Source organism: Bradyrhizobium sp. S3.12.5, assembly GCF_040548225.1.
Classification (GTDB): Bacteria; Pseudomonadota; Alphaproteobacteria; order Rhizobiales; family Xanthobacteraceae; genus Bradyrhizobium; species Bradyrhizobium cytisi.
The window spans coordinates 285,322-342,107 of the sequence record NZ_JBEPRF010000007.1 but is presented as its reverse complement, the minus strand read 5'-3'; the positions used below and the strand labels follow the sequence as shown (position 1 = coordinate 342,107).

The window sequence follows — 56,786 nt, the reverse complement described above, 5'->3', positions numbered from 1 at the left end:
CGCGACGACCGAATGTGAGTTTGATCTGGCACGTAAACCAGATTGCAGAACCGGCTCGAACCTTGGATCGCCGACGAAAAGGAGTGCTCTGAACCGGTCACGCCCGACCACCATAGCCTGATGGCGTGCAATCGAACTAAGAGCTGAACAACCGCCTTGACACACCAATTCCCCATGTGAGCAATCCAGTCTGCCTCCGCGGAAAGACTCCGGATTGCTTCGCGCGCAATGACGGCAGCGCAAAAAACAAAGGCCCGCCGAAGCGGGCCTCAAATTCAGTTTCTCGTCTCAGGCGCCAATCAGGCGGTCTTGGTGTAGACCTTGGCAAAGTTGTCCTGAGCGGACTTCGCACCGTTGGCGGCGAGGTTGCCGAGATAGTCGGTGGTCGCCTTGGCGCGCGAGACGAAGGCTTCGCCGCGGGCGCGGAGCAGGCTCGACTGGATCTCGAGAGCTTCGCTGAACGACTTGGCGGACGCGAGCTTGTCGATGCCCGAGAAGAACGCCTCGGCGTCCTCATAGATCGCCTGCTGGATGTTGCGGCTGATCTTGCCGGCCTCAGTGACGGACTCGGTCACCGCGTTCTCGACGGCGGCGGTCACGCGCTCGGAGCCAGCGAACACTTCGGCAGCACGATCCTTGGCGGTGTTGGCAGTCTTCTTGACGAACTCGCGGGCGGCCTCGGGAACTTCCAGGTTCTGGATGTTCTTGAACGCGTCCTTGAAGCCTTCGAAAGCAGTGTTGGTCTCAGTCGTCATTGGGGTCTCTCCATCCTCATTGAGTTGAGCTATGGGCTCACCCCGTCCGGTTGTGGCCCGGGGCACGGCTTATATGGCAGAGTTAATGGTGCGATGCAACATTCGGTATTGCACTGCGATATCACGAAACCGTGAACCGCCGAAAGAGCAGGCAATCTGCCGCCTTCCTGGCCCGCCGCCTACTGTGCATGGGGTTGATTTCCAGCTTTTGGGTTGCCCAATGGCGTCTCGGTGCTGGACGGCGCTCCTAGTGCTGGACGGCGCCTGGCAGCCCGTAGGCCTCCATCTGGGCCTGGACCTGCGCAATGTTGTGGCCAAGCACGACGATGTCGTGGGTCTTGCCGCCGACATCCCGGACATGGTCGCGGAGCAGCGCCTCAGCCTTGAAGCCGAGGCTCTCGAACAGCGCGATCGCCGCCTGCTGGTCGACCGTCATCTGGACCGAGAGCTTTTCCAGCCCGGCCCCTAGCGCGAGCGCAAAGGTCTCCTGCGACAGCGCCTTCCCCACCCCCTTCCCGCGGACCTCGGGCGAAACCACCATGCGGATCTCGCCGACATGGGGCGACCAGGAGTGCGGATCGCGCACCAGCGTGCCGCAACCTACCACCTTGCCGTCTTTCACCGCGAGAAGGCTCTGAATCGCGCCACGCTCGATCTCCTTGACCCAGGCGGACAGCACCTTCGGTTCGCTGATGTTGCGCGGCAGGAACAGCAGGTCATGCGTCGGCAAGCCCTTGCCGAAAGCGAGCACAGCGCCTTCGTCCGCAGGCGACATCAGGCGGACCTCAATATCGCCCGCGTCGGTCTTGACGTGACGCGGATAGGCACGCTGCTCACTCATGTCGATCTCTTTCCCAGCCAGGAGTCCAGTTTCGGCCACAGCCGCTTCACCGCATTGGCACCGGCGACGAGAGAGACGTGACCGCCCTTCAACATCACCTCTTCCTTGTCGTCGGATCCGATCTTGGCGATCAGATGTTTTGCGGCCTCATACGGCACGATGTGATCGTGCTCGGCGACCGCGTGCAGGAATGGCACCTTGATATTCTCGAGCTTCGCTGGCCGCCCGCCGACCGACATGGTGTCGTTGTAGAGCTTGTTGTCCCACATCAGGTCCTTGGTGATGGTGCGGAAATACTCGCCCGCCAGCGGCAGCGTGTCGGTCGCCCAGCGATCGAACATCCGGTAGGACTTGACGAACTCGTCGTTCCAGATGTTCTCCCAGAGCTGGATCTGGCTCACCGTGCGCGAGGCCGGACGCAGCATCTCGAACGAGGACAGGATCATCTCCGGCGGCACATTGCCGACGCTGTCGACCAGGCGGTCGACGTCGAAATAACGTCGGTCGGAGAAATTGGAGAACAGCTTCATCTCGCGGAAGTCGATCGGCGTGGTGAAGCAGATCAGATTCTTCATCGGCCCGTCCGGGAAGATCGAGCCATAGAGCAGCGACAAGACCCCGCCGAAGCAATAGCCGATGACGGAGACATCCTGCTCGCCGGAATCGGCCTGCACGCGACGGACGCAATCCGGGATGAAATCGAGGACATAGTCCTCCATCCTCAGGCTCTTTTCCTCCGGCCGCGGCGCGCTCCAGTCGAGCATGTAGACGTCGTAGCCGCGCTTGAGCAGGAACTCGATAAAACTCTGGCCCGGCACGAGATCGAGGATGTAGCCGCGATTGGTCGTCGCCATGACGACCAGCACCGGCACGCGGTAGATCTCGTCCGACATCGGCCGGTAGTGGTAGAGGCTCATCGTACCGCGCGAGTGCAGCACGTCCTTCGGAGTCGATCCGAGCGTGGGACCGGAGCTCGAGAAATATTCGACGCCCTTGATGCTGCGCTGGATCGCGCGCTGCACTTCGGACTGGATGCGCTCCGGGATCGCAGCGAAATCAAGTCCGGTCGGCGCGTTCATCTTTGCTCTCCGCCTTCGGAGGGCGGGCGTTTGGTGCGTGGCGGCCGCGGCGCGACGCCGATCTGCGCATCGCCCGAATTGGCCGACATCTGGCTCAGCATCGACTTGATCTCGCCAATCTGGCCTTCGATGGCTTGCAGCCGTTCGGCGATGCCGGTCATCTGCTCGCGGCTCGGCAGGTTCATGGAGAGCAGGTACTTCTCCATGAGATCGCCGAACTGCTTCTGAGCACCCGCAGCAGCGCCGCCGGCGCGATTCATGGCTTGCGAGAATTCAGGCGTCTCCATCGCCCTGGTGGCGAAGGAGTTGAACCCCTTCTCCATGTCGCCGACCATCTTCTGCCACAAGGCGACTGGGTCGGTGATCTTGTCGGTCATCGGCGTCCTCCCAATTTGGAGCGCTTGTGCCCTTCTTTTCCGGCCATTCCACACGGTTGCGAGGGGCCGGTCAACCGGCAAGCGGCGGGTGCCGCGCACACGGCTTCTTTGCCGCGGGAAACCGTGCGATACAGCATTGATCAAAAGCCAAGGGAACACGCCTGTGAACGCCCATCAGCCGCCTCAGACCCTCCGCGCCAACGGCATCGACATCTGCTACGAGATTTTCGGCAACGACAATGCCGAGCCGCTGCTGCTGATCATGGGGCTCGGGGCGCAGATGATCCATTGGGACGATGTGTTCTGCGAGCAGCTCGCCGCGCGCGGCTTTCGCGTGATCCGCTTCGACAACCGCGACATCGGCAAGTCGAGCCATCTCGCCGGCGGCAAGCGGCTAACGCCGCTCGAGCTGCTCAAGCTTCGCTTCCTCAGGATTCCCGTCGCCGCAACCTACAAGCTGATCGACATGGCCAAAGACACGGTCGGCCTGATGGACACGCTCGGCATCAAGTCGGCGCATCTGGTCGGGGCGTCCATGGGCGGCATGATCGCGCAGGAGGTGACGCTGTCGTTTCCGCAGCGCGTGCGCTCACTGACCTCGATCATGTCGACGACAGGCAATCCGCGCGTTCCGCCGCCGACGCGGGAGGCCGCTGCCATGCTGATGGCACCGCCGCCGCGCAGTAAGGAGGAGTTCATCACCCGCTACGGCCAGACCTGGAAGGTCTTGCGCGCCGGTTCCTTTCCGGAAGAAGAAGCGCTCGACCCCGGCCGCGCCGAACGCGTCTTCTCCCGCGGGCTCAATCCGGCCGGCGTCGGCCGGCAGCTCCGCGCCGTGCTCGCCTCCGGCAGCCGCAAGCAGCGGCTGCATGGCGTCAAGACGCCGACGCTCGTGATTCACGGCACGGTCGATCCGCTGGTCCGTCCCGAAGGCGGCAAGGACACGGCAGAGTCAATTCCGGGTGCAAAGCTGCTGATGATCGAAGGCATGGGCCACGCTCTTCCGATGAGGTTCTGGCCTGAGATCATCGGCGCCATCGACATGCACGCCCATGGCGCAGCAGTGCAGGCGGCGTAGACCGACGCCCTCGGTCTCCTGGCGGTGACCATGTGAGCTGCCGGTTACTCTCTTAACGAGTGCCGGTGCGAAAGCTATAGAGGCCTTCCTCAATCGCAAGACAGGGGCTGCGGCCTCTCGGAGCTCACATGCATCTCATCGTCCGGCCGGTCGCAATGCTCGCCGCTTCAATTCTCGTGCTGTCCCTCGCCAACGGCGCCGCGATGGCTGGCAGCGCACAAGAAGAAGCCAATCGCAAAGCGGTGCTGGCCTTCTACGAGAAAGGTCTCAATCAGAAGGATGTCGACGCGGCCCTCACCTATGTCGGCGACCGATACACCCAACACAATCCGAACGCTGCCGATGGTCCGGAGGGCTTCCGAAAGTTCATCGGCTTCCTGCGTGAGAAGTTCCCGAACTCGCACAGCGAGATCAAGCGTTCTTTCGTTGATGGTGACTACGTCATTCTCCACGTTCACGCGGTTCGCGAACCCGGCACCAAAGGCAACGCGATCGTCGACATCTTCAAGCTCGATAACGGCAAGATCGTCGAGCATTGGGACGTGGTGCAGCCGATCCCGGAGAATCCGGCGAACAACAACACGATGTTCTAGCTCTTCTTCGCGATCCAGATCACGTGGCGCGCGCCGCCACCCCTGCCGGTGGCGCGCACACTGACCTCGTTGACGTCGAAACCGGCGCTGCCGAGACGCTTGGTGAATGCAGGATTGGGTCCCGACGACCAGACACCGAGCACGCCGCCCGGCCGCAATGCCGCCTTCGCCGCCTTCAGCCCGCTTGCGCTGTAGAGCGCGTCATTGCCCTTTCTCGTCAGCCCTTCCGGCCCGTTGTCGACATCGAGGAGAATGGCGTCGAAAGCCGAGCTCTTCGCCCGGATGATTTCGCCAACATCGGTCTCCCGGATGCTCACCCTGGCATCATCGAGACTGTCGCCGAAGACCTCTGACATTGGGCCTCGCGCCCAGGCGACGACCGCAGGCACCAGCTCGGAGACCACGATCTTCGCCTTAGCTCCGAGCACGGTGAGCGCCGCGCGCAACGTAAAGCCCATGCCGAGGCCACCGATGAGGACGACGGGCTTTGCGACGGTCTCGATTCTCTTCGCCGCGAGCGTCGCGAGCGCGACCTCGGAGCCCGACAGGCGGTTGTTCATCAGCTCGTTGATGCCGAGCTTAATGGAGAACTCTTTGCCGCGCCGCATCAGGCGAAGCTCCTCGTCGGAGCCGGGGATTTTGGCGGTATCGATCTTTTCCCAGGGAATCATGCGAGAGCTTTAGCACGATCGGACGAACAATCACCCTCCCGCCCAGACGTCCAGCACATAGCGGCTCTTCGCACCCATCTCCTCGATCCAGCGCGCACCGGCGACCGTATCGCTGCCGCTCTTCTCGCGATGGATCGCGACCAGCGCCGCCTTCACGTCGGGCTCCATCTTGCCGCCGTCGCCACAGACATAGATGATCGCGCCCTGCTCGATCAGCGGCCAGACCTTGTCCTTCTGCGCGGCAAGCATGTGCTGGACATAGGTCTTCGGTCCGTCCGCGCGCGAGAACGCGGTGAACAGTTCGGTGATGCCGCCGGCCGACAGCGTCTTCAATTCATCCGCATAGAGAAAATCTTGGTCGGGATGGCGGCAGCCGAACAACAGCATCGCTGAGCCAAGGACGGCCCCCTCGGCTTTACGCGCGGCGCGCTCCTGGAGGAAGCCGCGGAACGGAGCCAAGCCCGTACCCGGACCGATCATGATGATCGGCACGGATGGATCATCCGGGAGCCGGAAGCCGGCCTTGGTCTCTCGCACCGTCGCGTAGACCGTATCGCCTGTGCGGCGGTTGGCGAGATAGTTCGAGCAAATCCCCTTGTAGGTGCCGCGCCCAGAGGCGGCCAGCCCTTCGACCACGCCGACCGTGACGCTACAGCGCGCCGGATCGACCGACGGCGAGGACGAGATCGAGTAATAGCGCGGCGCCAGCAGCGAGAGCATTTCCAGATAGACATGGAACGGCAATTCGCAGGCGGGATATTCGAGCAGCAGGTCGAACACGGATTTGCGCCTGGCCAAAATCTCGCTGCGATAACGCTCGAGCGGTTCGGCCTCCTCGCCGGCGAAGGCGAGCAATTTCGGCTTGGTGACGGGGCAACGGGTGTGCTCAGCCATGATCTGGATCTGCTTGCGGGTCGCCACCTGCTGCAACTCGACGAACTCGCTGAGCAGACGGCCGACCGACACGGCATCGCCAACAGGCAACTGCGCGCGACGGCCCTCGGCGACCTGAAGCCTGATCTGGTCGGCCGGCAGGAAACCGAACCGGCGGGCCACTGAATCAACCAACGTCGGATCGTTGCGTGGAACCACGCTCAAATGGTCGCCGACCCGGTAGGTGACATTAGACGGAAGCTGCACCTCGATATGGCGCGTCGAGCGCTCGGACGGATTGGCGCCGGACTTGTTCTGGAGCTCGTCATTGACCAGCACCTTCATCGCCACCGCGCCGCCCTGCGCCACGATGGTGTTGACGGCGGTCACCGCGACCGGCTCGATCGCGTAGAGCGGATCGTCCTCCGCGGTGCGGGTGAAATTCCAGTCGATGCCGAATTCCTTGGTCGCAACCTGGGCGGCGGCCGGGAACCACTTCTGGAACTGACCGTCGAGATCGCTGCGCGCGTCGCCCTCGCCGCGCGGATAGACCGCGCGGGCGCCATGCTTCGACAATTGCTCGTCGATGAACCGTGGCACCGATTGATAGGTTGCGGCCCAGTCGCTGTTGCCACAGCCGAACACGGTGTACCGCACGTTGGCGAAGGCGTCTCTTGCCAAGTCGTCGCCGAGCCATTTGACGAACTGCGTCGCATTGTCAGGCGGCGCCCCGTTATAGGAGGCGCAGATAATCAGCACGCCGCCGGCTTGCGGCAGCTTGCCGACGTAGTCGTCGAGCGGCCCGAGGCGCACGGCAAAGCCGTTGATCTCGGCGAGATCGGCCATGCGCGTCGCAAGCTCCTCGGCCGTGCCGAGGTTGGAGCCGTAAAGAACCAGCATCGGCGTGTTGTGGCCGAGCCGGGTGGTCGGCTGACGTGGTGCCCTCGGCGCAGAAGCGGCCGCCGCGACCGGGCCGCCATAAGCACCGCGCTCACGATCCGCACGCGGCCGGACCTTGATCTTGAAGCCTTCCGGCTTCATCGTCAGCGTTTCCTTCAAGTGCATCTGATAACGCTGATGATCGATCAATCTGAAGCGCTGGAGGATCATGCCGAGCGCGAGCGCAGCCTCGTGCATGGCGAAGCCACGGCCGATGCAGGCGCGCTGGCCGTTGCCGAACGGCTTCCAGGCATTGACCGGCCGCTTGGCCTCCGCCTCGCGGCTGAAATTCTCGGGGTCGAAGGCATCAGGGTTGGGCCCCCAGACGTTGGGGTCGCGATGCAGCGCCGTCACCAGGACCGTGGTGAACGTGCCTTTCCTGAGCTTGTACTTGCCGCCGCCGATGGTCTCGTCATTCAGAGGCGAGATGCCATAGGCCGGCGCCGGCGGCCACAGCCGCAGCGCTTCTTTCAGGATCTGCGTGATGTAGGTGAGCTGCGTCACCTGCTGGTAGGTCGGCTTGGCATTGACGTCCGGACCGAATACGCGGTCGACCTCGTCATAGGTCTTCTTGAGAATGTCCGGATGCTTGAGCAACGCATAAAGCGTGTAGGACAGCAGGCCGCTGGTGGTCTCGTGCCCCGCGATCAGGAAAGTGTTGATCTGGTAGCGGATGTTGACGTCATCGAGCTGCTCGCCGGTCGAGCGATCGACGCCGGTCATCATCGCGGCCAACATGTCCTTCTTGTCATCAATTCCTTCGGCACTCTTGCGGCGCTCGGCGATGATCTCGTCGACCATCTTGTTCATGAAGGCAACGTCTTCGCCCAACGTCTTCCGCCGCTTCTGCATCCAGAGCTGCTCGAACGGCAGGCCGCGCGTCATCATGATGGTTTCAAGTGAGCGCACCAGCGATTCGACGAAGGGATGGTAGTCGCGCCGGTAGAACGAGTTGAAACGGTACTCGAAACCGCACAGGCCGATCGTGTCGAGCGTCAGCGCCGTCATGTCGTGGACGACGTCGATCTCGTCGTCGGCGTTCAGACGCTCCCATTTGTGGACGAGCTGCTCGGCGATATCGACCATGCTCGGGTGGTAGGACTGCATGGCGCGGTTGCCGAAGGGTTGGAGCAGGATGTTGTGCGCCTTGCTCCAGTTCGGCTCCTTGGTATCGGCGGTGAACAGGCCGTCGCCACCGACCGCGCGCACGCGCCGCAGCGCACCGCGCACCGTCTTGTCGAATCGTTTTTCATCGGAGAGCTCGTCGACGAGATCGTGTCCGGAGACGACGACGATCGGCGACCCCATCATGTCGAGCCAGAAGATCGGGCCGAGCTCCTTGGCAAGCCGCGTCAGGTGCTGCACGGGTGCGGCCGAATCCAGCGACAGCATGTTGCCAACCACCGGCTTGGGCGGCGGCTGCGGAATCGGGTCCAGACGGTTCTTCGATGACATCGCTACGCTTCCCCCGCTCGCAATGACGAGCTAGCCAAACCGCCTTCGACGCCATTCGATCAGCTTGGCGCTGACCTCTTGCGGCTTCTCCTGCTGTGTCCAATGGCCGCTGTCGCGGACCAGATATTTTTCCAGATCGGGAATCAGCTTGTCCATGCCATCAGCGGAAGACGGCGGCAACACCGCGTCGTTCTCGGCCATGATCATCAGCGACGGCACGCGCACCGTGTGATCCAGCGCTTCGGAGCGTATCCAGTTGCGCGACATGTTGCGGTACCAATTGATGCCGCCGGTAAAGCCGGTCCTGGTAAAGTTGTCGACGAACATTTGCTTCTCTTCCGGCGACAGGATCGGTGTGCGCGGATCATGCCTGGCGTCATAGCCGGCAATCATCTGCGGAAACGCCAGATTGACCCGCGGCGAAGCGCCGACGCCGGCAACCACCTCCTCTGCCGGTGCGTCGGGCGGACGCGGCGCCGGCTTGCGCATGAACGCATCGAAGGTCTGCTCGACGCGGCTACCAAAGATTCTGTCGGGTTCACGCGCTGGATCCTGGAACTGCACGATGTACATCTTGTCGCCGAAGCGCGCGCGCAGCAGCTCGATCGGATCGGCCCAGGCACGATTGGTATGAGGCGTGTTGACGCCGACCACCCCAGCAACCCGATCGATGTGCCGCAACGGCATCTGCCAGACGACGAAGCCGCCCCAGTCGTGGCCGACAAAGATTGCCTTGTCGATATTGAGGTGGTCGAGCAGCCCGACGAGGTCACCGGTCAGGTGCTCGATGTCGTAGTCCTCGACCGGCTCGGGCCGGTCGGTCGCGCCATAGCCGCGCTGGTCCGGCGCGATCACGCGGATGCCGGCCTCGCTCAGCGCCTTGATCTGATGGCGCCAGGAGAAGGCGAGCTCTGGCCAGCCGTGGCATAGCACCATCGGGGGCTTATCGGTGACCGGGCCCGCCTCGTAATAACCCATGCGGATTCCGTTCGTATGCACGAACTTGAGTGGTGGCATCTCAATCATCTCAGCATTCCTACTCAGCCGCGCCCTTGATGTCGGCCGCGGGCGGCGCATACGCCGCTTCGAGCGCGGCAAACTCCTCCGGCAGCATGTCGCACATCACCTGCACATGTGGAATGATGTTGGCGCCGACGATGAAGCCGAAATCGAGCTGGTCGCGGTAGCTCTGCACGGTGATGTTCAGCGCCTGCCCATGTGTCGAGATCGACACCGGGAAGATGTGCAACAGCTCGGCACCAGCGGCATAGAGCGTCTGCCGCGGCCCCGGCACGTTGGACACGGTGATGTTCGCAGCCGGCGGCAGCACATCCGACAGGTCGGAGCGGCTGTAGAGCAATGCCATGATCTGGACGATGATCGGTGCGCCCAGCATCGAGATGTTGGAGACCTGCGGCATCAGGGCGCGCAGCGGATGCGACATCTCCTTGGACTTGATCGACTGCGCGATGATGGCGTCAAGCCGCGCCTTGGGATCATCGATGTTGGTCGCGATCGAGCAGATCATGCCGAACACCTGGTTGTTGGCCTCGGTGTTGCCCTCCTCACGCAGCGAGATCGGCACGGCGGCGGTCAGCGATTTCGCCGGCAATGTGGCGTATTGCAGGAGGTAGCGGCGGACCACGCCGGAGGCGAGCGCCAGCACCACGTCGTTGAGCTTGCCGCCGGCCTGCTTGGCCAGCGCCTTGGATCGCGACAACGAGATCGACACGCCGGCAAAGCTGCGCTCGGACGATATCGACTTGTTGAGCATGGTCGGCGGCGACACCATGCTGGCGAGGCTCTCGCGCGACTTCGGATCGGAAATCTTGCCGAGCACGTCGGAAACGCTCTTGACCATGGTCGGGATATTGCCGGCAAAGCGTACCGCGCTCTCGATCTGGTACATCGCATTGTCGAACAGGATCGAACCGATGTCGCTCTTGCCGGTGCGCGGCAGTTGAAGATTCTTCGCGGCCGCCGAGGCATCAAGCGGCTGGGTGAAGAGCTGCTGATAGGAATCGAGCAGGTTCGCCGCGATATCGCGCGGCTCCTGTCCCGGCTTCGATCCGCCCGTCGGCGGCTCGACCTTTCGCGGGATCGGCGAGATGTCGTAGATCATGTTGGTCAGGGCCGCACCGGCACCGCCGTCGATGGCGGCATGGTGCATCTTGGAATAAAGCCCAACCTCGTTGTCCTTCATGCCCTCGAACACGTAGAACTCCCAGAGCGGGCGAGCACGGTTCAGGAGCTTGGCATGCATCCAGCCCACGATGCGCTCGAGCGTGGCGCGATCGCGCGGCGCCGGCAGGCTGGCACGGAAGATGTGACGGTCGATGTCGAATTGATCGTCCTCGACCCAGGTCGGATGATCGATGTCGAGCGGTGCCTTCTCCAGGCGCGCTTTCAGAATCGGCGCGATGTGCAACCGCGAGACGATCATCGCCTTGAAGTCTTCGAAGAAGTCGCCCTTGTAATCGTCAGGCAGGCGAAAGATCGCCATGCTGCCGACATGCATCGGCATTTCCGGCGTTTCCAGATAAAGAAACGACGCATCCAGCGACGACAGCTTCTTACCGTCAGCCATAGTTCCCTCCGCTCGTATTCGACGGGCGCCTTTGCCGGCGCTTCTCGTCAGGCCGATACTGCCCGCTCCGGCGGGGCATATGCAATGGCAAACGGACCAGCCCGGTCAAATGGCCAGAACTCCCCCTCCGGTTGCGCCAGGCGATCCGCCACGGCCCACAAGGCAGCCGGGTTCACCCCGAGCCCGATGTGGCTTGCGAAATGCACCTCGATATTCTCGGCCCGGTCGGAGGGATGTAGCAGGCAAGTCCGCCAATTCACGACGCCGTCCGCGCGCGAATAGATCGACGTCGCCGGCACCGGAAGATCGCCGGCGATCGCTTCACGCGCTTCCGCAAAATCCTCGACCCGCTCGCCGGACAACGCCTCATAGAGCACCGTCGCATTGGTGGCCCGCACATCATTGGCAAAGGGGCTGCCAAGCGTAATGACATTGCGGACCATCTCGGGCGCCTGGAGCGCGAGATCACGGGCATAGACGCCGCCGAGGCTCCATCCGACCAGACTGACCTTCCGTCCGCTCGCAGCGTGGATTTCGGTGATGCGAGTGTGCAGGGCTTCCCGCATCCGTGCCAGTCCGCCGAGATTGCGGCCCATCCGCCAGGCATGCGCGTCATAGCCGAGCTCGCCGAGATAGCGCCGCATCGGCGCCATCGAGAGATCGCTGGCGAGAAAGCCCGGCAGCGCCAGCACCGGATGGCCGTCGCCCCGGGGCGCGCGCATCAGCAACGGCGACAGCAGGACGCTGGCGTTGAATTCGAGCAAGCTGCGCGCCTCCGCGAGCAGCAGGGCGAGGCCCGGCGGACGAAGCCGGCCTGAGCCTGGCGCCCCGTCGCGCGCCGTCGGCATTATTTCTTCTTGTCGCTGCTGCGCGGGCCGCCGAGACCGGCCATGGTGACGAACATGTCCTGAAACCGCTCGGCGATTTTGGGATCGAAGGTGAACCAGCTCTGGATCAGCGATTCCGGCGAGACCTTGTCGATATTACTCAGGACCTGCTGCTGCAGCTTTTCCATGACGGCAACCTGCATCGGCGACACATCCGGCAATCCGAAGAACTGGCGGGCTTCGAGGGGGGTGCAGTCGATTTCGATATTAACTTTCATATCCCCTCCGGATGAGATTCGAGCGGTGTCACACAGTATCGCCGCGACATGGTGTGCGACGCAAGCGACCTGAGACGAGCGACCTGAGACGTCGGGTCGGAAACCGGCTTCCGCAATCGGCGGATATGGTCAATCAAATTGTCGGTGCGAATGGCGCCGGCGGGCCGCCCCCGCCCTCAATCTCGGGACCCGGCTGGCCGAAAGTCCAATGTCGCCAACTCGCTTCTCGCCGCTAAATTGTTGGTCAGCATTGCTGCAAAGCGGTGCAACTTGGCGCATTCCTTGCTGGAATGGCGCTTGCACGGGTCGAGAACTCTGGGCAACATGGATCGATCAACCCCGCCGAACAACAAAAATGACGGCGCGGGCGAGTGGAGAGGGTCAAGAATGTCAGTTGGACGAAGTCTGTTTGCGGCGACGCTCGCCGGTGTGCTTGCGTTGGCGGCCTCGCCGGCGTCGAGCCAGACGCTGCGTTACGCCAACCAGGGTGAGCTGAAGTCGCTCGACCCCTACACGCTGAATGAGTCGACCACCAGTGCGCATCTCGGCCACGTCTATGAGGGCCTGGTCGCCCGCGGCAAGGACCTGAAAGTCGTCCCGGCGCTGGCCGAAAGCTGGGAGACCCCGGAGCCGACACGCTGGCGCTTTCATCTGCGCAAGGGCGTGAAATTCCACAATGGCGACCCCTTCACCGCTGATGACGTGGTATTCTCGGCCGAGCGCGTGCGGGCGAAGGGCTCGAATTTCCAGAGCCGCGTTCCCGCCGATGCCAAGGCGGTCAAGATTGACGATTATACCGTCGATTTCGTCCTGACCTCGCCCAATCCGATCCTGACGGCGCTTTGGGCGACCTGGTACATCATGGACAAGAAATGGGCAGAGGCGAACGATGCGGTGGCACCGACACCGGCCGCCGCCACGACCCCGAGCTATGCCTCGCTTCATGAAAACGGCACTGGCCCTTTCACGATCGAGAGCCATCAGCCGGGCGTGAAGACCGTCTTCAAGGCAAATCCGAACTGGTGGCGCAAGCCGGAGCATAATCTGAAGGAGATCATCTTCACGCCGATCGCAAACCCGGCCACGCGTGTCGCGGCGCTGCTGTCGGGCGAGGTCGACGTGATCGAACCGGTTCCGGTCCAGGACATCGAGCGCGTCAAAGCGAGCCCCAACGCCACTGTGCTGACAGGACCTGAACTCCGCACCATCTTCGTCGGCATGGATCAGCAGCGCGATGAGCTATTGTACTCCAACGTCAAGGGCAAGAACCCGTTCAAGGACGTTCGCGTCCGCGAAGCCGTGTACCGGGCGATCGATGTCGACCTGATCAAGAATCGCGTCATGCGCGGGCTCTCAACGCCTTCCGCATTGATGGTCGCACCGGAGATCTTTACGCTCTCGAAGGACTTCACCCGGCCGAAGTTCGATCCCGACGCCTCCAAGAAGCTCCTGGCGGACGCCGGCTATCCCGAGGGTTTCGAAGTCACGATGGACTGCCCCAACGATCGCTACGTCAATGACGCCGCGATCTGTCAGGCCGTCGTCGGAATGCTCGCCCGTATCGGCATCAAGGTGGAGCTGCTGGCGCAACCCAAGGCGCTGTATTTCGCCAAGGTGCTGAAGCCCGGCGGCTACAAGACTTCGCTGTTCATGCTGGGCTGGACCCCGGATACGCTCGACGCCCATAACGTGCTGCACGACATCATGGGCTGCCGGGACGATCCCAAGGATCCCAACCGCGGCGAGGCCAATCTCGCCGGCTATTGCAACAAGCAGTTCGACGAGCTCGCAGACCAGATCCTCGTGGAACCCGATGTGGGCAAGCGCGATCTCCTGATCAAGCAGGCCTTCGAGGTCTCGATGAAGGACTGGGCCTACGTCCCGCTGCACCAGCAGGCGCTCGCCTGGGGCGTCTCGAAGAAAGTGAAGCTGACCCAGCGCGCGGACAACATGGTCATGCTCTACTGGGCGACCAAGCAGGACGAGTAGGTGTCGACAAGTTGTGAAGTCCCGGAAGCCCTGGCTTCCGGGACTTGCTGTTTCGGGCTAACGCAATGATGCGTGCTGCTGAAGAGATGTGAAAGGAACAGATGCTCGCTTTCACACTGCGCCGGGCCATCCAGGCCATCGGTGTCATGATCGCCGTCGGGATCATCTCGTTCTCGATGTTCCGCTTTGCCGGCGATCCCGTGAACCAGATGGTCGGGATGGATACGTCGGGCGCCGAACGCGCCGCGATCCGCAAGTCGCTCGGCCTCGACGATCCCGTCATCGTGCAGTTCGGCCGCTATGTCGGTAATGCCGCGCAATTCAAGTTCGGCGTGTCCTACCAGTTCCGGCTGCCCGTCACCGACCTGCTGATGGAACGGATGCCGGCGACGCTGGAGCTGGCCATCGTTGCAACCATCTTCGCAATGGTCAGCGGCATTCTGATGGGCGTTTATTCCGCGCTGCGTCGTGACAGCTGGCTCACGCATGTATTCCAGGCCGTCTCGCTGATCGGCATCTCGCTGCCGACCTTCCTGATCGGCATTCTCATGATCTACCTGTTTTCGGTGACACTCGGCTGGCTACCCTCGTTCGGGCGGGGCGATGTCGTGCATATCGGCTGGTGGACGACGGGGCTCCTGACGTTGTCAGGCCTGAAAGCGCTGATCATGCCCTCGATCACCCTCGGCCTGTTCCAGATGACGCTGATCATGCGGCTCGTCCGCGCAGAGATGCTCGAGGTCCTGCGGACCGATTACATCCGCTTCGCCCGCGCCCGTGGGCTCACTACGCGGGCGATCCATTTCGGCCATGCGCTGCGCAACACGCTGGTTCCCGTGATCACCGTGGCAGGCCTGCAATTTGGCTCGGTCATTGCTTTCGCAATCATCACCGAGACCGTGTTCCAGTGGCCGGGCATGGGGCTCCTGTTCGTGCAAGCCGTTCAGAACGTCGATATCCCGATCATGGCAGCCTATCTGATGATGGTGTCCCTGATCTTCGTCACCATCAATCTCGTGGTTGATATTCTCTACACCATCGTCGATCCGCGGCTGCGCTCGACGGTCAGCCGGGCGCACTGACATGAGCGAGGCCGTCGTTCCACACAGCACCGAGAAGCGCGCCGCCGCCGCGCCAGGCTGGTTCAAGCGCGCGCTCGACAGCGACCTGTTCTATTCGTTCCGCCGCTCCAGGATCACCATGATCGCGGCCGCAGTGACGCTGCTGTTCTTCCTGCTCGCGATCTTTGCCTCCGTGCTGTCGGTGCAGAATCCGTTCGACCCGGCGCAGCTCCAGCTGATGAATTCGCGCATCTCGCCGCTTTGGACCGCCGACGGCCAGAGCCCGTTCCTGCTCGGCACCGACGAGCAGGGCCGCGACGTGCTGTCCGCGATCCTCTACGGCCTGCGCATCTCGCTTCTCGTCGGCGTACTCGGCGTGGTCTTGTCCGGCGCGCTCGGCATCATGCTCGGGCTGACGGCCGGCTATTTCGGCGGCGCCGTCGACGGGCTGATCATGCGCATCGCCGACGTGCAGCTTTCCTTTCCGGCCATCCTGATCGCGCTCTTGATCAACGGCATCGCCAAGTCGGTCTTCGGCAACAAGCTCGACGAGATGAGCATGTTGGCGGTCCTGGTTTTCGCGATCGGGCTGAGTTTTTGGGTGCAGTACGCGCGGACGGTGCGCGGCTCGGTGCTGGTCGAGAAGAACAAGGATTATGTCGCAGCCGCGCAACTGATCGGCCTGCCCGCCCCCGTGATCATGCTGCGCCACGTGCTGCCAAACACGATGGGCCCGATCCTCGTGATCGCCACCATCAACCTCGCGCTCGCCATCATCACCGAGGCAACGCTGTCGTTCCTCGGCTCGGGCATGCCCGAGACCATGCCGTCGCTCGGCACGCTGATCCGTATCGGCAACGGCTATCTGTTCGCAGGCGAATGGTGGATCGTCGCATTCCCCGGAATCGCACTCGCGGCCCTGATCCTGTCGATCAACCTGCTCGGCGACTGGCTGCGCGACGCGCTCAACCCGAAACTCCGATGAGTATGCACCGTTCATGACCGCACCCGTTCTCTCCGTCCGCAATCTTCAGGTCGAGTTCGCCTCCCGCCGCGGCAGGCTGCGTGCGATCGACGGCGTATCCTTCGACATCGCCAAGGGCGAAGTGCTCGGCGTGGTCGGCGAATCCGGCGCCGGCAAATCCGTCACCGGGCTCTCGGTGATCGGCCTGATCGATCCGCCCGGCCGCATCGCCGGTGGCGAGATCCATCTCGCGGGCCTGCGCATCGACAATCTGCCGCCGGAGGAGATGCGCCGTATCAGGGGAAAGCGCATCGGCATGATCTTCCAGGATCCGCTCACTTCCCTCAATCCGCTGTACAAGGTCGGCGACCAGATCGTGGAAACGATCCGGACCCACCTCAATCTCTCCGAACAGGCCGCCCGCCGCCGTGCCGTCGACCTCCTCGCCGAGGTCGGCATTCCCGCGCCGGAAAAGCGCATCGACGGCTATCCTCATGAATTCTCCGGCGGCATGCGCCAGCGCGTGGTGATTGCGCTGGCGATCTGCGCCGAGCCGGAACTGATTATCGCGGACGAGCCGACCACCGCGCTCGATGTCTCCGTGCAGGCCCAGATCATCTCGCTGATCAAGCGTCTCGGCCGCGACCACGGCACCGCCGTGATGCTGGTGACGCACGACATGGGCGTGATCGCCGAGACCTCGGACCGCGTCGCGGTGATGTATGCCGGCCGCGTTGCCGAGATCGGCCCGGTGCAGGACGTGGTCAGGAACCCGCTGCACCCCTACGCCAAAGGATTGATGGGCGCGATCCCGACGCTTGCCGGCGACGACAAGCGCCTGGTGCAGATTCCGGGCTCCATGCCGCGCCTGTCGGCGATCCCCCGCGGCTGCTCGTTCAACCCGCGCTGCGCCTCCGCCTTCGACCGCTGCCGCGTCGACCGGCCAGAGCCGCTGTCGCGTGGCACACAATCGGTTGCCTGCCATCTCTATGACAGCGTGCCGGCGGAGACCGCGGCATGAGCGCCCCCTTCGTCCAGGCCACAAATCTCCGCCGCGTCTTCGACGTCTCAAAGCCCTGGCTCAACCGCTTGCTGGAAGGTGGACATCTCGAATATCTCAAGGCTGTCGATCACGTCACTTTCGACATCAAGAAAGGCGAGACCTTTGCGCTGGTCGGTGAGTCCGGCTCAGGCAAGACCACGGTGGCGCGGATGGTGGTCGGCCTGTTGCCGCCGAGCTCCGGCAATGTCCTGATCGACGGCGTCTCGATGACCGATCCGCGGCAGGCGTCAGCGCGCCGAAAGCTGCGCCGCCGCATCCAGATGATTTTTCAGGATCCTTATGCGAGCCTGAACCCGCACTTCCGCGTCGATGCCATCATCTCCGAGCCAATCCGCGCCTTCGACCTGATCCAGGGCGAACGCGACATCCAGGCGCGCGTCGGCGAGCTGCTCAGCCTCGTCGGCCTGCACCCCGACGACCGCCTGAAATTCCCGCACGAATTCTCTGGCGGCCAGCGCCAGCGCATCGCAATCGCGCGGGCGCTCGCCTCCGACGCCGAATTCATCGTCTGTGACGAGCCGACCTCGGCGCTCGACGTCTCCGTGCAGGCGCAGATCCTGAACCTGATGCGCGACCTGCAGGACAAGTTCGGCCTGACCTATCTGTTCATCAGCCATAACCTCGCCGTGGTCCGCCACATGGCGAGCCGGGTCAGCGTGATGTATCTCGGCCGGATCGTCGAGATCGCGGAGGGGCGCGAGCTGTTTGCCCGTCCACGCATGCCTTACACCAAGATGCTGCTGGGCGCCGTACCTGATCTCGCGATGTCCGGTCGCCAGCGCATTCCGGTGAAGGGCGAGATCCCGAACCCGATCGATCCGCCGCCCGGCTGTGCCTTCAATCCGCGCTGTCCGCTGGCGTTCGACCTCTGTCGCAAGCAAGCGCCGGAATTGATCGACGGCGTCGCCTGCCATGCGGTTAACACCGCGCCGGTCCCGGCGTGACGCGCGCGTGCCATGCGGCCTGTGCATTGGCCGCGCGGCATTGCCTGTGATCAATTGCGCGCGCCGCAAATGAGGTAGCCCATGGCCAGCAACGTCAATCCCGATCCCTTCACGACGCGCCCCGAGATCGAGGGCACGTTCGGTGTCGTCGCAACCACGCACTGGATCGCAACCGCCGTCGGCATGGCTATTCTGGAAAAGGGCGGCAATGCCTTCGACGCCGGTGTCGCCACCGCCTTCACGCTTCAGGTCGTCGAGCCGCATCTGAACGGACCCGGCGGCGACGTGCCTGTTATCGTCCATGACGTGAAGCGCGGCCGCACCGAGGTGATCTGCGGCCAGGGCCCGGCACCGGCACGCGCCACCATCGCGCATTACAAGAGCGAGGGCCTCGACATGGTGCCCGGCACCGGCCTGCTCGCGGCCTGCGTTCCCGGCACCTTCGAATCCTGGATGATGCTGTTGCGCGACTACGGCACGATGCGCGTGCGCGACGTGCTGGAGCCCGCGATCTCTTATGCCCGCGACGGCTATCCGCTGGTCGAGCGCGCCTGCGCCACGATCCAGACCGTCGAGCAATTGTTCCGCAAGCACTGGCCGACCTCGGCCGCTGTCTACCTGCCGAACGGCGAGGTCCCGAAACCCGGTACGCTCTTCACCAACAAGACGCTGGCGGCGACCTACGCGCGCATCCTCAGCGAAGCCGAAAGCGGTGGCGGAGGCCGCGACGCCGAGATCGAGCGTGCGCGAAATGCCTGGTCCCAGGGTTTTGTCGCGGAGGCCATCGACAAGTTCTGCCGGACCCAGGAGGTGATGGACGTCAGTGGCTCGCCGCATCGCGGCGTGCTTTCCGCCGATGACATGGCACGCTGGCAGCCGACGATCGAGGCGCCCCTCACCTACGATTATGGCCGCTACACCGTCTGCAAGGCCGGCGTCTGGAGCCAGGGTCCGGTGACCCTGCAACAGCTCGCGCTCTTGAAAGGCTTCGCGCTCGACGGGCTCGATCCGACCGGGCCGGAGTTCATCCATCTCCAGATCGAATGCGCAAAACTCGCCTTCGCCGACCGCGAAAAGTTCTACGGCGATCCCAAGTTCAGCGAAATCCCGATCGCAACACTGCTGTCGGACGCCTACAACGACGAGCGCCGCAAGCTCGTCACCGACAAGGCGTCGCTCGATTTCATCCCGGGATCGATCGAAGGTTTTGGCGGTGTGGTCAAGCTGCGCCGTGCAGAGGGCCAACGCGAGGCCGTCGGCGCACTCGGCGCCGGCGAGCCCACCGTGGGGCGCTTCGGCGAGGTCCGCGGCGACACCGTGCATTTCGACATCATTGACAAGGCCGGCAATATGGTGTCCTCGACGCCGTCGGGTGGCTGGCTGCAATCTTCACCGGTGATCCCGGAGATCGGATTCTGCCTCGGCAGCCGCGCGCAAATGTTCTGGCTCGAGGAAGATCACCCGGCAGCACTCGCACCGGGCAAGCGGCCGCGCACCACGCTGTCGCCGACCATGGCGCTGCGTGACGGCGAGCCCTACCTCGCCTGGGGCTCGCCCGGCGGCGATCAGCAGGACCAATGGATCACGCAGTTCTTCCTGCGCCACGTCCATTGCAACCTCAACCTCCAGGAGGCGATCGACGCACCGGCCTGGCACTCCGAGCATTTCCCGATCTCGTTCTGGCCGCGCACCGCGCGTCCCGGCGTGCTCGTGGTCGAAAACCGGGTGCCGAAGGCAACCATCGAGAGCCTTCGCGAGCGCGGGCATATCGTCGAGGTCGGCCCCGACTGGTCCGAGGGCCGCCTCACCGCCGCCTCGCGTGTCGGCGTGCGCCGCCGCGCCGCCGCCAATCCGCGCGGCATGCAGGGCTACGCCGCGGGACGCTGAAGGCAGCACATGACCTGGTCGATCATCGCGCGCGATCCTGCCACCGGCCAGTTCGGCATTGCGGTAGCGACCCGCTTCTTCGCGGTCGGCGCACGTGTGCCCTACATCGCGGCAGGCCTCGGGGCCATCGCAACGCAAGCTTTCGTCAATCCCTATTACGGGATCGACGGCATCAAGCTGCTACGCGAAGGCCTGAACGCCCATGACGTGCTCGCCGCCCTGGTCGCGACCGACGACGGCCGCGAGAGCCGCCAGATCCACATCATGGATGCGAGTGGCGCGATCGCCGCGCATACCGGGCGCGATTGCGTCGACTGGTGCGGGCACATCGCCGGCAGCGGCTTCTCGATCGCAGGCAACATGCTCGCGGGCGCCGACGTGCTCGCCGAGACGGCAAAGACCTACATCGCCAATGACAGCCTGCCCTTCCCGCGCCGACTGCTTGCGGCGATGCGCGCAGGCGAAGCCGCTGGCGGCGACAAGCGCGGCAAGCAATCTGCCGCGCTGCTGATCCACGGCGAGGGGGAATGGCCGGCGCTGGACATCCGCACCGACGATCATCCCGACCCGCTCGGCGAGCTCGAGCGACTCGAACGGGTCAGCCACGAACTCTGGGTCCACTTCCGCTCTTCCATGCCGACCCGGCAGAACCCGGCCGGCAACACCGATCGCAGCGTCATCGACGCCAGCATCGCCGCGGCGCGGGCGAGACAAGCATGAGCGCAAGCCCTCTCATCGAGATCAGGGATCTGCGCATCCGCTTCCACGGCGACGATGGCCGCATCACCCATGCGGTCGACAGCGTCGATCTCAGCGTCGCCAATGGCGCAACGCTCGGCCTCGTCGGCGAATCCGGCTGCGGCAAGAGCGTGACCTCGCTGGCGATCATGGGCCTGCTGCCGAAGCAGACGACGGAGATATCGGGCACGATACGCTTCGACGGCTTCGACCTGCTGAAGACCCCGGACCAGACGCTGCGCGACTTGCGCGGCAACCGGCTCGCGATGATTTTCCAGGAGCCGATGACATCACTCAACCCGAGCTTCACCATCGGCGACCAGATCATCGAGACCATTTTGCGCCACCGCGGCGGCTCGCGCCGCAGCGCACGGGATCGCGCGATCGAGCTGCTGCGTCGCGTCCACATCCCTTCGCCCGAGCGTCGGATCGACGAATATCCGCACAAGCTCTCCGGCGGCATGCGCCAGCGCGTCATGATCGCGATGGCGCTTGCCTGCGATCCACAGCTCTTGATCGCCGACGAGCCTACCACCGCACTCGATGTCACCCTGCAGGCCCAGATCCTGGAGCTGATGCGCGAGCTGAAGGCCGAGAGCGGCGCCGCGATTATTCTGATCACCCACGACCTCGGCGTCGTCGCCGAAGTCTGCGACGAAGTCGCGGTGATGTATGCCGGCGAGATCGTCGAGCGCGCGCCGGTCGACGAATTGTTCTCCGCGCCGCAGCACCCCTACACGGTCGGACTGCTCGGCTCGATCCCGCGTCTGGACCATCGTGCCGAACAGCTTGCGACGATCGAGGGCATGGTGCCGAACATGGCACAGCCGCCCGCAGGCTGCCGTTTCGCGGCGCGCTGCCCGTTCGTGCTGGACGCCTGCACCATTGCGCCGCCGCCGCTGGTGGAAGTCAGTCCCGGCCACCTCTCGCGCTGCATCCGGGCGCCGCTCGAACGTCTGGTGTCGTGATGGCGCTGCCTTCTTCCATCTTGCCCCGGGCGCAGCGCAGCACAAGCGAAGCGCAGTGCTGCGCTGCTGAACCGGGGCCCATGCGGCAACAACCTGGGTCCCGGTTCAGCGTCGCACCACTTCGTGCTGCGCCGCGCCCGGGACACGAGACCGGATTTCGCGGGGAGCGCCGAGGATGACCGCTCTCCTCGAGGTCAAAGGCCTGGTCAAGCATTTCGTCGCCCGGCGCTCGTTGTTCGGCCGGGCGCTGGCCCATGTCAAAGCGGTCGATGGTGTCAGCTTCACACTCGAACCCGGCAAGACCCTCGCTTTGGTCGGTGAATCCGGCTGCGGCAAGTCCACTGTCAGCCGCCTCGTGCTGCGGCTGATCGAGCCAGACGCGGGCACGGTGCGATTCGACGGCCGCGATCTGCTCTCACTCGATCCGGATGCGCTCCGCAAATTCCGCCGCGAGGCGCAGATCATCTTTCAGGACCCCTACGCCTCGCTCAATCCTCGCATGACGGTCAGCCAGATTCTGACCGAGCCGCTGGCGCTGCACGATCTCGTGCCGACGGCGCACCGGCGCGAGCGCGTCGCGGAGCTTCTGCGGCTGGTGGGGCTCGAACCGCGGCTGGCGCGGCGCTATCCGCACGAGTTCTCCGGCGGCCAGCGCCAGCGCATCGCCATCGCGCGCGCGCTTGCGGTCGAGCCGAAGCTGATCATTTGCGACGAGCCGGTCTCGGCGCTCGACGTCTCGATCCGCTCGCAGATATTGAACCTGCTGCGCGAGCTCCAGGACCGGCTTGGTCTGGCCTACATCTTCGTTTCGCATGATCTCGCAGTGGTCAAGCACATCGCCGACCGCGTCGCGGTGATGAATCTCGGCCAGATTGTCGAAGAAGCCGATGCGGGCGAGTTGTTCGCCGAGCCACGCCATCCCTACAGCCGGGCCCTGTTGTCCGCGATTCCGCTGCCGCAGCCTCACGCAAGGCGGGCGAAGATCGTACTGCAGGGCGAGACCCCGAGCGCGCTCAATCCGCCGGCCGGCTGTCGCTTCCACACCCGCTGCCCCTTCGTGATCGACCGTTGCCGCGCCGAGGCGCCGGCGCTGGTGGCAGACGAGGCAGGCCACGCCACCGCCTGCCATCGCGTCAGCGAGCTGCCCCCGGCCGACACCATCCTGCCCACAGCCGGAGGATTCACGCCGGAACTGGCAAAATTAGTCGCCGCCTTCAGCCGAAAGACGGAAGGCGCGAGCCCGGCCGGGGTTGGTATACAGAGTGCAAGGCCTACAACGACGTAGCCGGAGCAATGGGGACTGTCCGATGAAGATGTTTCGCCTGGCCGCAACCGCGGCTGCGTTCCTGCTGTCGCTTGGAGCCGCCCAGGCGCAGACCACGCTGCGCATCGGCCTTGCCGAGGACCCCGATATCCTCGATCCCTCGATGGCGCGCACCTATGTCGGCCGCATCGTGTTCGCCGCATTTTGCGACAAGCTGTTCGACATCGACGAGAAGCTCAACATCGTGCCCCAGCTCGCGCTGTCGAGCGAGACGGTCGATGACGGTAAGGGCCTCGTCATCAAGCTCAGGCCCGGCGTGAAATTCCACGACGGCGAGCCGTTCGACGCGGAGGCCGCCAAATTCTCGCTTGAGCGCCATCTGACCCTCCCCGGCTCGTTCCGCAAGCCGGAGCTCGCCTCGGTCGACCACATCGATGTCGTCGATCCCCTCACTATCAAGCTGGTGCTGAAATCGCCGTTCTCGCCCCTGCTTGCCCAGCTCACAGATCGCGCCGGCATGATGATGTCGCCGAAAGCGGCGAAGGCAGCCGGCGACAAGTTCGGTCTGCACCCGGTCTGCGCCGGCCCCTACAAATTCGTCGAGCGCGTGCAGCAGGACCGCATCGTGTTCGAGAAGTTCGCGGACTACTGGAACAGGGACAACATCTTCATCGATCGCATCGTGTTCCAGCCCATCGTCGACGCCACCGTGCGGCTGGCGAACCTGAAATCCGGCGGCCTCGATCTGATCGAGCGCGTGCTCGCCACCGATCTCAAGGAGGTGCGCGCCGATTCACGGCTGAAGGTCGCCACCGCGATCGAGCTCGGCTATCAGGGCATCACGCTCAACATCGGCAAGGACAAGGCCAAGGGACCGCTGAGCCAATCAGCCAAGGTGCGGCAGGCCCTCGACCTTGCCATCGACCGAGAGGCGATCAACCAGGTCGTGTTCAACGGCGAGTTCCAGGTCGGCAATCAATGGGTCAATCCTGATCATCCCTACTATCAAAAGAGCTTGCCGGTCCGTCCCCGCAACGTGGAGAAGGCCAAGGCGCTGCTGAAGGAAGCCGGCGTGACGCCGCCGGTCGGCGTCGACTTCCTCGTGCCGAAGGGAGCGGAGACAGAGACGCCGGCGCAAGTGATCCAGTCGATGGCGGCGGAGGCCGGCTTCGACATGAAGATCCGCGTCACCGAATTTGCAACCGGGCTCAAGCAGGCCGAGGCCGGCGACTACCAGGCCTTCATGCTCGCCTGGAGTGGCCGCGTCGATCCTGATGGCAACACCTTCATCTTCTTGCACAGTGGCGCTCCTCAGAATTACGGCGACTGGAACAATACGCAGGCCGACAAGGCGCTGGAGGACGCGCGGCTCGTGACCGACCTTGCCAAGCGCAAGGCCAGCTACGAAGTTTTGGCGAAGCTAGTCCAGGATGAGGAGCCGCTGCTTTATCTCTATCACCGCCGCATCATCATCGCGCATACGACCAAGCTCGAGGGCTACAAGCAGATGCCCGACGGCCTCGTGCGCGTCGTCGGCCTCAAGCTGAAGTGACGCCGCGGCGATGCTGAACTTCCTCACCCGCCGGCTTGCGCAGATCGTGCCGACACTGTTCTTCGTGTCGGTGCTGATCTTCTCGCTGCAGCAATTGCTGCCGGGCGATCCCGCCCTGGTGATGGCGGGCGAAGAGCGCGATCCGGCCGTGATCGAGCAGATCCGCCACCAATACCGGCTCGATCAACCGGTCCCCGTGCAGTATGCCTACTGGATGAAGGGCGTGTTATCTGGCGATTTCGGCGAGTCCCTGCGCAACAAGATGCCGGTGCGCGAGCTGATTGCGCAAAAGCTGCCGGTCACGCTGCAGCTCGGCTCGATGGCGATCATCATCGCCTTTCTGATCGGCATTCCCGCCGGGATCGTCGCCGCCGTGAAGAAGGGAACGGCCTGGGACTACGGCGCCAACTTCTTCGCGCTGTGGGGCATCTCGACGCCGAACTTCTGGCTCGGGATCATGCTGATCTTCCTGTTCTCGATCGAGCTCGGCTGGCTGCCGGCCTCCGGCTACGTGCCGCTCACCGAGAACTGGCGCGCGAGCCTTGCCGCCACGATCATGCCGGCCTTCGTGCTCGGCAACGCCATTTCCGCGGTCCTGATGCGGCATACGCGCAGCGCCATGCTCCAGGTGCTGGAAAGCGATTACGTCCGCACCGCACGCGCCAAGGGCCTCTCCGAGCGTTCCGTGATCCTGAAGCATGCCATGCGCAACGCACTGACGCCGATCATCACGCTCGGCGCGCTCGAGCTCGGCACGCTGCTGTCGGGTGCGGTGCTGACCGAGCAGATCTTCTCCATTCCCGGCTTCGGCAAGCTGATCGTGGACGCCGTGTTCAACCGCGACTACGCCGTCGTGCAGGGCGTGGTGCTGGTGACGGCGACCGTCTACATCACGCTCAATCTGGTCGCCGACGTCGCCTATATCCTCGTCAATCCGCGGCTGAGGGGCTAGGCCATGACCGACGCCGCCCTGTCGGGCCCCCTTGCGCAAGCCGACGAGCTGGACAGCCCGGCGCGCCGCGCGCGGCGCCGCCTGTTCAAGCGCAAGGCGGCGGTTGCGGGCCTCGCGGTCCTCACCATCTTCATCCTGCTCGCGCTGCTGGCGCCTCTGATCGTGCCCTACGACCCCATCGCGACGAGCTGGAGCCTGGTGCGCAAGCCGCCCACAATGGCGCACTGGTTCGGCACTGACGAGCTCGGCCGCGATATCCTGAGCCGCGTCGTCTACGGTGCGCGGGCCTCGCTGCTGGCAGGCCTGATCTCGGTCGCGATCGCGCTCGGAATCGGCGTGCCGCTTGGCCTCATCGCTGGCTATCGCGGTGGCTTCGTCGATGCGCTGATCAGCCGGATCACCGACGCGATGCTGGCCTGCCCGTTCCTGATCCTGGCGATTGCGCTGGCGGCGTTCCTCGGCCCGAGTCTTGGCAACGCCATGATCGCGATCGGCATCTCGGCAACGCCCATCTTCATCCGCCTGACCCGCGGCCAGGTGCTGAGTGTCAAGGCCGAGGACTATGTCGAAGCGGCGCGCGCACTCGGCAATCCGCCCTGGCGCATCGCCGTCTCGCACATCCTGCCAAACATCCTGCCTGCACTGCTGGTTCAGGCCACACTCTCGATCGCTGCGGCCATTATCGCCGAGGCGGCGTTGTCCTTCCTTGGCCTTGGCCAGCAACCGCCGGCACCGTCCTGGGGCAGCATGCTTAACGCAGCGCAACGCTTCCTGACCCAGGCGCCCTGGATGGCGATCTGGCCGGGGCTGGCGATCTTCCTCGTGGTGCTGTCGCTCAACTTACTTGGCGACGGCCTGCGCGACGCCCTCGACCCGCGCCAGCGCTAGATCACGCTCTCGCGCATCACGCGGCGGCAATCCATCTCGTATTCGAGGTCGACCACCGGCGGCCGCGCAAAGTGCCAGGTGAGACCTGAGCGTAGTGCACCACGCCGAACCAGTTCATCCACCAGCGCGTGATGGAAGTCGTGCACGGAGTAGGCCTGCACGCCCGTCGTGTTCTTCCAGCCGAATCCGAACGCCGTCATCCGGTTCTCCATCTGGGACGTCGTGGTGAACCGCACCTTCTCGCGCAAACCCTCCGGGCTGAGGTCGCGGTAGCGTACCGTGCGCTCGACATAGGTCCCGCTGCCCTCGCGTGCCTCGGCGCCGCCGGCGATGACGAAGGACGGCGCCTTGGAGCTGGTAGGGCGCGTGAAGGAGAACGCATAGAACGACGGCTCCGACGGCGGATCGAGTTCCGGACAGACATTGCTGCGCGCCACCGGATTGGTGGTGCCGTCGAAGATGCCCCATTCCGACAGCGTCTTGACGTAATGCAGGTTGAACGCGCGGAAGCCCTCCTCGCTGAAGGCGGCCGGCGAACGCAGCTCGCAGGCACAGAAGGCCGTCAACGGACGCCCTGCCTCCTGGATGAACTTTGCCGCAAGCGCAAACCCCTCGGCCAGAGGCACGAGGCGATCGAACCGGACGCGCTCGATCTCATAGCCGTCATCGGCGGCAGCCCCAGCCGAGTACTGAAACACGGAGGGAATGAACCGATAATTGCCGGCGGAGAATTCACGCGTCATGACGAGCTCCTAATCCAATTGAATGCGGATGCCCTTGCCGCCGTTGAGCAGGCGCCTCAAGTGAAATCCGGCGAGAGCATCGTCGGCGTGCGCGCCGACCAGCGCGGCAAAGGTCGGCATGGCCGCGGCGTCACCGGCTTGCATCTTGGCAAAGGCCTCGGAATACTGCGCCGTCTCGGGCGCCTCGAATCTTTCGCGCGGCAGCGGCTCGAACGCGCGCAGCGGCTCGCTGCGCCCGCGCAGCATCAGATCGCCGACGGGTCGCCCCTGGAAGTTCCTGGCTGCCTCGGCGACACTGGAGCTGACACAGATGCGGGTGCCCAGCTGCTTGTTCGCAGCTTCCAGCCGCGCGGCGATGTTGATCGTGTCCCCATACGCGGTGTAGTCGAAAAAGCGGTTCCCGCCGAAATTGCCGACCAGTGCTGACCCGGCGTGAATGCCGATGCGGGTGGCTCCGAAATCCACGCCTCGATCACTTTGGCGCGCACAAAACCCCTGTGCCCACGCATCCAGATCATGGGCGCATGCGACCGCACGCGTCGCATAGTCCGGCTGATCGCCGGGCGCGTTAAACAGCACCTGGATCGCATCACCGATGATCTTGGCGACGGTGCCGTCATGCGCGAACACCACTTCGGTCATCCCGCCGACATATTCGTTGAGGAGCGCGCCCAGCGTCTCGGGCGGCGCGCTCTCGACCAGCGAAGTGAAGCCGGTGATATCGGTGAAAATGGTCGCGATATCGCGCCACTGCACCTCGATCCCCTCGCCCTCGCCGCTTGCCGCCAGACGCTTGGCCAGCTCCGGCGAGAAGTGGCGCGACAGCGCAGCATGGGCGCGCTCGGCCTCCGCCTGACGACGACGCACCTCGCGCAACATCTCGATGTGGCGAAGGGTCTTATCGATCGTGGTTTCCAGGTCGGTGAAGTCGATCGGCTTGGTCAGGAAATCGAACGCACCGCGGTTCATGGCGGTGCGGATATTGCTCATGTCGCCATAGGCCGAGACGATGATGGTCGACTTCTTGTCCTCGGCTTCCTGCAACTTCTGCAGCAGCGACAGCCCGTCCATCCTGGGCATGTTGATGTCCGAGACCACCATATCGACTTGCGGGTTCTGCTCGAGCGATTCCAGCGCCTCCAAGCCGTCGCGCGCGAACATGATGGAGACGAGCCCGTCGCGGATCTGCCTGCGGAATTTCTGCAGGATCAGCGCCTCGAGGTCGGGCTCGTCGTCGACGAAGAGGATGGTCGGGGTCATGCCGCTTGCTCGAGCCTTGTGTCGATCTGCTGGCGCAGCAGCGCAAAATCAATCGGCTTGGTGAGGAGCCCGATGGCGCCGCGCTCGATCGCCTTGCGACGCGTCTCGGCATCGCCGTACGCCGTGATCATGATAACCGGAACATGCGGATGCTCGGCGCGCACCCTGGGCAGCATGTCGAGCCCGCTCATGCCGGGCATGTTGATATCGGACAGGATCAGGATCAACGAGGGGTCGCGAACCTCGGCCGCGAGCCTCAGCGCATCGGGCGCCGAGGGTGCAAACTCCATCTGGAAACGGCCGGCGCGCAGATCGCGCCGGAATTGCTGCCGGAACAGCGCCTCGACATCGGGCTCGTCATCGACGACCAGGATGTAAACGTTCACGTCTTGCCTCCGGAAGGACCGCTTGCCGCCATGACGCGCGGCAGGGAGATGATGAATTCGGTGAAGACACCGGGCTCGGTGTTCACGTCGATCGTGCCGCCGTGCTGTTTCACGACGATGTCATGGCTCATGGACAGACCAAGCCCGGTGCCCTCGCCGGCGGGTTTGGTGGTGAAGAAGGGATTGAACATCTTCCCCTTCACGTCCTGCGGAATGCCTGTGCCGTTGTCGCGGATCCGGATCTCGACCCTGCCGCCGAGATTCTTCGTCGCAGCGCTCAAGCTCGGTTCGAATCCATCCGCGGCGCTTTCCTTGCGCTTGGCCGCAGCATAGAAGCCGTTCGAGATCAGATTGAGGAAGACGCGAGTGATCTCCTGCGGATAGACGTCGGCCATCCCGGCGGCCGGATCGAGGTCGCGCTGGAGCGTCACGTTGAACGACGGCCGTTCGGCGCGCGCGCCGTGATAGGCGAGATTAAGGCTCTCCTCCACGATCGCGTTGATGTCGGTGGGGCGATGCTCACTGGAGCCTTCGCGCGAGTGCAATAGCATGTTCCTGACGATGGAATCGGCGCGCTTGCCGTGCTGCACCACCTTCTCGAGATTCCCCCGCAGCATGCCGGTCAGCTCGTCCACCTCGTCCTTCGTCTTGCCGTCGAGCGATGCCGTTTGCAGGACCTCGTTGAGCTCGTCGATCAGCTCCGCCGAGATCGACGAGAAATTATTGACGAAGTTGAGCGGGTTCTTGATCTCGTGGGCGATGCCAGCCGTGAGCTGGCCGAGCGAGGCCAGCTTCTCGGTCTGGATCAGGCGGCCCTGAGCCGCGCGCAACTCATCAAGGGACTGCGAGAGTTCCATCGTGCGTTTGCGCAACTCATTCAACAGCCGCGCATTCTCGACGGCGATGACGGCTTGTTTCGTGAAATTCTCGACCACAGAAATCTGTTTATCGGTGAACGGACGGACCTCCTTGCGATAGACTGCGATCGTGCCGATCAGCTCGCTCTCCCTCAGCATCGGTACGACGACGATCGTGCGGGCACCGGCCACATCGGAGATTCCGCGAATGCTTGGTCCTCCCGCAATATAGGCCGGTGTGCTTTGCACATCGTGAACGTGAACGACCTGACGCGTCCTGACGACCGCAGCGAGCGCGCTCTCCGGATGAGGGCGTATCGCCACATCTCTTCGCGAAGCGGCGAACGCAGGCGGCACGTTGTAGTCAGCCGCGATGGTGAAGCCTTCGCCGTCCCACAGGTTCATGATCCCGAAACTCGCGCCACAGACGCGCGTGGCATTCTCGAGCAATTTGTGGAAAACTGGCGTGAGTTCGCCCGGAGACGAACTGATCACCTGTAGCACCTCCGAAGTCGCTGTCTGCTGCTCCAGCGACTCGCTCAATTCGGCCGTTCGTACCTCGACCTTCTTTTCCAAATCCGCGTAGGATTCCTGCAAGCGCGCGCCCATGTCGTTGAACTGGTCGGCTAGCTCCTCGAGCTCGTCGCCGGTCTTGATGGAGATGCGCTGAGAGAAATCGCCGCCGCCGATGCGCTCGGCACCGCTGCGCAGCGCTTGGATCGGGCCAACCATGCGGCGCGCGAGGAATATTCCAGCGAGCACCGCGAAGATCGAGGCTGCGAGCAGCACGATCGCGAGCCGCTGCAGCGATGCGTAGAGCGAGGCATAGGCCTCCTCGACCGGCAATTCGACGAACATGGTCCAGCCGAGCGGCGCGATCGGCGCGGAGGCCGTCAGGACCTTCTGCCCCTGGATGTTGGTCGCTTCCTGCAATGCATCCGGCATTGCGCCGCCACCGGCCTGAGCACCGCGTACCTGCTCGAGCTTGGACATGTCGGTGTTGCGCAGCACGAGGCTGATGTCGGGATGCGCGATCAGGCGCCCCTCCGGGCCGACTACATAGGCGTGTCCGTGCTCGCCGACCTTGATCTGGGATACGACGTCCCAGATCAGCTTGAGATTGACCTCTGCAATGCTGACGCCCGCATCCTTGCGGGCGCCGGCCTGCGCCAGCGTCATGTAGGGCTCGGAATCCCTGCGGAAATAGATCGGCCCGTAAAAAACCTTGTGCGCGACCGCCTGCGTGAATTTTGGATCGTCCGACAGATCGACGCCGCTGTCGATCGCGTCCATCGCCAGCCGCGAAACGCGCAGGCGCTCTCTGCCGGTCGCGTCGACCTGGGCGAGCTCGGTGATCGCCGGCACTTGACGCAGCAGCCGCAGCGCGTCGAACCGGCGCGGCTCGATCGAGCCCGCCGACCACGGCAATTGCGTGGTCCAGCCGAGCTGGCTCTCGATCTCCTTGATGAACTGGCCAATCTTGGCGGCCGCCGCCTCGGCCTGCTCGTGCTGGACCCGGATCAGCGAGGCCTTGTGCTCCCGATAATAGAAGAAGACCTCGAACAGGCCATTGGCCAGCAGGGCGACGGCGACCACGGCCACGAACAGCGCGACATATTTGGTGAACAGCCGGGTCCTGATCCCCCGCCCCGCCTCGCCGGACGCGACCCCGCCCTCGGCCGCGCGCGGCAGGGTCCTGGTTTGCGGAGTGTCGGGATGGACGGAAATGCTCATTCCCCCAAGCCTAGCAAGAAGGCCGAACCTTGTCTCCCGCCGCAGCGCACTGGGTCACTCAATGACCTCGTCGGCAAGTGCCAGCAAGGTGGGTGGAATTTCAAGTCCGGTCGCCTTCGCCGTCTTGAGATTGAGCACCAGGGGATAGCGGGTCGGGAGCTCGAACGGAAGGTCGCCGGGATTTGCCCCATTGAAAATGCGGGCGACCAGCGCGGCCGCTCGCTCGAACGATTCCGAAGAATCCGCACCGTAGGACATCAGGCCGCCGTCGCGGGCGAATTGGTCGAATTCGTAGATCGCCGGCAGCCTTCGGACCGCGGCGAACTCGAACACGCGCTCGCGATTAAGAACGGTCAGCGCGTCCGCTACCATCAGGATGCCGTCGGGCAAATCGTTGTTCATCGCGGAAAAGGCTTCGTCGAAATCGTCGGGCTCGCGCACGCCGAGCGCTTGCACGGTCAGTCCGAGCGCCTGGGCCGCCTTCGCGGATGCCTGATAGCGCATGGTCATGCCGAGGTCGTCCTTGTTCCAGAGCATCGCGACCTTGGTCAGTTTCGGCGAAACCTCCTTGAGCAGCGACAGCCGCTTGGCGCTGAGCGTCGCTGCGACGTCCGAAATGCCGGTGATCTTGCCGCCTGGATGCGCCAGGCTTTCGATCAGCTTGGTCTCGACGGGATCACCGACGCCGCTGGCCGCGACAGTGGCAATGCCGGCGGCCTTGGCGGCCATGGCCGTCGGGTAGCCAATGATCACGACGACGTCGACGTTCCCGGCCTTCAGCTCTGTGATGAGCGCGGGCAGCATCGCGACGTCGCCAAGTGCGCCCCGCGCTTCGAAGGTCAGGTTGCGGCCGAGCTTGAAACCGCGCTCTTCGAGCACCTTGATCAGGATCTTGCCGCCCCGGCTCTCCGCCGTCACCGGCGCGATCGGGGCCACCGTACCCAGGCGATAGATACGACCCGGCGTATCGGCCGACGCCATGCCCGGGCGCGCCAATGCCGCCCCGCCAAGCACTGCCAGAAATTCGCGCCTCTTCATCCGACAACCCGCCTCAAGCGCACAATCACGGCGCAGCTGCGATCATAGCACGAGATACCGCGCGACAAGAAAAAGCGGCAACAACCGTGGCTATTGCCGCTTCGCACGCAAATCGAGCTTAGGTCAGGTCAGGTCGGCCGCAGCGCCTTGGCGCCGACGTCGAGTTCATTGACCTGCTTGTTACGCTCGGAATCGGCCGCCGCGCGATGGTCGGTCGCCAGCACGACATAGACGGCCGGCAGCACGAACAGCGTGAACAGCGTGCCGATCGACATGCCGGCCACGACCACGAGACCGATCGAGAAGCGGCTGGCCGCACCGGCGCCGCTTGCCGTCAGCAGCGGGATCAGGCCCGTGACCATCGCAGCCGTCGTCATCAGGATCGGCCGCAAGCGGATGCGGGCCGACATTTCGATGGCCGATCGACGGTCGAGCCGCTCATTGACCTGGAGCTCGTTGGCGAACTCCACCATCAGGATGCCGTGCTTGGTGATCAGGCCGACCAGGGTGAGCAGACCGACCTGAGTGTAGATGTTCATGGTGGCCGCGCCGAAGAACAGCGGGATCAGCGCTCCCACGATCGCCATCGGCACCGAGATCATGATCACCAGCGGGTCACGCAAGCTCTCGAACTGCGCGGCCAGCACCAGGAAGATGATGATCAGCGCGAAACCGAAGGTGATCGCGAGCTGGTTGCCTTCCTGAACATACTGCCGGCTATCCGCGAGAAAGTCGTGGCTGAAGCCCTGCGGCAGCTTCTTGGCCTCACTCTCAAGGAACTCCACCGCAGCGCCGACGGTCACGCCGGGCATCGGCACGGCCGAGAACGTCGCCGAGTTGAGCTGATTGTAATGCGTCAGCGAGTTCGGGTCGGTCTTGGTCTTGATCGAGACCACGGTCGACAGCGGGAGCTGCTGTCCGGTGTTGGTCGTCACATAGTAGCCACCGAGCGATTCCGGCGAGAGACGATCGCTGCGCGGCACCTGCGGGATCACCTGGTAGGACCGGCCCTCGAGATTGAAGCGATTGATGTAGTTGCCGCCGAGCAGAACCGCGAGCGTGCTGCCGAGGTTCTGCATGTTGACGCCGAGATCCTGCGCCTTGGTGCGGTCGATCGTGACCTGCACGTTCGGCTGGTTATAGGCGAGGTCGCTGTCGGAGACGATGAACATGCCGCTCTTGCGGGCAGCGTCCTTCAGCTTCTCCATCTGCTCAAAAACGGTCTGGTAGCCCGCGGTGGAGTTGATGACCATCTGCACCGGCAGACCGCCCGGACCACCCGGCAGCGGCGGCAGGTTGAATGCGAAGGCCTGCACGCCCTCGATCTTGGAGAGCTCGGCCTGGACCAGCGGCTTCAGCGCGATCGACGACCGCTTGCGCTCTTCCCACGGCTTGAGCAGCATGCCGGCGATGCCGCCTTGCGGACCGTTGATGCCGTTCAGCACGAAGCGCAAATCGGTCTCGGGGAATTTCTGGAATTCCTTGTCGAGCTTCTCGCCGTAGAAATCGACATAGTCGATGTTGGCATATTTCGGCGCCTTGGTCACCGCGAACACGATACCCTGGTCTTCCTCAGGCGCCAGCTCCTTCGAGGTGTGCATATAGAGGAAGCCGACGAGTCCGAGGATCGTCACGGCGAACAGGCCGGTGATCGTCTTGTAGTCGAGCGAGCGGTCAAGCCTGCGGCCGTACCAGCGCGTCAGCGCGCCAAACACCCTGTTGACGAGCTTGGCGAAGCGGCCCTCCTCGGTGTTCTTGAGGAGCACCGAGCACATCATCGGCGACAGCGTCAGCGCGATCACGCCTGATACGATCACCGAGCCGGCGAGCGTGAACGCGAATTCGCGGAACAGCGAACCGGTGAGACCGCCGAGGAAACCGATCGGGGCATACACCGCCGCGAGCGTGATGGTCATCGAGACGACGGGGCCGACGATCTCGCGCGCGCCTTCGAGCGCCGCCTGCACCGGTGTCTTCCCTTCTTCGAGATGGCGGTGGATGTTCTCCACCACCACGATGGCGTCGTCGACCACGAGCCCGATCGCGAGCACCATCGCGAGCAAGGTCAGCAAGTTGAAGCTGAAGCCCAGCGCCAGCATCAGGGTACAGACGCCGATCATCGACAACGGGATGGTGACGACCGGAATGATGACCGAACGGAGCGAGGCCAGGAACAGGAAGATCACCACGATCACGATGATGACGGCTTCGCCCAGCGTCTTCTCCACCTCGTCAATCGATGATTGGATGAACTTGGTCGAGTCATAGGCGACCTTCATCTTCATCGAGGGCGGCAGATTGCGCTCGAGCTCCGGGAACAGCGCCCGCACGCCCTTGACCAGCGTCAGCGGATTGCCTTGCGGCGTCGCGTTCACACCAATGAATATTGCATGCTCACCGTTGAAGGCGACGCTCGCGTCGGTACTCTGCGCCGCAAGTTCGACCGTGGCGATATCCTCCATCCGGACGAAGCCACCGTCCTTGGCCTTGACGATCATCTTCCGGAACTGGTTGACGTCGGTCAGGCTGGTGTTCGTCGAGATGTTGGAAACGATGAGATAGCCCTTGGTCTGTCCCGCCGCAGACTGGAAGTTGTTGGCCGCAATCGCGGACGCGACGTCGGCCGGCGATACGCTGCGGCCTGCCATCTTCACGGGATCAAGCCACAGCCGCATCGCAAAGGTCTGGCCGCCCAAAATATCGGCCGAGGCCACGCCGTCGACGGTCGACAGCACCGGCTGCACCACGCGCGTCAGATAATCGGAGATCGCCGAGCCCGACAGCTCCTCGGAGGAGAAGCCGAGATACATCACGGCCGTTGTCTGGCCCGTGGTCTTGGTGACGACCGGATCGTTCGATTCCTTCGGAATCAGATATTTGACCGAATTCGTCTTGGCCAGCACCTCGGTGAGCGCCTGGTTCGGATCGAAGTTCAGCTTGATGTAGACCTGAATCGTCGAGGTGCCGAGCACCGAGGACGAGGTCATGTAGTCCACGCCTTCGGCGGAGGCGACCGCCTGCTCGATCGGCGTCGTGATGAAGCCCTGGATCAGGTCTGCGGACGCGCCGGGATAAACGGTCGTGATGTTGATGACCGTATTCGACAGCTTCGGGTACTGCCGGATCGGCAGCACCATCGCCGCGCGCAGTCCGATCAGCAGGATCAGCAGGCTGACGACGACCGACAGAACCGGGCGCTTGATGAAAATATCAGTAAAGGCCATCGCGGCGATCTCGATTTCTATGTCTCAAGAAACGTGATCCGGCCAGGCCGGATCACGTGAGTGTAGTGTCAGTAGCGCGGCGGTTGCGCCGGGATCTGCGGAGCAGGGTCGGGCGAAATCGCCACGGCGGCGCCCGACTGCAGCTTGAGCTGGCCGACGGCAACGACCTTGTCGCCAGGCTTCACGCCCTTGATGATTTCGGTGCGACCATTGACCCGGCTGCCGGTCTGCACGAACGTGCGCACCGCACTCAGGCTGGTCTTGCCGTCATCTCCCTGCTTCTCGGTGATCACGAACACCGAGTCGCCGTACAGCGTGTAGTCAACTGCCGTCTCCGGAACGGTGATCACGGCCGGCTTGTCCGGCAGCACCACCGTGGTGGTCACGAACATGCCGGGCTTCAGGATCTTCTCCGGATTGGAGACAGTCGCCTGCACGCGGATGTTGCGCGTGTCGGCGGCGATCTGCGGCTCGATCGTGGTGATCTTGCCGTCAAAAGTGCGGCCCGGATAGGCGTCGACCTTCAGCCGGACCAGCTGGCCAACCTTGAGATTCGCGGAGTCCTTTTCCGTCACCGTGAAGTTGGCCCACAGCTCCGACAGATCAGTCAGCGAGACGATCGCCGTGCCCGCGGTCAGATACTGACCGACCTCGACCTTGCGGACGCCGAGATCGCCTGAGAACGGCGCGCGGACGAGCTTCTGCGAGATCAGCGCTTCGGTCTTGGCGATGCCGGCCAGCGCCTGGTCATAGGCGGCCTGCGCGGAATCGACGGTCGCCTGCGGACCGAACTGGCGCGACGCCAGCTGTTTTGCGCGGTCGAGCGAGAGCTGTGCGACCGTTGCCTGGGCCTTGTAGTTGGCGAGGTCGCCCTGATCGGGCGCGTCGAACAGCTGCACCAGCGGCGTGCCGGCCTCGACATGGGCGCCGGGCTCGAACTTGATCTCGGTGACGCGGCCGTTTACGTCGGCGCTGACGTCGACCTGGTGCACGGCGGTGAGGCCGCCGACCGCGGTGAGCAGGTTCGGGATCACCTCGGACTTCGCTTCCGCCGCGCTGACTGCAGTCGGCGGCGGCTTGTTGTTGGCGAAGAACTGCTTGATCATCTGGCCACGGAAATAGTTGAACCAGACGAGACCACCAACCAGCGCGCCCAGGAGCGTGCCGACGATGATGAACCAGAGCACCGGCCGAACCGGACGCTTGGGAGCCTTGCTGTCGATCGGTTCGCCCGAAATCTTGTGTTCGGTTACGATGTTCATGTCATGCGCTTTCTGCAATCGCCGTTTTGCCGGCACCCGCAGCCTGATCGCGGCCCAGATGCGAAGCAATTGCGGCGTCGTTAAGTCCGATGCCTCTCAAGAGAAACTCACAGAGCTGCCGCTCCAGATCGTTCGCCCTGCCATAAGCGAGACAGGGCACGGACGGCAGCCTGGTCAGCGCAGCGGTCATCACCGTATGATGCGCAAACCAGAACAGGTTGAGCGGTTCACTGCCACTCGCCCGCGCATCGCCGGCGGCGACCGCACGTTCGAGCGAGGCGACGAAGACCGCCCCGATCAGCGTCTCGATCTTGGCATATAGCAAACGAGCGAATTCGCCGTCATCCAGATGACTGGTGGCCGTCAGTCGCAGGCGCTGGGCCTCCTCCTGGTCGGGTCCGTCGGCGATCATCAGGAAATGCTGGACCATGCCGCGGATCAATTCCACCAGGGTGGCCGTCGACGACTCGCGCTCGAGCAGATCCATGAGCGCCGGGTCCGCCTCGCACTCGTCGCTGAGGATTTCAGCATAGAGCGCCGCCTTGGACGGGAAATGCTTGAACAGCAGCGCCTCGGAAATGGCAGCAGCGGCCGCCACGCTCTTGGTCGTGGTGCCGGTATAGCCGTGTCGGGCAAAGCAACGCTTTGCGGCTCCGAGGATCAATTGACGCCTCAGGTCGCTCGTCATACGCAATGAGCTCATGCTAGTGAGTAAGCACTCACCCACGCCAAAGTCAAGCCAAATGGTGCGACGCAACCTAGGTGGGTGCCGACTTGTTGGAAATTGGTCACACTTTCCCGACCGCCGAGGGCCGGCCGTCGGCGAGGGCGAGAGCAACCGGGCGATGTCAGATCGGCTGGAAGCCGAGATCGCCGCGGATCCGGTTGACGATGTAGGTCCCGTCCCGACTTGGCAAAATCCGCTCGACGCTGGCGCTGTCGATCTTCACATTGGCAAAGCGCGGCCCCGCCGAGAGATCATGGACGGTCTTGGCGAAGGTTTCGCCCTCGGCCATGGTCGAGATCGCCCGGCTGTCGGTGATGCCACAGGCCCTGGCGACGCCCACCAAATCGGCCGCAGCCGAAGTGTGGCTGGTCTGGCCACCGGTCTCGCCATAGGCCTCGTTGTCGAGCACTGCGATCGAGAGGTTGGAGGGCTTCTGCAGGCCGATGGTGGCAAGGCTGCCCATCCCCATCAGCATCTCGCCGTCGCCGGTGATGACCAGCACCGGCAACTTTGGCTGCGCCAGCGCGAGACCCAGCCCGATCATCGCAGCGCCGCCCATGCCACCCCAGAGATAGAAGTTGCGGGCATGATCGCCCGCGGCGGTGATGTCGTTGGTGGAGGCACCCAGGCCACCGATCGCGACGACGTCCTTGCGGTTGGCCAGCAGCGCGGACACCACCTCGCGGCGGTCGAGGAGATTGGCCTTGCTCATCTGGTGAAAACCTTGGCGCCGATCAGGCGCTGCGACAGCAGGACGGCGGTGGGCGTCAGCGCGTTGTAGGCTTGCGCCGCGGCCGCCTCCAACACGGCCGGCACCTCGGCTGCGTTCGAGGCGCGCAGCACCTTGATGCCGGAGAGCTCGAGCACGCCCTGCGTGGTCGAGCCCATCGACACCTGCCACGGATTGAACTCGCCCACTCGCCGCGCATGGTCACGAGGGTGAGGAACGGAAAACGCAAGATCGGGATCAGCGACAGCATGTTGATGCAATTGCCGACGCCGCTCGACTGCATCAGCAGCACACCGCGCTGACCGCCGGTCCAGGCGCCGGCGAGCAGCGCCACGCCTTCCTCCTCCGTCGTCAGCGGAATGCCGCGCATCGTGGAGGAGCCGAGCACGCGCTGGATCAACTTCGAATGGCCGGCATCGGGCACATAAGGCACCTGCCGCACGTCGAAGCGTTGCAAGGTCGCGAAAACATCGTCCGGCCAGCTCGGGGCGGTGTCGGAAGCATCAGCGCGGGCGTGCATTTTCCTGTCCGGTCGGCTAGCAAATCACGGCGAGACTGTAGACGGTGATCAGCACGGCTCGAAAGAGCGAAAACGGCATATCGGTCTCAACCGGTGAGTATGGCGCATGAACGCAGATGCGAAAGAACTGGCGGCCAATTTCGATCTGGCGAAGCTGACGAGCGAATTCTACGACGATCCCTACCCGACCTATCGTGCACTGCGGGAGAACGAGCCGGTCAAGCGCCTGCCAAGCGGCACCGTGTTCCTGACCCGCTACGACGACCTTGTCGCCGCCTACAAGACCACAAGGTCGTTCAGCTCGGACAAGAAGCGCGAGTTCGCGCCGAAATATGGCGACACCCCGCTCTACGAGCACCACACCACAAGCCTCGTCTTCAACGATCCGCCGGCGCACACAAGGGTGCGGCGCCTGATCATGGGCGCGCTGTCGCCGCGCGCGATCGCGGGGATGGAGCCTGACATCGTCAGGCTGGTCGACAGCCTGCTCGACACCATCGCTGCCAAGGGCGATTGCGAGCTGATCGAGGATTTTGCCGCCTCGATCCCCATCGAGGTGATCGGCAATTTGCTCGACGTCCCCCATGAGGAGCGCACGCCGTTGCGCGACTGGTCGCTGGCGATCCTTGGCGCGCTCGAGCCCGTCGTATCGCCTGCGGTTGCCGCGCGGGGCAACAAGGCGGTGACGGATTTCCTTGCCTATCTCGAGACGCTGGTCGCGCGCCGGCGCCAGAAGCCCGGCAATCCCGAGCGCGACGTGCTGACGCGCCTGATCCAGGGTGAAGACAACGGTGAGCGGCTGACCGAGAAGGAGCTGCTGCACAATTGCATCTTCCTGCTCAACGCCGGCCACGAGACGACCACCAATCTGATCGGCAACGGCCTCGTCGCGCTCGACAGGAATCCGGACCAGAAGCAGCGGCTGATCGATAATCCCGAGTTGATCAAGACCGCGGTGGAGGAGATGCTGCGCTACGAAAGCTCGAACCAGCTCGGCAACCGCATGACGACGGAGCGGGTCGAGCTCGGCGGCGTCATGCTCGAAGCGGGCACGTCGGTGACGTTGTGCATTGGAGCTGCCAACCGCGATCCCGCGCAGTTTCCGGACCCTGAACGCTTCGACGTCGCGCGCACGCCGAACCGGCACCTTGCGTTCGCCACCGGCGCGCATCAATGCGCCGGCATGGCCCTGGCCCGGCTCGAAGGCGCGATTGCGATCTCGCGGTTCCTGGCGCGCTTCCCGGACTATGCCGTAAGCAGTCAGCCGGTACGCGGTGGCCGCGTCCGGTTCCGCGGCTTCCTGAGCGTACCCTGCTCGATCGGCTGAGGCGTCATGAACATCGATCGATTGCGCGAACGCTGGGCCGATCCGGCCCTGACGGTGCTGACAGTGCTGCTGGTGATCATGATGTTCGTGATCGCGCCGCTGCAGGCGCTGGGGCTTTTTGCATTCCAGGTCTCCGAGCTGGTGCTGGCGCTGCTGCTGGTCTGCGGCATCTTCGTGATATCAGGCAGCCCGGTCGCGGTCATCGGCATGCTGATCGCGCTCGGCATGATCGTGACCGGCGCGATCCTGCGGATCAAATCGCCGTCCATTCTCGATCTCAATCTGTTCGCGGGCTCGTGGTTCATCGTGGGCGCGACGATGGCCTGGGCGGTCGCGCGCCAGACTTTTGCACCGGGGCGCGTGACCTATCATCGCGTGATCGGCGCGGTGCTGTTGTATCTGACTGTCGCGATCATTTTCGCAGCCCTCTACACCTTTATCGGCTCGCTGGATCAGGACGCCTTCGTCAGCATGAAGGTGGAAGACAGTCCCAGCCTCGCAAGCGAGGTCATCTATTTCAGCTTCGCGACGATGACCACGACCGGATATGGCGACGTCGCCCCGCTCCATCCGGTTGCGCGCAGCCTGTGCAACATGGAAGCCATCTTCGGCCAGCTCTATCCGGCGACGCTGCTGGCGCGGCTGGTCACGCTGGAGATCGCGCACCGCGATCAGGATTCCTGAAAAGCCCGGCCCAAACAAAAATGTCGAAAACAACCCCATGCACAGTAGGGGCCGGGTTGGCAGAAAATGCCCGGTGGATGCGCGGAACCATTTGACAGGCCGGGGCAAATCGGCAGCATCGCGCAGGTCCCAAGCCAGGCCCCAAGCCGCCCCATGGGAGTGACGAAAAATGAGCCCGTCGGTCATTGATCTCCTCGCAACGGAAGCACGCTTCGGCGCCCATAATTACCAGCCGATCGGGGGCGTCCTGACGCGTGGCGAAGGTGTCTGGGTCTGGGATACCGAAGGCAACCGTTATCTCGATTGCCTCTCCGCCTATTCCGCGGTCAGCCAGGGCCACTGCCATCCCAAGATCCTGGCGGCGATGGTGGAACAGGCGCACCGGCTGACGCTCACCTCGCGCGCCTTCCACAACGACCAGCTCGCCTTGTTCTACGAGGAGATCGCGGCGCTGACCGGCTCCCACAAGGTGCTGCCGATGAACAGCGGCGCCGAGGCGGTCGAAAGCGCGATCAAGTCGGTGCGCAAATGGGGCTACGAGGTGAAAGGCGTGCCGGACGGCCAGGCCGAGATCATCGTCTGCGCCGACAATTTCCACGGACGCACGCTGGGCGTTGTCGGCTTCTCGACGGACGCCGAGACCCGCGGACACTTTGGGCCGTTCGCGCCGGGCTTCAGGATCATCCCGTTCGGCGATGCCGCTGCCCTCGAAGCAGCGATCACGCCAAACACGGTCGCCTTTCTGGTCGAGCCGATCCAGGGCGAAGCCGGTGTCATCATTCCACCAGCCGGCTATTTCACTGGGGTGCGGGAGCTCTGCACCGCCAACAACGTCATGCTGGTGCTCGACGAGATCCAGACCGGGCTCGGGCGCACCGGCAAGCTGCTCGCCGAACAGCACGAGGGCATCGAGGCGGACGTGACGCTGCTCGGCAAGGCCTTGTCCGGCGGCTTCTATCCGGTGTCGGCCGTGCTCTCGAACAACGACGTGCTCGGAACACTCCGACCCGGACAGCATGGCTCGACCTTCGGCGGCAACCCGCTGGCCTGCGCGGTGGCGCGCGCGGCGATGCGCGTGCTGGTCGAGGAAGGCATGATCGAGAACGCGGCCACGCAGGGCGCGCGCTTTCTGGAAGGCTTGAAGGACATCCGCGCCAACACGATCCGCGAGGTGCGCGGGCGCGGCCTGATGCTGGCGGTCGAGCTGCATCCCGAGGCCGGCCGCGCCCGCCGCTACTGCGAGGCGCTCCAGGGCAAGGGCATCCTGGCGAAGGACACCCATGAGCACACGATCCGCATCGCGCCGCCGCTGGTGATCACCAGCGACCAGGTCGACTGGGCGCTGGAGCAGTTCGCGACGATCCTGACGCAGGATTTCTCTTGAGCCTGCCTGCGTCGGAAGATCGCAATGCCGGCCGTGGCCGACAACGAACCATTCCGGCACTTCTGCGTTGAACGTTGCGGGCAGTTAGGAGCTGGGAGCTACGATCATGCTTCCGCGTAGCGTCTGCTTGACGGTTTTTTTGATCAGTATCTCGATGCTGGCGGCGAGCATCAGTGCATCCGCCCAGCCCCATGGAAGGGGTGGACCACCAGGGCCGGCCGCAGCGCCGGCTGCACGGCCGGCAGCCCCACCCGCGATGGCCCGCCCTGCCGCGCCACCAGCCATGGCGCGTCCCGCCGCGCCGGCATTCCATCCGCCGGCCATGGCGCAGCGACCGGCGATGGCGCCACACATCGCCGCACCGCCGCCGCGTCCGGTCCCCCACTTCGCTGCACCACCGCCGCGGGCTGCCCCGCACCTGGCTACGCCGCGGCCTGAATTCCATCGGCCGCCGCCTGCACCGCAACGTCCGGCCATGGCGCCGCGGCCGACGCCGCATATCGCCGCGCCGTCGCGCCCAAGCGCGCCGCCGGCCGTGAGCGAGCGGCTGTCGCGACAGGGGCAGATCGATCAGCGCGCGCAACAGCATCAGCAGCAGATCCAGCAGCGCCAGCAGATGGTGCAGCAGCGGCAGCGCGACGTGCTATCGCGCCAGACGACGGAGCGCCAGACCCGCATCGATCGGCTCCAGCAGCGCGTGCAGCAACTCCAGTCGCAAAAGCCGGAAGGTGCGCGCGCGCAGCGGACGCAAGAACGCATGCTGCAATCGCAGAACCGCCTGCTCCAGCGCGAGCAACGCGCGCAGCAGGGCGATCTGGCACGCCAGCAAAGGCTGGGACAGGCTCCCGCTGCAACAGCTGCAGCGGCTGCCGCCGCGCGGGCTGCCGAGCGCGGGCGGTTTGCCGCGCGCTTCCGCGAGCAGACTACCCCACAAACCCAGGCGGCGCTTATCGCTCGCGAAAACGGCTGGGCGCCCCGGCAGGCCTGGCGGCACCGCCATCCCGCGGCGTTCGTAGCCTGGCTTGGACCGGTGTTCTGGCCTTACGCCTATTCCGACATTTTTGACTACACGTTCTGGCCCCAAGCCTACGAGCCCGGCTATTGGGCCTACGCCTATGACGACCTCGTCGACACCGTGTTCTGGGGCGGGGACAGCGGCCCCTACTCCGCCTATGCCAGCACCAACCCGTATGACTATCCGCAAGCCGGCGGCGGCTATCCCGCACGCCAGCGCGCCAGCGTGAGCCCGCAGACGCTCAAGCAATTGTGCGGCACGCCGGACAAGGGCGTCACGGCGTGGCCGCTTGCCGATATCGCCCGCGCCGTGCGGCCGACGCCGGAGCAACGCGCGCTGCTCGACGAATTGAAGGCCGCGGCGGCCAACGCTGCCGGCGTGTTCAAGGACTCCTGCGCGGAAACTTATGCGTTGACGCCGCCCGGCCGCTTGCGGGCGATGATGAACCGCGTCAGTGCGACGCTGGAAGCGGTCAAGATCGTGCGGCCGGCACTGGAGAATTTTTACAACTCGCTCAGTGACGAGCAGCAGGCGCGCTTCAACGCGCTCGGCCCCAATGTTGGCGAGCGCTCGCCGCCGCAGCAGCAAGCCAGTGCCCAAACCACTGCCGAGGGCTGCGGCGATCCGAAGTCCGGCCTCACCCAGTTGCCGATCCAAAGGATCGAGGCCGTGCTCCACCCCGCGGGCAAGCAAAAGGACGCGCTCGACCGCCTCAGCGAAGCGACGGCCAAAGGTGTCGAAGACCTGCAGGCGGCCTGCCCGAACGATGTACCGCTGACGCCGGTCGGGCGGCTAGAGGCGATGCAGCACCGGCTCGAGGCCATGCTGAGCGCCGCCAAGCTGGTCGAGCCGGCCCTTGACGAGTTCTATGCCACGCTGAGCAGCGAGCAGAAGGCGCGCTTCAACACGCTGCAACAGGTCGCTGGTCCCTAGGCACATAAGCGGAGCTATGACGTAAGCTAGTTATTGACATATGTCAGCTATTAGCTTACATGCTTGAAGCTATGATCAGAGGCTTCAAGAGCAAGGCTCTCGCGGAGCTTTGGGAAAAGGGACGAACAGCGAAAATCGACGCGAAAATGCACGCGCGGATTTTTCGTCGTCTTGATCGCCTGGATGCAGCTGCAGTGCCCGAGGAAGTGAATATCCCGGGCTTTGATTTCCATGCCTTGCGAGGCTTTAAGCCAACGCGCTATTCGGTCCACGTGAACGGGCCGTGGTGCATCACGTTCGAATTCGAGGCCGGCGACGCCTGTCGGATCGACTTCGAACAATGTCACTGAGAGAGACGATCATGGCTCATGTCACGAAACGTAATCCTGATCGCTGCCCGACCCACCCCGGCGCGTTGCTGAGGGAGGACGTGATTCCGGCGACCGGCAAGACCAAGGCCGAGATTGCGCAGCTTCTCGGCATTTCCCGCCAGCACCTCTACGACATTTTGCGCGAGCGCAAACCGGTCTCGCCGGGCGTTGCTGTTCGGCTCGGCAAGTTGTTCGGAGATGGCGCCGGAGTTTGGGTGCGCATGCAGGCAGCCTATGATACTTGGCACGCGGAACGGGAAGAGGACGTGAGCGCAATCCCCACACTCCGCCCCAGGGCCGCATGAACACCGCCCAGATCAGTTTCGTCATGCGCCGGCGTTTGAAGGCGGCGTCGCATTCTCTCGTTGCAACGTGGCCAAACGCCGTGGATGACGTAGTCGCCCAGCCTCAAAGCTCGACGAGAGCATGCCTGTCCGGGCCGCGGCTCGCCGTGAGACTGCGGTGGCACGGAATGCAAACGACAGCCTCGTTCCTCCTCACTCGCTCGTTCCTCCTCACGCGCTGGAAATCGTCTCCTGCCGCGCGTCATTCGTGCTTGCGATCGCTTGAGGCCGCTCTATCTCATTTGCGCTAACGGCGTTGCATTGCTGGAAGTATGAAGACAGCTCAAGATCGGCCAGGTGGTCCCAGTATTCTGCTTCTGCGAGCAGCTTCCATTTGTTCATGCTGTTGTAGGCGGCCTGTTGACGGCACAGCGAACCCATCGCACGCAAGCGTTGCACCTTCTCCACTGCGAACCTCCCTTCGCGCTTGTTTGTTTTACAAGCGCATTCGTGTTGCCACAGCTTTGCAGATTGAATTGACGAGCGATAGTCCGGTGTTTGACGGTCATCGATGATAGCGCAATCGTCTGACTTTTCACCGAATAGTCGAGCCGAACGACGCGAGCACTGACGGCAGCAAAAGGCGCTGCGCAGAATGACCGCTCTTTCGGCCTGCGCTCTACGAGGCGCATTCCATTTCAGGACTGAAATTTTAATTGTGAGCGGCCGTTCCTGGATGGTGGTTAGCTCGTGATCAGACCGGGCCGGACAAAGTTTGATCCCGAAACTATTTTGGCCCGGCCAATTGGACTGCAAGACCGCCTTCGGGCGGTCTTTCCTTATCGCCGCAAAAATCGCCAGCCTTGCCACGCCGATCACAACAATGGCCCCGACGATGACACGTCGGGGCCATTCAAGATCGTCAGGCAGGGTACATCCGCCGTGCCTGCCGATCGTTGATGCCACCGATTACCGCATCCGATCTTGCACAGACTGAGGCGCGGCTGCGGCATCGGGGTGATGATATTCTGCCTGAAAGCTGAAGGCTGTCCACCTCTCGCTGGTAGTACTCCAACCAGCTCGCTGAGCCGCGGCCTCATCGCTGGTCAACGCAGATTGCTTCGCCGCGCGAGAACCGGCTCGACGCTCCTGTTAAACTCGATCTTCTAGCCCGGTACTGCTAGTCGCAACGGCGGACTCTGCGGACCGAACCGTCGTCACGCTCGATTGTGACGGTGCGGCATCCGCGATATCCGCGATCATATCCGTAGGCGCGATAAGCGGGTCGATCATACTCCCGGTAGTAACGGTGCTCCGGGCCCACTCTAACGCCGCCGAGCGGAGTATCAACGGCAACTTGAGCTGACGCGGGTGCAATGGATATCGGCGTGGCGACAGCGAAACCAGCAACCGCCAGCACACCAGCCAGTAACAGTGTTCTCATGAGAGTTTCCTCCTGAGTGATTGTGTCGTTTTCCAACATCCCAGACGGGGGCAAGGTTCCTGCGCGAACCTTATCCAAATGGCCGGTGGCTCAGATTTTGGCCGCCCGCTTCGGACGGATACGGACACCAGCCCCGCCGCGCATGTTCCTGAACCGTTGAGGGTCATTCGCGACCCGGTCGAGCCGGCAGCGCTGGCCGCCCGAAAGGCATATGCGATCGCCCTGCGGCGAGCCCGGACAGCCGATCGAACCTAATTTCATCGCGCTCTACACAAATGTCCGATGCCGTTCGATGCAAGTCCGTAGCACCTCGTCCATCGGCTTGCCCCACCAATCGTTGGAGAAGATCTCGATTTCCGAATAGCCGGCAAAACCCCGCGCCTCGACGGCCGCGCGCGCCGACTTGATGTCGATGACGCCGTCGCCCATCATGCCGCGGTCGTTGAGGATGTCCCTGGTGGGCACCAGCCAGTCGCAGACGTGGAACGCGAGCAGGCGGTCCCTGCCGGCCCTTGCGATCTGCCCCAACAGCTCCGGATCCCACCAGATGTGATAAACATCGAGCGCGACGCCGAGCATGCCGGTACGGCCGGGATCGAGCCGGTCGCAGATATCGAGCGCCTGCTTTGTCGTGTTGACGCAGGCGCGGTCGGCGGCATAGGCGGGATGCAGCGGCTCGATCGCCAGCGGCAGCTTTGCCTGCTTGGCGTAATCGAGCATGTCGGCGAGAGCTTCCTCGACCTGCCCGCGCGCCGCCGCGATATCTTTCGACGCTTCGCTGCCGGGCCGGGAATATTGCGGCAGGCCGCCGACGACGAGCACGATGCAGGGCGCGCCAAGCGCCTTGGCCTCATCAACGCAGCGGCGGTTGTCGTCACGCACTTCGGCGCGGCGCGATGCGTCCGACGTGAACATGCCGCCGCGACAATAGCCCGAAAGATCAAGCCCTGCATCGCGCACCGCGCGCGCCGCGCGATCGAGGCCCACGGTCGCGACCTGATCGCGCCAGGGATCGATGGCGCGGATGCCGTGCCTGGCGCAGGCCTCGACGATCTGGACGAGGTCACCCTGCTTGCGGACTGTCGCCGTGTTCAGCGACAGCCAGCGATGGTCGGACGAGAAATCGCGCATCAGGCGTCGATCCCGTGCGCGGCCAGCACGGTCTTCATCCGCCGCGTCGCCAGCTCTGGATTGGCGAGCAGGCCGGCCTGATCGGCGAGCCGGAACAGCTCGGCCAGATGCAGCATCGAGCGCGCGCTCTCCTGGCCGCCGACCATGGTGAAATGGTCCTGATGGCCGTTGAGATACGCCATGAACACGACGCCGGTCTTGTAGAAGCGCGTCGGCGCCTTGAAGATGTGGCGCGACAACGGCACCGTCGGCCCAAGCACGTCGTGGAAGCCGGCCTCGTCGCCCGCAGCCAGCCGCGACAGCGCGTAGGATGCCGCGGGCGCAATGGCATCGAAGATGCCGAGCAGCGCGTGCGAGAAGCCTAGTTCGTCGCCGGCGATCAGTTCCGCATAGTTGAAATCGTCACCGGTGTACATCTTGATGCGCTTGTCGAGGCGACGGCGCATGTCGATCTCGCGCTGCTTGTCGAGCAGCGAGACCTTGACGCCATCGACCTTGGCGGCGTTGCCGTTGACGATGGTCACTGCCGTATCGATCGCCTTGTCGAGGTCTTTCGTGCCCCAATAGCCCGTCAGTGCCGGATCGAACATGTCGCCCAGCCAGTGGATGATCACGGGCTGCGCTACCCCCGACAACACGCGGTCATAGACTTTGGCGTAGTCGTCGGCGTTGCGGCCGAGCTTGGCCAGCGCGCGCGACGCCATCAAAATGATGCGGCCGCCGACCTTCTCGACCGCCGAAATCTGCTCCTCATAGGCGCGGATCACGTCGTCGAGGCTCTTGGCGTCCTCCACGGCGAGATGGTCGGTGCCGGCGCCTGAGAACACCAGCGCATTGCGGCGCTTGGCGGCGGACACCGAGCGCGTGATCAGCTCCAGCGAGGTCGGCCAGTCCAGCCCCATGCCGCGCTGCGCGGTGTCCATGGCTTCGGCAACGCCGAGGCCGAGATCCCAGACATGCTCGCGGAAGGCGATGGTCTTGTCCCAGTCGACGGCTGCCGAAAGCCAGGGATCGTTGTCGGCAAAGGGATCGGCCACCGTATGCACGGCGGAGAAGGCGATCCGGTTGAGCGGTCCTTCGAGCTTTGCGGGGAACGTGCGCGAGGCCGCGAGCCGGTAGGTCTCGATCGAACGGTCGGCCTTCGGCAACTTGAGCGACAATGACGACATCGGCGGGACGGGCTTGTTCATGATTTCGAACCTCTCCCCGTCATTGCGAGGAGCCACCCGGTCCGGCCTTTGGCCGGCCGGATGATAAACTCCGCGACGAAGCAATCCAGACCGTCGCCGCGGAGGGACACTGGATTGCTTCGCTTCGCTCGCAATGACGGCTTGGTAAACATCGCGACTTATCCAATAGACTTCAGGCCTTGATCGGGGCGACGTCGATCCAGCGCCGCTCCTTCCAGCTCTTCAGCGCGCATTCGGCGAGCTGGACGCCCTTGACGCCCTCGAGCAGCGTGAACTTGTAGGGCGCATCCTCGTAGACGTGGCGGATGAACATCTCCCACTGCTCTTTGAAGCCGTTGTCGTAGGTGACGTTATCAGGCAGCTTCTGCCAGTCGCCGTAAAAATCATGCAGCCGCTTCTCGTCGGGATTCCACAGCGGCCGGGGCGTTGCCTGCCGCGCCTGGATCACGCAGTCGGTGAGACCCGCGACCGCCGAGCCATGCGTGCCGTCGACCTGGAAGGTGACGAGGTCATCCCGATAGACACGCGTGACCCAGGACATGTTGATGTGTGCGATGACGCCACCCTCGAGCTGGAAGGTCGCGTAGGCGGAATCATCCGCGGTCGCCTTGTACTTCTTGCCCTGCTCGTCAAAACGCTCGGGAATGTCGGTGTTGCCGATGCAGACCACGCTCTGGACGTTGCCAAAGAGATTGTCGAGCACGTAGCGCCAGTGGCAGACCATGTCCAGAATGATCCCGCCGCCGTCCTCGTCGCGGTAATTCCAGGACGGCCGCTGCGCCTCCTGCCAGCCGCCTTCGAACACCCAATAGCCGAACTCGCCGCGCACCGAGAGGATGCGGCCGAAGAAGCCGGAGTCGCGCAGGAAGGCGATCTTCTTCAGGCCGGGCAGGAACAGCTTGTCCTGCACCGTTCCGTGCTTGACACCCTTGGCATTGGCGAGCTTGACGACCTCGAGCGCTTCTTCAAAGTTCGTCGCGATCGGCTTCTCGCAATAGACGTGCTTGCCGGCGTTGATGGCCTGTGTCAGCAGGCCGGGCCGCGCCTGTGTCGTCGCAGCATCGAAGAACATGGTGTCGTTCTTGTCGGCGAGCGCCGCGTCGAGATCCGTGGTCCAGCGCGCGATGTTGAAGCGTTTTGCGAGCGCCTCGAGCTTCTCGGCCCTGCGGCCGACCAGGATCGGGTCGGGCATGATGCGATCGCCGTTCTTCAAACGAACGCCGCCCTGATCGCGGATCGCCACGATCGAGCGGATCAGATGCTGGTTGAGCCCCATGCGGCCGGTGACGCCGTTCATGATGAGGCCGAGGCGTTGGGTGGTCATGCCAATTGCTCCCTAAGTGAATTTGGCTGTTCGAGCGGACGAAGCGCCGACCAGTCCGGATGGACCGACGTCGCAAAGCCCGCAACATGGAGTGATCCCGTCAGGAGATCGCCGTTATGAATGGCAAGCCGGATGCCCTGCCCGGCATCGGCATAGAGATCGGGGTGCGCGGCCGCGAAGGCCTGCGCTTCGGCGGCCGGCGTGTCGCCAAAGCCGTCGACATAGTGATGGCCGTTGCGCTCGGCATGGGTAACTCCGATGAAGGCGCCGAGCGCGAGATCCTGCTGCACGGCGAGGCCGGCCTGGCAGGTGAGGTCCTCGCCGGTCACGAAGAACCTCTCTCCGCCCGCGCTCCATTTCGCTGCGCGCGTGGCGTTGACGATGGACTTGTAGAGCCCCTTGCAGGACTTTGACGAGATGCCGTGATAGCCGAGCGCGCGCGCCGCGGGGAACGCGTCGTAGGAGTCGTCGGCCTCGTCGATGATGAAGCCGCGCTCGGCGAGAGAGCCGAGCGGCGATTGCCGGGTGATGTCGCGCGGCATCGGTTGCTCGACATAGAGCAGCCTCGATGAGATCGACCGCAGCGCGGGCTCGCGATCGAGCCGGTCGATCAGCGCCTGCAGTGCGGCGAGATCTGCATATTGCTCATTGGCATCGAGCGTCACCTTGTGATCGCGCCCGAGCGTGTCGAGCTCCTTGCCAATGCGCGTCAGCCGCGCCGCATCGGCCGCGGGATCGCCGGACATTTTCAGCTTGAAGTAATTCGCACCAGCGTTCTCGTGGAGATCGGCAACACCGCCCTCGCCTTCGACGGTGTCGTCGAGGCCAACGGTATGCCTGATCGCTACACGCGGCAGCGGCTTGCGGCCGGCGAGAAACGTCGCGAGGTCCGCGTCCTTCAGGTCGGGCGACAAGCGGGCATCGATGCCGGCGATGTTGGCTGCCATGCCGTCGAAAAAATTGGCCTCGGTGGCGCGGAGCAGCGCATCGAGGATCGCCTTGTCGATTTCTGCCGGACCATAAGCCGCGGCAAGCGCCGGAATGTTCTGCTTCGCACAGGTCGCGACCTGGGCGCCGATGCAGGACGCGTGCAGATCGAACGCCGTCAGGAATCCGGTGCGCGCAAGATAAAGCCCGCGCGCGATCGCGAGCGATCGACGCAGTTCGTCGACCGTCTGCGCCGGCGATAGCTCCGGCCGCTTGTCGAACCATTTGGGCACCAGCAGCTCGGCGCTGGCGCCGATAGCACTTCCTTTACCCTCGACGTCGATCTCGACCCGCACGAACAGCTGCGGCGTCGCGTTGATGGTAACAGCGCCAAAGCGGAACGGCCGCGCGAAATGCACGGGACGTTCAAAGAAGGCGATATCTCGCAGCTTCAGGCGCGGGGGCATGGTTTTAGTCCAGCGACCCCTGTGAGAAAAAATGCTTGCGGATGCGTTGCACGAGCTCGGTGAAAACAGGATCGGCCATCACGTCGAGCGAGCGCGGGCGCGGCAGCGGCACGTCGTAGATCGCAGCGACCGCACCGGGCCGCTCGGTCATCACCAGCACGCGGTCGGCGAGGAACACGGCCTCCGGAATCGAATGCGTGATCAGCAGCACTGTCTTCCTGGTCTCGCGCTGGATTCGCATCAGCTCGACATTCATGCGCTCGCGCGTCAGCGCGTCGAGTGCGCCGAACGGCTCGTCCATCAGCATGATCTTGGGATCGTGCACCAGCGCGCGGCAGATCGAGGCCCGTTGCTGCATGCCGCCGGAGAGCTGCCAGGGCAGTTTCTTCTCGAACCCCTCAAGCCCGACCAGCTTGAGCAGCGCCTTGGCGCGGACGAGATATTCGTCCCGGGCGAGACGCTTCATGTCGATTGGCAGCATCACGTTGGAGAGGATATTGCGCCAGGGCAGCAGCAGCGCATTCTGGAAAACGATGCCGACATTGCCGTGCGGCTTCGTCACCTTCTCGCCTTCAACCAACACCTCGCCAGCGGTCGGCGGCAGCAACCCCGAGATCAGCTTGAGCAGCGTGGACTTGCCGCAGCCGCTTGGGCCGACCACGACAAAAAACTCGCCGTCGTTGATGTGGAAGTCGAGCGGCCGCAGCGATGGCACATCGCCGTCGCGCGTCCGGTAAGTCTTCGAGACGCCTGAGAGCTTGATGCCTGGCGTCCCGCCGGCAGCCCGGTCGCTCACCAGTCTCAGATGCGCGGCCGGCTGCACGGTTTCACTGGTTACTGCGGCTTGCTTCACGTGCCACTCTTCGGCAGGTAATCGTTCGTGTAGAACGCCTTCGGGTTCTCCTTGCCCTTGGCATCGAGCCCGCCATATTCGACCATCAGATTGACCGTATCCGTCATGTTCTGGTCGGTGACCTGGAACGGCCGCTTGCTCTTGGTCTCGGCCGTCCGGTAGAGCGGAATGGTCAACTCAAAGCCCTGCGTCAGCGTGTCGATCTTGCCGCCCTTCGGGTTGGCATCGAGGATCGACTGCGCCGCTGCCTTCGGCTCCTTCTCGGCGGCTTCGACGGCCTTGGTCGTCGCCGACATGAAGCGGCGGACGAGGTCGGCATTGGCCTTCACATAGTCGGAATTGGCGATGAGGCCGGAGGAGACCATGTTGATGCCGTAGTCGGCAAACTTGATCGGATAGACGTCCTTGCCGGTGGCGTCCTTGATCTTCATCGACTGGTCCATGACGTATCCGAGCAGCAGATCAGCCTGGCCGTTGATGACGGCGTTGAGCTTGGTCTGGCCGTCACCGGCAACGGTGGTGAAGTCGCTTTCCTTCAGGCCGGTCTTCTTCAGGAACAGCGGCCAGATCTGGGTCATGGAGTCCGCCGGCGTGATCGCGACCGTCTTGCCCTTGATATCTTCCGGCTTCCTGATGTTCTTGTCGACGAAGCCCATCGCGGACATCGGGCTGGTCTGCAGCAGCACGCCGGTCGCGATCACTGGCGCGCCCTTGATCGCGGCGCGCATCATGGTGGGAACGTCGACATAGCCGAAATCGGCGGTCTTGGCCGCGACAGCCTGCGTGGTCGCAGCCGAGCCGCGGCCTTCCTGGATCTCGAGGTCGATGCCCTCGGCCGCGTAAATGCCCTTGGCCTTGCCGTAGTAGAACGGCGCGTGCTCGCCATAGACGTACCAGTTGAGCATCAGCACGACCTTGTCGGCCGCCTGCGCCGGCATGGCCGCAAACACCATCAGCGCTGTTGCTACAGCCCCAATCCACCGCTTCATCGTCATTCTCCCTTGTCGTTATGTTTCGGCCGTTGGTGGCCGTTGCTTAAGAGGCGAAAATCACGTCTTCGCGCTGGCTGACATGCCAGGGAATGACCAGCTTCTCGATCCGGTCGACGATCCAGAACAAGATGACGCCGAGCAGCGCGAGGATGACGAGGGCAGCGAACATCGTCGGCAGGTCGAAGGTGCCAATCGAGCGCTGCATCACATAACCGATGCCGGAATTGGCGCCGACGAACTCGCCGACGACGGCGCCGACCACGGCGAGCGTCACCGAGACTTTCAGGCCGGAGAAGATCGCCGGCAGGGCATGCGGCAGGTTCACCGCGCAAAACACCTGAAAGCGGCTGCCCTGCATGGCGCGGGCGAGATCGACCATATCGGGGTCGACCGACTTGAAGCCCTGCACGGCGGAGACCACCACCGGGAAGAAGCCGAGCAGGAAGGCCGAGATCACTTTTGGAATGATGCCGAAGCCGAACCACACCACGAACAGCGGCGCGATCGCGATCTTCGGCACGGATTGGGAGAACACCAGGAGCGGATAGACGTAACTCTCCACTGTCTTCGAGCCCGCGATCAGCATCGCGACGGGGATGCCGAACAATGCGGACAGCAGGAAGCCGCAGACGGTGGCATAGGTGGTCGGCCAGCACTGGCGCAGCAATTCCGGCCAATCGGTGCGCAGCACCGCGACGACGTCGGCGGGCGACGGGATCTGATAGGCCGGGATCTTGAACAGCCGGATTGCGAGATCCCAGGCCACGACGATGAAAACCAGAAACAGAAACGGCCGCACCCAGGCCGCATTCAGCACCTTGGACACCGCACTTTGCGGCTTCAGCTCAGCCACGCCTCACTCCCGGTCGTCTTTTTCGTTTCCGGGGAGAAATTAACCCGTTGGATAAATACTGTCCAGAGCTTTCCCTGTGACGTTTTGCGGCGGGGTTCCGCGCCACACCCTCGGTGTCATTCCCCGCGAAGGCGGGGAATCCAGTACGCCGCGGCATCTCCGTATTCCCATCAGCGTCTCTGGAATACTGGATCGCCCGCCTTCGCGGACGATGACAGCGGTGATTGAGGAAACAACGCGCTAAACCGTCTGCGCCACCGCCGTGCGCGACTTCGGCGCCTTGGCAATCTCGAACAGCGCGGCGGTCTGCCCCGTCAGCGCCGCCAGCACGAGACCGACCATGTGCGCAAGCCGCTCGTCCTTGGCGTCCTTGGCGAGCAGATCGCGGCCGAAGATCACGCTCAGCGTCGCCGAGTTCGACAGGTAGAAGAAGCAGAGGCCCGCGATCGAGATGTAGAGCTGCACCGGATCGACCGCGACCTGGAAATCGCCGCTCTCGACGCCGCGCCGCACCACGGTGCGGATCATCTCGACGAAGGGCGAGTGCATCGACTTGACCTTGGTCGAGCGCTTGAGGTGTTTTGCCCGGACGAGGTTCTCGGTCTGGAGCAGTGACAGGAATTCGGGGTTGCGCAGGAAGTAACCCCAGGTGAACTCGATCAGCCGCTTGATCGCCTCGGGCGGATCGAGATGTTCGAGATCGAGCCCCCGCTCCTCGCTGCGGATCTTGTCATAGGCGCCTTCCAGCACCGCGAGATAGAGGTCGTCCTTGTTGCCGACGTGGTAGTACAGCATGCGCTTGTTGGCGCCGGCGTTGGCCGCGATGCGGTCGACGCGCGCGCCGGCGAGCCCGTGAGCGGAAAACTCCTGCTTGGCAGCCTCGAGAATGCGCAGCCGCATCCCCTCGGGATCGCGCTGCCATTTCAGAGTTCGCTTTGCCGTTGCCTTCGCCAAACCGGGTGCTCGCTGGGGTGATCTGAGGATGCATGTAGCACGGGAGCGCGCATTAGAGAAACGTCGTCATTCCGGGGCGCGCCCTCTTGGGCGCGAGCCCGGAATCCATCGTGCGGCAGAGCAAGTCGAGAAATGGATTCCGGGCTCGTCGCTTCGCGACGCCCCGGAATGACAATGATCAATCCACCGGCTTCGGCGAACGCTCCAGCAGCACGGTCTGGATCCCGCAGGTGCCGTTCCGCACGGTCATGATCCGCGTGCCCGGCTTGCGGCCGTTGCGCACCTCGGTGACGTCGAGGCCGGCAGCGAGCAGGCGGGCGCGGGTGGCGTCGATGTCGGCGACGCGCCAGCTCAGGCCCCAGAGACGGTCGTGCTGGGAATCACCGCCCGCCACGGGGCGGCGCACCACCTCGACGATGAGATCGCCGCAGCGGAAGAACATCAACTGCCCCCAGTCGTGGTGGGAGCGGTCGAGCGTCAGATCGAGCCCGAGCCGCGCGCCATAGAGTGCGGCGGCGCGATCGGAATCCTCGGTGGTGATCACGACATGGTCGAGCCCGTCGATCGGCGCGATTTCGGTCGCGGCCGACTTCGGACGCTCCTCGGCGAGCTCGAGGAAGAACATGCGCACGCCCCGCGTCAGCTCGGTCGCGGCCCGCGTGCGTTTCCAGTGCAGGACCGCACCGCTCGCAGCGTCGCTGCTCTCGACCTCGGCGATCGGCTCCGGCTTGAGCGCCACCCGCTCCAGCCGCCGGTGCATCTTTCCCATGTCTGCGACACGAAAGCACAGGCTGGCGAGCACGCCCTCCTGATCGTCGAGCAGCGCACGCATCCGGTCCGCCGTCGCGGTGAAGCCGCTCGGCGCCATCAATTCGATGGTCACGTTGTCGAGGGTGAACAGCACGCGGTCGGCGCCCTCGCCGGAGTTCTGCCAGGCCGGCGCGCGCCCCAGGAGCGTCTGATAGGCGGCCTTGGCCGCACCGATATCCTTGACCAGAGCGACGACGTGATCGAGGCCGGTGATCATGTTTGTCCCTTTTGATCGACCTGGAACCAGGAGCGGGAAAACGGCATTTGTCCGGGCTTGGCATGGGCCTGACATGGTCGTATTCCGGCGTTATGCCGACCTCAAGCGCTCCGGAGCGATTTTGCGAATAATTTCAGCGTCCCCGAAGCGGAACCGGTGTTAGAGTAAGCCCGCCGGCCGGGACCACCAAGCGCATCACGGACAAGCAATGCAGGCTCTCTTTATCGGACAGACCTATATCGACGTCGTCTTCATTACCGACCACATGCCGACCGGCGACGAAAAGCACGTGGCAACCGACTACGCGGTTTCTTTCGGCGGCAACGCTGTCACGGCGGCGTTCTGCTGCGCCAAGCTCGGCATCGTTCCCGATCTGATCGCCACCGCGGCCAATGACTGGCTAGGGCGCATGTTCCAGGACATGTGCGCGAAATACGCGATCTCGCTGCACGGGCGGAAGGTGAACCAGTCCTCGCTCTCCTTCATCATGCCGAAGGACGGCAAGCGCGCCATCGTCCGCTG

At 63.9% G+C, this 56,786-nt stretch carries 50 protein-coding genes and 1 pseudogene (1 of these 51 running past the window's edge); 21 read left to right on the top strand and 30 right to left on the bottom strand.

Going from position 1 to position 56,786, the window contains the following annotated elements:
* Positions 1-299 precede the first annotated feature (299 nt).
* The 4 genes from ABIC09_RS13010 to ABIC09_RS12995 all read right to left on the bottom strand — a co-directional run bounded on the left by ABIC09_RS13010 (position 300) and on the right by ABIC09_RS12995 (position 3,052).
* Positions 300-755: a phasin gene (locus ABIC09_RS13010; protein WP_354109495.1), complete on the bottom strand. Its 456-nt coding sequence runs from the start codon at positions 753-755 to the stop codon at positions 300-302.
* Positions 756-1,002: 247 nt separating this feature from the next.
* Positions 1,003-1,596, bottom strand: a complete 594-nt coding sequence (locus tag ABIC09_RS13005; protein WP_354109494.1) for a GNAT family N-acetyltransferase — start codon at positions 1,594-1,596, stop codon at positions 1,003-1,005.
* Positions 1,593-2,675, bottom strand: a complete 1,083-nt coding sequence (locus ABIC09_RS13000) for a PHA/PHB synthase family protein (RefSeq protein ID WP_354031755.1) — start codon at positions 2,673-2,675, stop codon at positions 1,593-1,595. Before ABIC09_RS13000 ends, ABIC09_RS13005 begins: the two co-directional genes overlap by 4 nt.
* On the bottom strand, positions 2,672-3,052 hold the full coding sequence (locus ABIC09_RS12995) for a hypothetical protein (RefSeq protein WP_354031754.1): 381 nt from the start codon (positions 3,050-3,052) through the stop codon (positions 2,672-2,674). Before ABIC09_RS12995 ends, ABIC09_RS13000 begins: the two co-directional genes overlap by 4 nt.
* 163 nt (positions 3,053-3,215) lie before the next feature.
* Here ABIC09_RS12995 and ABIC09_RS12990 point away from each other — a divergent pair, with 163 nt between their 5' ends.
* Together ABIC09_RS12990 and ABIC09_RS12985 are read left to right on the top strand one after the other, a co-directional pair.
* Positions 3,216-4,130, top strand: coding sequence for an alpha/beta fold hydrolase (locus tag ABIC09_RS12990; RefSeq protein ID WP_148748929.1), 915 nt, complete (start codon positions 3,216-3,218; stop codon positions 4,128-4,130).
* Between the two features lie 128 nt (positions 4,131-4,258).
* Positions 4,259-4,723 (top strand): nuclear transport factor 2 family protein, encoded by a 465-nt coding sequence (locus ABIC09_RS12985; RefSeq protein WP_148748930.1) that lies wholly within the window; start codon positions 4,259-4,261, stop codon positions 4,721-4,723.
* Here ABIC09_RS12985 and ABIC09_RS12980 read toward each other — a convergent pair.
* Genes ABIC09_RS12980 through ABIC09_RS12955 form a run of 6 tightly spaced genes read right to left on the bottom strand, consistent with a single transcriptional unit; the run spans position 4,720 to position 12,353 of the window.
* Complete coding sequence (locus ABIC09_RS12980) at positions 4,720-5,394, bottom strand: spermidine synthase (protein WP_148748931.1); 675 nt, start codon at positions 5,392-5,394, stop codon at positions 4,720-4,722. The two genes, ABIC09_RS12985 and ABIC09_RS12980, sit on opposite strands and share 4 nt — an antisense overlap.
* A gap of 30 nt (positions 5,395-5,424) precedes the next feature.
* Positions 5,425-8,661 (bottom strand): bifunctional cytochrome P450/NADPH--P450 reductase, encoded by a 3,237-nt coding sequence (locus tag ABIC09_RS12975; protein ID WP_354109493.1) that lies wholly within the window; start codon positions 8,659-8,661, stop codon positions 5,425-5,427.
* Positions 8,662-8,691: 30 nt separating this feature from the next.
* A complete protein-coding gene (locus ABIC09_RS12970) occupies positions 8,692-9,687 on the bottom strand; it encodes an alpha/beta fold hydrolase (protein ID WP_354109492.1) in 996 nt (331 codons plus the stop codon).
* Between the two features lie 10 nt (positions 9,688-9,697).
* On the bottom strand, positions 9,698-11,248 hold the full coding sequence (locus tag ABIC09_RS12965; RefSeq protein WP_354084364.1) for a wax ester/triacylglycerol synthase family O-acyltransferase: 1,551 nt from the start codon (positions 11,246-11,248) through the stop codon (positions 9,698-9,700).
* Positions 11,249-11,295: 47 nt separating this feature from the next.
* Entirely contained in the window at positions 11,296-12,096 is an 801-nt protein-coding gene (locus ABIC09_RS12960; RefSeq protein ID WP_354109491.1) for an esterase/lipase family protein, read from the bottom strand.
* The gene (locus ABIC09_RS12955) at positions 12,096-12,353 is read right to left on the bottom strand and encodes a DUF6489 family protein (RefSeq protein ID WP_148748936.1); all 258 of its coding nucleotides are present in this window, start codon (positions 12,351-12,353) and stop codon (positions 12,096-12,098) included. The genes ABIC09_RS12960 and ABIC09_RS12955 overlap by 1 nt, the downstream gene beginning before the upstream one ends.
* Before the next feature lie 387 nt (positions 12,354-12,740).
* Here ABIC09_RS12955 and ABIC09_RS12950 point away from each other — a divergent pair, with 387 nt between their 5' ends.
* The 12 genes from ABIC09_RS12950 to ABIC09_RS12895 all read left to right on the top strand — a co-directional run bounded on the left by ABIC09_RS12950 (position 12,741) and on the right by ABIC09_RS12895 (position 26,623).
* A complete protein-coding gene (locus ABIC09_RS12950) occupies positions 12,741-14,342 on the top strand; it encodes an ABC transporter substrate-binding protein (protein WP_354109490.1) in 1,602 nt (533 codons plus the stop codon).
* Between the two features lie 101 nt (positions 14,343-14,443).
* Positions 14,444-15,424: an ABC transporter permease gene (locus ABIC09_RS12945; protein WP_354084361.1), complete on the top strand. Its 981-nt coding sequence runs from the start codon at positions 14,444-14,446 to the stop codon at positions 15,422-15,424.
* A 1-nt stretch (position 15,425) separates the two neighbouring features.
* Complete coding sequence (locus ABIC09_RS12940; protein WP_354109489.1) at positions 15,426-16,388, top strand: ABC transporter permease; 963 nt, start codon at positions 15,426-15,428, stop codon at positions 16,386-16,388.
* A 13-nt stretch (positions 16,389-16,401) separates the two neighbouring features.
* Positions 16,402-17,388 (top strand): ABC transporter ATP-binding protein, encoded by a 987-nt coding sequence (locus tag ABIC09_RS12935; protein ID WP_354109488.1) that lies wholly within the window; start codon positions 16,402-16,404, stop codon positions 17,386-17,388.
* The gene (locus tag ABIC09_RS12930; protein ID WP_354109487.1) at positions 17,385-18,374 is read left to right on the top strand and encodes an ABC transporter ATP-binding protein; all 990 of its coding nucleotides are present in this window, start codon (positions 17,385-17,387) and stop codon (positions 18,372-18,374) included. Before ABIC09_RS12935 ends, ABIC09_RS12930 begins: the two co-directional genes overlap by 4 nt.
* Positions 18,375-18,455: 81 nt before the next feature.
* Positions 18,456-20,261: a gamma-glutamyltransferase family protein gene (locus ABIC09_RS12925; protein WP_354031743.1), complete on the top strand. Its 1,806-nt coding sequence runs from the start codon at positions 18,456-18,458 to the stop codon at positions 20,259-20,261.
* Positions 20,262-20,270: 9 nt separating this feature from the next.
* Positions 20,271-20,981 (top strand): DUF1028 domain-containing protein, encoded by a 711-nt coding sequence (locus ABIC09_RS12920; RefSeq protein WP_354109486.1) that lies wholly within the window; start codon positions 20,271-20,273, stop codon positions 20,979-20,981.
* Positions 20,978-21,967 (top strand): ABC transporter ATP-binding protein, encoded by a 990-nt coding sequence (locus ABIC09_RS12915; protein WP_354109485.1) that lies wholly within the window; start codon positions 20,978-20,980, stop codon positions 21,965-21,967. The genes ABIC09_RS12920 and ABIC09_RS12915 overlap by 4 nt, the downstream gene beginning before the upstream one ends.
* Positions 21,968-22,142: 175 nt before the next feature.
* Positions 22,143-23,252, top strand: a complete 1,110-nt coding sequence (locus tag ABIC09_RS12910; RefSeq protein ID WP_354109484.1) for an ABC transporter ATP-binding protein — start codon at positions 22,143-22,145, stop codon at positions 23,250-23,252.
* Positions 23,253-23,274: 22 nt separating this feature from the next.
* Positions 23,275-24,783 (top strand): ABC transporter substrate-binding protein, encoded by a 1,509-nt coding sequence (locus tag ABIC09_RS12905; RefSeq protein ID WP_354109483.1) that lies wholly within the window; start codon positions 23,275-23,277, stop codon positions 24,781-24,783.
* Between the two features lie 10 nt (positions 24,784-24,793).
* Positions 24,794-25,735, top strand: a complete 942-nt coding sequence (locus ABIC09_RS12900; RefSeq protein WP_148748947.1) for an ABC transporter permease — start codon at positions 24,794-24,796, stop codon at positions 25,733-25,735.
* 3 nt (positions 25,736-25,738) lie between these two features.
* Entirely contained in the window at positions 25,739-26,623 is an 885-nt protein-coding gene (locus tag ABIC09_RS12895) for an ABC transporter permease (protein WP_354031738.1), read from the top strand.
* Here ABIC09_RS12895 and cnbZ read toward each other — a convergent pair.
* From cnbZ to ABIC09_RS12845, 10 genes and pseudogenes are all read right to left on the bottom strand, one after another.
* On the bottom strand, positions 26,620-27,366 hold the full coding sequence (gene cnbZ, locus ABIC09_RS12890; protein WP_354031737.1) for a 2-amino-5-chloromuconate deaminase CnbZ: 747 nt from the start codon (positions 27,364-27,366) through the stop codon (positions 26,620-26,622). The two genes, ABIC09_RS12895 and cnbZ, sit on opposite strands and share 4 nt — an antisense overlap.
* Before the next feature lie 9 nt (positions 27,367-27,375).
* Positions 27,376-28,626, bottom strand: coding sequence for a response regulator (locus ABIC09_RS12885; RefSeq protein WP_354109482.1), 1,251 nt, complete (start codon positions 28,624-28,626; stop codon positions 27,376-27,378).
* Entirely contained in the window at positions 28,623-29,012 is a 390-nt protein-coding gene (locus tag ABIC09_RS12880) for a response regulator (protein WP_148748951.1), read from the bottom strand. The genes ABIC09_RS12885 and ABIC09_RS12880 overlap by 4 nt, the downstream gene beginning before the upstream one ends.
* Entirely contained in the window at positions 29,009-31,603 is a 2,595-nt protein-coding gene (locus tag ABIC09_RS12875; protein ID WP_354109481.1) for a cache domain-containing protein, read from the bottom strand. Before ABIC09_RS12875 ends, ABIC09_RS12880 begins: the two co-directional genes overlap by 4 nt.
* 54 nt (positions 31,604-31,657) lie before the next feature.
* Positions 31,658-32,641 carry an ABC transporter substrate-binding protein gene (locus ABIC09_RS12870; protein ID WP_148748953.1) on the bottom strand — a complete coding sequence of 328 codons (984 nt, stop codon included), beginning with the start codon at positions 32,639-32,641 and terminating at the stop codon, positions 31,658-31,660.
* Positions 32,642-32,769: 128 nt separating this feature from the next.
* Positions 32,770-35,865, bottom strand: a complete 3,096-nt coding sequence (locus ABIC09_RS12865) for a MexW/MexI family multidrug efflux RND transporter permease subunit (RefSeq protein ID WP_148748954.1) — start codon at positions 35,863-35,865, stop codon at positions 32,770-32,772.
* A gap of 68 nt (positions 35,866-35,933) precedes the next feature.
* A complete protein-coding gene (locus ABIC09_RS12860) occupies positions 35,934-37,127 on the bottom strand; it encodes an efflux RND transporter periplasmic adaptor subunit (protein WP_354109480.1) in 1,194 nt (397 codons plus the stop codon).
* Between the two features lies 1 nt (position 37,128).
* Complete coding sequence (locus ABIC09_RS12855) at positions 37,129-37,830, bottom strand: TetR/AcrR family transcriptional regulator (protein WP_354109479.1); 702 nt, start codon at positions 37,828-37,830, stop codon at positions 37,129-37,131.
* A 145-nt stretch (positions 37,831-37,975) separates the two neighbouring features.
* Positions 37,976-38,566 carry a thiamine pyrophosphate-dependent enzyme gene (locus tag ABIC09_RS12850; RefSeq protein ID WP_354109478.1) on the bottom strand — a complete coding sequence of 197 codons (591 nt, stop codon included), beginning with the start codon at positions 38,564-38,566 and terminating at the stop codon, positions 37,976-37,978.
* Positions 38,563-39,104 (bottom strand): annotated as a pseudogene (locus ABIC09_RS12845) (phosphonopyruvate decarboxylase). Before ABIC09_RS12845 ends, ABIC09_RS12850 begins: the two are co-directional and overlap by 4 nt.
* Positions 39,105-39,210: 106 nt before the next feature.
* Between ABIC09_RS12845 and ABIC09_RS12840 the strand changes: the two are divergent.
* The 6 genes from ABIC09_RS12840 (at position 39,211) to ABIC09_RS12815 (ending at position 45,123) form a co-directional block, all read left to right on the top strand.
* Positions 39,211-40,431 (top strand): cytochrome P450, encoded by a 1,221-nt coding sequence (locus ABIC09_RS12840; RefSeq protein ID WP_354109477.1) that lies wholly within the window; start codon positions 39,211-39,213, stop codon positions 40,429-40,431.
* Positions 40,432-40,437: 6 nt separating this feature from the next.
* Positions 40,438-41,115, top strand: a complete 678-nt coding sequence (locus tag ABIC09_RS12835) for a potassium channel family protein (protein WP_148748959.1) — start codon at positions 40,438-40,440, stop codon at positions 41,113-41,115.
* Positions 41,116-41,284: 169 nt separating this feature from the next.
* Positions 41,285-42,499 (top strand): ornithine--oxo-acid transaminase, encoded by a 1,215-nt coding sequence (rocD, locus tag ABIC09_RS12830; RefSeq protein ID WP_354109476.1) that lies wholly within the window; start codon positions 41,285-41,287, stop codon positions 42,497-42,499.
* A 283-nt stretch (positions 42,500-42,782) separates the two neighbouring features.
* Positions 42,783-44,447 (top strand): Spy/CpxP family protein refolding chaperone, encoded by a 1,665-nt coding sequence (locus ABIC09_RS12825; protein WP_354109475.1) that lies wholly within the window; start codon positions 42,783-42,785, stop codon positions 44,445-44,447.
* A gap of 71 nt (positions 44,448-44,518) precedes the next feature.
* Positions 44,519-44,797, top strand: coding sequence for a type II toxin-antitoxin system RelE/ParE family toxin (locus ABIC09_RS12820; RefSeq protein ID WP_354109506.1), 279 nt, complete (start codon positions 44,519-44,521; stop codon positions 44,795-44,797).
* A gap of 11 nt (positions 44,798-44,808) precedes the next feature.
* Complete coding sequence (locus ABIC09_RS12815) at positions 44,809-45,123, top strand: HigA family addiction module antitoxin (RefSeq protein WP_354109474.1); 315 nt, start codon at positions 44,809-44,811, stop codon at positions 45,121-45,123.
* 210 nt (positions 45,124-45,333) lie between these two features.
* On the opposite strand, the gene ABIC09_RS12810 is transcribed toward ABIC09_RS12815, so the two are convergent.
* The 10 genes from ABIC09_RS12810 to ABIC09_RS12765 all read right to left on the bottom strand — a co-directional run bounded on the left by ABIC09_RS12810 (position 45,334) and on the right by ABIC09_RS12765 (position 56,264).
* On the bottom strand, positions 45,334-46,068 hold the full coding sequence (locus ABIC09_RS12810) for a hypothetical protein (RefSeq protein WP_354109473.1): 735 nt from the start codon (positions 46,066-46,068) through the stop codon (positions 45,334-45,336).
* A gap of 745 nt (positions 46,069-46,813) precedes the next feature.
* The gene (locus tag ABIC09_RS12805) at positions 46,814-47,677 is read right to left on the bottom strand and encodes a sugar phosphate isomerase/epimerase family protein (RefSeq protein WP_354109472.1); all 864 of its coding nucleotides are present in this window, start codon (positions 47,675-47,677) and stop codon (positions 46,814-46,816) included.
* Positions 47,677-48,867: a dihydrodipicolinate synthase family protein gene (locus tag ABIC09_RS12800; RefSeq protein WP_354109471.1), complete on the bottom strand. Its 1,191-nt coding sequence runs from the start codon at positions 48,865-48,867 to the stop codon at positions 47,677-47,679. The genes ABIC09_RS12805 and ABIC09_RS12800 overlap by 1 nt, the downstream gene beginning before the upstream one ends.
* Positions 48,868-49,039: 172 nt before the next feature.
* The gene (locus ABIC09_RS12795) at positions 49,040-50,191 is read right to left on the bottom strand and encodes a Gfo/Idh/MocA family protein (RefSeq protein ID WP_354109470.1); all 1,152 of its coding nucleotides are present in this window, start codon (positions 50,189-50,191) and stop codon (positions 49,040-49,042) included.
* On the bottom strand, positions 50,188-51,585 hold the full coding sequence (locus tag ABIC09_RS12790; RefSeq protein WP_354109469.1) for an enolase-like domain-containing protein: 1,398 nt from the start codon (positions 51,583-51,585) through the stop codon (positions 50,188-50,190). Before ABIC09_RS12790 ends, ABIC09_RS12795 begins: the two co-directional genes overlap by 4 nt.
* Positions 51,586-51,589: 4 nt before the next feature.
* Entirely contained in the window at positions 51,590-52,438 is an 849-nt protein-coding gene (locus tag ABIC09_RS12785; RefSeq protein WP_354031717.1) for an ABC transporter ATP-binding protein, read from the bottom strand.
* Positions 52,435-53,427, bottom strand: coding sequence for an ABC transporter substrate-binding protein (locus ABIC09_RS12780; protein WP_354109468.1), 993 nt, complete (start codon positions 53,425-53,427; stop codon positions 52,435-52,437). Before ABIC09_RS12780 ends, ABIC09_RS12785 begins: the two co-directional genes overlap by 4 nt.
* A 46-nt stretch (positions 53,428-53,473) precedes the next feature.
* Positions 53,474-54,283, bottom strand: coding sequence for an ABC transporter permease (locus tag ABIC09_RS12775; RefSeq protein WP_354109467.1), 810 nt, complete (start codon positions 54,281-54,283; stop codon positions 53,474-53,476).
* Positions 54,284-54,523: 240 nt separating this feature from the next.
* The gene (locus tag ABIC09_RS12770; protein ID WP_354109505.1) at positions 54,524-55,183 is read right to left on the bottom strand and encodes a TetR/AcrR family transcriptional regulator; all 660 of its coding nucleotides are present in this window, start codon (positions 55,181-55,183) and stop codon (positions 54,524-54,526) included.
* Positions 55,184-55,415: 232 nt separating this feature from the next.
* Entirely contained in the window at positions 55,416-56,264 is an 849-nt protein-coding gene (locus tag ABIC09_RS12765) for a VOC family protein (protein ID WP_354109466.1), read from the bottom strand.
* A gap of 208 nt (positions 56,265-56,472) precedes the next feature.
* On the opposite strand from ABIC09_RS12765, the gene ABIC09_RS12760 reads away from it, so the two are divergent.
* Positions 56,473-56,786, top strand: the beginning of a protein-coding gene (locus tag ABIC09_RS12760; protein ID WP_148748972.1) for a sugar kinase. 580 nt of this gene lie beyond the right edge of the window; only the first 314 of its 894 coding nucleotides appear in the window; it begins with the start codon at positions 56,473-56,475; its stop codon lies beyond the right edge, outside the window.

Bases quoted from the DNA above. Each gene is read 5' to 3' on its own strand.
- ABIC09_RS12960 (WP_354109491.1), bottom strand. From the start codon at position 12,096: ATGCCGACGGCGCGCGACGGGGCGCCAGGCTCAGGCCGGCTTCGTCCG.
- ABIC09_RS12835 (WP_148748959.1), top strand. From the start codon at position 40,438: ATGAACATCGATCGATTGCGCGAACGCTGGGCCGATCCGGCCCTGACG.
- ABIC09_RS12930 (WP_354109487.1), top strand. From the start codon at position 17,385: ATGAGCGCCCCCTTCGTCCAGGCCACAAATCTCCGCCGCGTCTTCGAC.
- ABIC09_RS12850 (WP_354109478.1), bottom strand. From the start codon at position 38,566: ATGAGCAAGGCCAATCTCCTCGACCGCCGCGAGGTGGTGTCCGCGCTG.
- ABIC09_RS12870 (WP_148748953.1), bottom strand. From the start codon at position 32,641: ATGAAGAGGCGCGAATTTCTGGCAGTGCTTGGCGGGGCGGCATTGGCG.
- ABIC09_RS12955 (WP_148748936.1), bottom strand. From the start codon at position 12,353: ATGAAAGTTAATATCGAAATCGACTGCACCCCCCTCGAAGCCCGCCAG.
- ABIC09_RS12915 (WP_354109485.1), top strand. From the start codon at position 20,978: ATGAGCGCAAGCCCTCTCATCGAGATCAGGGATCTGCGCATCCGCTTC.
- ABIC09_RS12905 (WP_354109483.1), top strand. From the start codon at position 23,275: ATGAAGATGTTTCGCCTGGCCGCAACCGCGGCTGCGTTCCTGCTGTCG.
- ABIC09_RS12800 (WP_354109471.1), bottom strand. From the start codon at position 48,867: ATGAACAAGCCCGTCCCGCCGATGTCGTCATTGTCGCTCAAGTTGCCG.
- ABIC09_RS12965 (WP_354084364.1), bottom strand. From the start codon at position 11,248: ATGGCTGACGGTAAGAAGCTGTCGTCGCTGGATGCGTCGTTTCTTTAT.
- ABIC09_RS12865 (WP_148748954.1), bottom strand. From the start codon at position 35,865: ATGGCCTTTACTGATATTTTCATCAAGCGCCCGGTTCTGTCGGTCGTC.
- ABIC09_RS12840 (WP_354109477.1), top strand. From the start codon at position 39,211: ATGAACGCAGATGCGAAAGAACTGGCGGCCAATTTCGATCTGGCGAAG.
- ABIC09_RS12860 (WP_354109480.1), bottom strand. From the start codon at position 37,127: ATGAACATCGTAACCGAACACAAGATTTCGGGCGAACCGATCGACAGC.
- ABIC09_RS12970 (WP_354109492.1), bottom strand. From the start codon at position 9,687: ATGATTGAGATGCCACCACTCAAGTTCGTGCATACGAACGGAATCCGC.
- ABIC09_RS12925 (WP_354031743.1), top strand. From the start codon at position 18,456: ATGGCCAGCAACGTCAATCCCGATCCCTTCACGACGCGCCCCGAGATC.
- ABIC09_RS12780 (WP_354109468.1), bottom strand. From the start codon at position 53,427: ATGAAGCGGTGGATTGGGGCTGTAGCAACAGCGCTGATGGTGTTTGCG.
- ABIC09_RS12940 (WP_354109489.1), top strand. From the start codon at position 15,426: ATGAGCGAGGCCGTCGTTCCACACAGCACCGAGAAGCGCGCCGCCGCC.
- ABIC09_RS12920 (WP_354109486.1), top strand. From the start codon at position 20,271: ATGACCTGGTCGATCATCGCGCGCGATCCTGCCACCGGCCAGTTCGGC.
- ABIC09_RS12875 (WP_354109481.1), bottom strand. From the start codon at position 31,603: ATGAGCATTTCCGTCCATCCCGACACTCCGCAAACCAGGACCCTGCCG.
- ABIC09_RS12995 (WP_354031754.1), bottom strand. From the start codon at position 3,052: ATGACCGACAAGATCACCGACCCAGTCGCCTTGTGGCAGAAGATGGTC.
- ABIC09_RS13005 (WP_354109494.1), bottom strand. From the start codon at position 1,596: ATGAGTGAGCAGCGTGCCTATCCGCGTCACGTCAAGACCGACGCGGGC.
- ABIC09_RS12825 (WP_354109475.1), top strand. From the start codon at position 42,783: ATGGCGCGTCCCGCCGCGCCGGCATTCCATCCGCCGGCCATGGCGCAG.
- ABIC09_RS12815 (WP_354109474.1), top strand. From the start codon at position 44,809: ATGGCTCATGTCACGAAACGTAATCCTGATCGCTGCCCGACCCACCCC.
- ABIC09_RS12975 (WP_354109493.1), bottom strand. From the start codon at position 8,661: ATGTCATCGAAGAACCGTCTGGACCCGATTCCGCAGCCGCCGCCCAAG.
- cnbZ (WP_354031737.1), bottom strand. From the start codon at position 27,366: ATGACGCGTGAATTCTCCGCCGGCAATTATCGGTTCATTCCCTCCGTG.
- ABIC09_RS12950 (WP_354109490.1), top strand. From the start codon at position 12,741: ATGTCAGTTGGACGAAGTCTGTTTGCGGCGACGCTCGCCGGTGTGCTT.
- ABIC09_RS12805 (WP_354109472.1), bottom strand. From the start codon at position 47,677: ATGCGCGATTTCTCGTCCGACCATCGCTGGCTGTCGCTGAACACGGCG.
- ABIC09_RS12855 (WP_354109479.1), bottom strand. From the start codon at position 37,830: ATGAGCTCATTGCGTATGACGAGCGACCTGAGGCGTCAATTGATCCTC.
- ABIC09_RS12945 (WP_354084361.1), top strand. From the start codon at position 14,444: ATGCTCGCTTTCACACTGCGCCGGGCCATCCAGGCCATCGGTGTCATG.
- ABIC09_RS12900 (WP_148748947.1), top strand. From the start codon at position 24,794: ATGCTGAACTTCCTCACCCGCCGGCTTGCGCAGATCGTGCCGACACTG.
- rocD (WP_354109476.1), top strand. From the start codon at position 41,285: ATGAGCCCGTCGGTCATTGATCTCCTCGCAACGGAAGCACGCTTCGGC.
- ABIC09_RS13010 (WP_354109495.1), bottom strand. From the start codon at position 755: ATGACGACTGAGACCAACACTGCTTTCGAAGGCTTCAAGGACGCGTTC.
- ABIC09_RS12885 (WP_354109482.1), bottom strand. From the start codon at position 28,626: ATGACCCCGACCATCCTCTTCGTCGACGACGAGCCCGACCTCGAGGCG.
- ABIC09_RS12790 (WP_354109469.1), bottom strand. From the start codon at position 51,585: ATGCCCCCGCGCCTGAAGCTGCGAGATATCGCCTTCTTTGAACGTCCC.
- ABIC09_RS12910 (WP_354109484.1), top strand. From the start codon at position 22,143: ATGACCGCTCTCCTCGAGGTCAAAGGCCTGGTCAAGCATTTCGTCGCC.
- ABIC09_RS12765 (WP_354109466.1), bottom strand. From the start codon at position 56,264: ATGATCACCGGCCTCGATCACGTCGTCGCTCTGGTCAAGGATATCGGT.
- ABIC09_RS13000 (WP_354031755.1), bottom strand. From the start codon at position 2,675: ATGAACGCGCCGACCGGACTTGATTTCGCTGCGATCCCGGAGCGCATC.
- ABIC09_RS12895 (WP_354031738.1), top strand. From the start codon at position 25,739: ATGACCGACGCCGCCCTGTCGGGCCCCCTTGCGCAAGCCGACGAGCTG.
- ABIC09_RS12795 (WP_354109470.1), bottom strand. From the start codon at position 50,191: ATGACCACCCAACGCCTCGGCCTCATCATGAACGGCGTCACCGGCCGC.
- ABIC09_RS12820 (WP_354109506.1), top strand. From the start codon at position 44,519: ATGATCAGAGGCTTCAAGAGCAAGGCTCTCGCGGAGCTTTGGGAAAAG.
- ABIC09_RS12770 (WP_354109505.1), bottom strand. From the start codon at position 55,183: ATGCGGCTGCGCATTCTCGAGGCTGCCAAGCAGGAGTTTTCCGCTCAC.
- ABIC09_RS12985 (WP_148748930.1), top strand. From the start codon at position 4,259: ATGCATCTCATCGTCCGGCCGGTCGCAATGCTCGCCGCTTCAATTCTC.
- ABIC09_RS12935 (WP_354109488.1), top strand. From the start codon at position 16,402: ATGACCGCACCCGTTCTCTCCGTCCGCAATCTTCAGGTCGAGTTCGCC.
- ABIC09_RS12980 (WP_148748931.1), bottom strand. From the start codon at position 5,394: ATGATTCCCTGGGAAAAGATCGATACCGCCAAAATCCCCGGCTCCGAC.